At 64.4% G+C, this 57,671-nt stretch carries 48 protein-coding genes (2 of these 48 only partly in view); 23 read left to right on the top strand and 25 right to left on the bottom strand.

Features of this window, described 5'->3' with window-relative positions:
- From M4J40_RS09540 to M4J40_RS09520, 5 genes are all read left to right on the top strand, one after another.
- Window positions 1-520: the 3' portion of an ABC transporter substrate-binding protein gene (locus tag M4J40_RS09540; RefSeq protein ID WP_251753853.1), read on the top strand. 1,373 nt of this gene lie to the left of the window's left edge; only the last 520 of its 1,893 coding nucleotides appear in the window; its start codon lies beyond the left edge, outside the window; its stop codon occupies window positions 518-520.
- Window positions 521-654: 134 nt separating this feature from the next.
- Window positions 655-1,659 (top strand): ABC transporter permease subunit, encoded by a 1,005-nt coding sequence (locus M4J40_RS09535; protein ID WP_251753852.1) that lies wholly within the window; start codon window positions 655-657, stop codon window positions 1,657-1,659.
- A 5-nt stretch (window positions 1,660-1,664) separates the two neighbouring features.
- A complete protein-coding gene (locus M4J40_RS09530; RefSeq protein ID WP_251753851.1) occupies window positions 1,665-2,522 on the top strand; it encodes an ABC transporter permease in 858 nt (285 codons plus the stop codon).
- Between the two features lie 52 nt (window positions 2,523-2,574).
- Complete coding sequence (locus tag M4J40_RS09525; RefSeq protein WP_405030741.1) at window positions 2,575-3,555, top strand: ABC transporter ATP-binding protein; 981 nt, start codon at window positions 2,575-2,577, stop codon at window positions 3,553-3,555.
- On the top strand, window positions 3,552-4,361 hold the full coding sequence (locus M4J40_RS09520) for an ABC transporter ATP-binding protein (RefSeq protein ID WP_251753849.1): 810 nt from the start codon (window positions 3,552-3,554) through the stop codon (window positions 4,359-4,361). Before M4J40_RS09525 ends, M4J40_RS09520 begins: the two co-directional genes overlap by 4 nt.
- Before the next feature lie 135 nt (window positions 4,362-4,496).
- Here M4J40_RS09520 and M4J40_RS09515 read toward each other — a convergent pair whose 3' ends face one another.
- The 5 genes from M4J40_RS09515 to M4J40_RS09495 form a co-directional block, all read right to left on the bottom strand.
- Window positions 4,497-5,444 (bottom strand): D-ribose ABC transporter substrate-binding protein, encoded by a 948-nt coding sequence (locus M4J40_RS09515; protein ID WP_251753848.1) that lies wholly within the window; start codon window positions 5,442-5,444, stop codon window positions 4,497-4,499.
- Window positions 5,445-5,569: 125 nt separating this feature from the next.
- Window positions 5,570-6,622, bottom strand: coding sequence for an ABC transporter permease (locus M4J40_RS09510; RefSeq protein ID WP_251753847.1), 1,053 nt, complete (start codon window positions 6,620-6,622; stop codon window positions 5,570-5,572).
- Window positions 6,623-6,624: 2 nt separating this feature from the next.
- A complete protein-coding gene (locus M4J40_RS09505) occupies window positions 6,625-8,190 on the bottom strand; it encodes a sugar ABC transporter ATP-binding protein (protein ID WP_251753846.1) in 1,566 nt (521 codons plus the stop codon).
- The gene (locus M4J40_RS09500) at window positions 8,187-8,912 is read right to left on the bottom strand and encodes a DUF2291 domain-containing protein (RefSeq protein ID WP_251753845.1); all 726 of its coding nucleotides are present in this window, start codon (window positions 8,910-8,912) and stop codon (window positions 8,187-8,189) included. The genes M4J40_RS09505 and M4J40_RS09500 overlap by 4 nt, the downstream gene beginning before the upstream one ends.
- Window positions 8,913-9,321: 409 nt before the next feature.
- Window positions 9,322-10,464 carry a DeoR/GlpR family DNA-binding transcription regulator gene (locus M4J40_RS09495; protein WP_251753844.1) on the bottom strand — a complete coding sequence of 381 codons (1,143 nt, stop codon included), beginning with the start codon at window positions 10,462-10,464 and terminating at the stop codon, window positions 9,322-9,324.
- On the opposite strand from M4J40_RS09495, the gene M4J40_RS09490 reads away from it, so the two are divergent.
- The 15 genes from M4J40_RS09490 to M4J40_RS09420 all read left to right on the top strand — a co-directional run bounded on the left by M4J40_RS09490 (window position 10,408) and on the right by M4J40_RS09420 (window position 32,748).
- Window positions 10,408-11,874, top strand: a complete 1,467-nt coding sequence (locus M4J40_RS09490) for an L-fucose/L-arabinose isomerase family protein (RefSeq protein WP_251753843.1) — start codon at window positions 10,408-10,410, stop codon at window positions 11,872-11,874. The two genes, M4J40_RS09495 and M4J40_RS09490, sit on opposite strands and share 57 nt — an antisense overlap.
- Window positions 11,875-11,906: 32 nt before the next feature.
- The gene (locus M4J40_RS09485; protein WP_311134098.1) at window positions 11,907-12,755 is read left to right on the top strand and encodes a transketolase; all 849 of its coding nucleotides are present in this window, start codon (window positions 11,907-11,909) and stop codon (window positions 12,753-12,755) included.
- Window positions 12,755-13,711 (top strand): transketolase family protein, encoded by a 957-nt coding sequence (locus M4J40_RS09480; RefSeq protein ID WP_251753842.1) that lies wholly within the window; start codon window positions 12,755-12,757, stop codon window positions 13,709-13,711. Before M4J40_RS09485 ends, M4J40_RS09480 begins: the two co-directional genes overlap by 1 nt.
- Before the next feature lie 2 nt (window positions 13,712-13,713).
- On the top strand, window positions 13,714-15,177 hold the full coding sequence (locus M4J40_RS09475) for a glycerol kinase (protein ID WP_251753841.1): 1,464 nt from the start codon (window positions 13,714-13,716) through the stop codon (window positions 15,175-15,177).
- Window positions 15,178-15,505: 328 nt separating this feature from the next.
- On the top strand, window positions 15,506-16,534 hold the full coding sequence (locus M4J40_RS09470; protein WP_311134113.1) for a LacI family DNA-binding transcriptional regulator: 1,029 nt from the start codon (window positions 15,506-15,508) through the stop codon (window positions 16,532-16,534).
- Window positions 16,535-16,573: 39 nt separating this feature from the next.
- Window positions 16,574-17,815 (top strand): sugar ABC transporter substrate-binding protein, encoded by a 1,242-nt coding sequence (locus M4J40_RS09465; protein ID WP_251753840.1) that lies wholly within the window; start codon window positions 16,574-16,576, stop codon window positions 17,813-17,815.
- A gap of 159 nt (window positions 17,816-17,974) precedes the next feature.
- Window positions 17,975-18,895, top strand: a complete 921-nt coding sequence (locus M4J40_RS09460) for a carbohydrate ABC transporter permease (protein ID WP_251753839.1) — start codon at window positions 17,975-17,977, stop codon at window positions 18,893-18,895.
- Window positions 18,892-19,755: an ABC transporter permease subunit gene (locus M4J40_RS09455; RefSeq protein WP_251753838.1), complete on the top strand. Its 864-nt coding sequence runs from the start codon at window positions 18,892-18,894 to the stop codon at window positions 19,753-19,755. Before M4J40_RS09460 ends, M4J40_RS09455 begins: the two co-directional genes overlap by 4 nt.
- A 26-nt stretch (window positions 19,756-19,781) precedes the next feature.
- Window positions 19,782-21,749 (top strand): glycoside hydrolase family 127 protein, encoded by a 1,968-nt coding sequence (locus tag M4J40_RS09450; RefSeq protein ID WP_251753837.1) that lies wholly within the window; start codon window positions 19,782-19,784, stop codon window positions 21,747-21,749.
- Between the two features lie 5 nt (window positions 21,750-21,754).
- Window positions 21,755-22,822, top strand: coding sequence for an ABC transporter ATP-binding protein (locus tag M4J40_RS09445; RefSeq protein WP_251754255.1), 1,068 nt, complete (start codon window positions 21,755-21,757; stop codon window positions 22,820-22,822).
- A 198-nt stretch (window positions 22,823-23,020) separates the two neighbouring features.
- Window positions 23,021-24,949 carry an autotransporter assembly complex family protein gene (locus M4J40_RS09440; protein ID WP_251753836.1) on the top strand — a complete coding sequence of 643 codons (1,929 nt, stop codon included), beginning with the start codon at window positions 23,021-23,023 and terminating at the stop codon, window positions 24,947-24,949.
- A gap of 10 nt (window positions 24,950-24,959) precedes the next feature.
- A complete protein-coding gene (locus tag M4J40_RS09435) occupies window positions 24,960-28,880 on the top strand; it encodes a translocation/assembly module TamB domain-containing protein (protein ID WP_251753835.1) in 3,921 nt (1,306 codons plus the stop codon).
- Window positions 28,881-29,068: 188 nt separating this feature from the next.
- The gene (locus M4J40_RS09430) at window positions 29,069-29,998 is read left to right on the top strand and encodes an aldo/keto reductase family oxidoreductase (protein ID WP_251753834.1); all 930 of its coding nucleotides are present in this window, start codon (window positions 29,069-29,071) and stop codon (window positions 29,996-29,998) included.
- Between the two features lie 70 nt (window positions 29,999-30,068).
- The gene (locus tag M4J40_RS09425) at window positions 30,069-30,920 is read left to right on the top strand and encodes an aldo/keto reductase (protein ID WP_251753833.1); all 852 of its coding nucleotides are present in this window, start codon (window positions 30,069-30,071) and stop codon (window positions 30,918-30,920) included.
- Window positions 30,921-31,038: 118 nt separating this feature from the next.
- Window positions 31,039-32,748: an ABC transporter ATP-binding protein gene (locus M4J40_RS09420; protein ID WP_251753832.1), complete on the top strand. Its 1,710-nt coding sequence runs from the start codon at window positions 31,039-31,041 to the stop codon at window positions 32,746-32,748.
- Here the strand turns inward: M4J40_RS09420 and M4J40_RS09415 are convergent.
- The 13 genes from M4J40_RS09415 to M4J40_RS09355 form a co-directional block, all read right to left on the bottom strand.
- Window positions 32,730-33,353 (bottom strand): DedA family protein, encoded by a 624-nt coding sequence (locus tag M4J40_RS09415; protein ID WP_251753831.1) that lies wholly within the window; start codon window positions 33,351-33,353, stop codon window positions 32,730-32,732. The two genes, M4J40_RS09420 and M4J40_RS09415, sit on opposite strands and share 19 nt — an antisense overlap.
- Window positions 33,346-33,735, bottom strand: coding sequence for a hypothetical protein (locus tag M4J40_RS09410; protein ID WP_251753830.1), 390 nt, complete (start codon window positions 33,733-33,735; stop codon window positions 33,346-33,348). Before M4J40_RS09410 ends, M4J40_RS09415 begins: the two co-directional genes overlap by 8 nt.
- Before the next feature lie 81 nt (window positions 33,736-33,816).
- Window positions 33,817-34,716, bottom strand: a complete 900-nt coding sequence (dmeF, locus tag M4J40_RS09405; protein WP_251753829.1) for a CDF family Co(II)/Ni(II) efflux transporter DmeF — start codon at window positions 34,714-34,716, stop codon at window positions 33,817-33,819.
- 9 nt (window positions 34,717-34,725) lie between these two features.
- A complete protein-coding gene (locus tag M4J40_RS09400) occupies window positions 34,726-34,998 on the bottom strand; it encodes a metal/formaldehyde-sensitive transcriptional repressor (protein WP_251753828.1) in 273 nt (90 codons plus the stop codon).
- Window positions 34,999-35,180: 182 nt separating this feature from the next.
- Complete coding sequence (locus M4J40_RS09395; RefSeq protein WP_251753827.1) at window positions 35,181-36,233, bottom strand: ABC transporter ATP-binding protein; 1,053 nt, start codon at window positions 36,231-36,233, stop codon at window positions 35,181-35,183.
- Window positions 36,233-37,498: an MGH1-like glycoside hydrolase domain-containing protein gene (locus M4J40_RS09390; protein WP_251753826.1), complete on the bottom strand. Its 1,266-nt coding sequence runs from the start codon at window positions 37,496-37,498 to the stop codon at window positions 36,233-36,235. Before M4J40_RS09390 ends, M4J40_RS09395 begins: the two co-directional genes overlap by 1 nt.
- Window positions 37,495-38,712: a carbohydrate ABC transporter permease gene (locus M4J40_RS09385; RefSeq protein WP_251753825.1), complete on the bottom strand. Its 1,218-nt coding sequence runs from the start codon at window positions 38,710-38,712 to the stop codon at window positions 37,495-37,497. The genes M4J40_RS09390 and M4J40_RS09385 overlap by 4 nt, the downstream gene beginning before the upstream one ends.
- Entirely contained in the window at window positions 38,709-39,950 is a 1,242-nt protein-coding gene (locus M4J40_RS09380) for a carbohydrate ABC transporter permease (protein ID WP_251753824.1), read from the bottom strand. Before M4J40_RS09380 ends, M4J40_RS09385 begins: the two co-directional genes overlap by 4 nt.
- 188 nt (window positions 39,951-40,138) lie before the next feature.
- On the bottom strand, window positions 40,139-41,491 hold the full coding sequence (locus M4J40_RS09375) for an ABC transporter substrate-binding protein (RefSeq protein ID WP_251753823.1): 1,353 nt from the start codon (window positions 41,489-41,491) through the stop codon (window positions 40,139-40,141).
- Window positions 41,492-41,584: 93 nt separating this feature from the next.
- Complete coding sequence (locus M4J40_RS09370; protein ID WP_251753822.1) at window positions 41,585-42,688, bottom strand: substrate-binding domain-containing protein; 1,104 nt, start codon at window positions 42,686-42,688, stop codon at window positions 41,585-41,587.
- A 272-nt stretch (window positions 42,689-42,960) separates the two neighbouring features.
- Window positions 42,961-44,019 carry a substrate-binding domain-containing protein gene (locus M4J40_RS09365; RefSeq protein WP_251753821.1) on the bottom strand — a complete coding sequence of 353 codons (1,059 nt, stop codon included), beginning with the start codon at window positions 44,017-44,019 and terminating at the stop codon, window positions 42,961-42,963.
- A 100-nt stretch (window positions 44,020-44,119) separates the two neighbouring features.
- Entirely contained in the window at window positions 44,120-45,172 is a 1,053-nt protein-coding gene (locus M4J40_RS09360; RefSeq protein WP_405030732.1) for an ABC transporter permease, read from the bottom strand.
- 28 nt (window positions 45,173-45,200) lie between these two features.
- Complete coding sequence (locus M4J40_RS09355; protein ID WP_251753820.1) at window positions 45,201-46,718, bottom strand: sugar ABC transporter ATP-binding protein; 1,518 nt, start codon at window positions 46,716-46,718, stop codon at window positions 45,201-45,203.
- A 205-nt stretch (window positions 46,719-46,923) separates the two neighbouring features.
- Between M4J40_RS09355 and mtnK the strand changes: the two genes are divergently transcribed.
- Window positions 46,924-48,213, top strand: a complete 1,290-nt coding sequence (mtnK, locus tag M4J40_RS09350; protein WP_251753819.1) for an S-methyl-5-thioribose kinase — start codon at window positions 46,924-46,926, stop codon at window positions 48,211-48,213.
- Window positions 48,214-48,317: 104 nt separating this feature from the next.
- Entirely contained in the window at window positions 48,318-49,418 is a 1,101-nt protein-coding gene (mtnA, locus tag M4J40_RS09345; RefSeq protein ID WP_251753818.1) for an S-methyl-5-thioribose-1-phosphate isomerase, read from the top strand.
- Between the two features lie 119 nt (window positions 49,419-49,537).
- Here the strand turns inward: mtnA and M4J40_RS09340 are convergent, their stop codons facing one another.
- Window positions 49,538-50,560, bottom strand: coding sequence for a sugar-binding transcriptional regulator (locus M4J40_RS09340; protein WP_251753817.1), 1,023 nt, complete (start codon window positions 50,558-50,560; stop codon window positions 49,538-49,540).
- Window positions 50,561-50,708: 148 nt separating this feature from the next.
- Here M4J40_RS09340 and M4J40_RS09335 point away from each other — a divergent pair, with 148 nt between their 5' ends.
- The gene (locus M4J40_RS09335) at window positions 50,709-51,419 is read left to right on the top strand and encodes a class II aldolase/adducin family protein (protein WP_251753816.1); all 711 of its coding nucleotides are present in this window, start codon (window positions 50,709-50,711) and stop codon (window positions 51,417-51,419) included.
- Between the two features lie 14 nt (window positions 51,420-51,433).
- On the opposite strand, the gene M4J40_RS09330 is transcribed toward M4J40_RS09335, so the two are convergent.
- The 6 genes in view from M4J40_RS09330 to nosZ are tightly spaced (at most 9 nt apart) and all read right to left on the bottom strand, a layout consistent with a single transcriptional unit that may run on beyond the window.
- On the bottom strand, window positions 51,434-52,396 hold the full coding sequence (locus M4J40_RS09330) for an FAD:protein FMN transferase (RefSeq protein ID WP_251753815.1): 963 nt from the start codon (window positions 52,394-52,396) through the stop codon (window positions 51,434-51,436).
- A gap of 8 nt (window positions 52,397-52,404) precedes the next feature.
- A complete protein-coding gene (locus M4J40_RS09325) occupies window positions 52,405-52,944 on the bottom strand; it encodes a nitrous oxide reductase accessory protein NosL (RefSeq protein ID WP_251753814.1) in 540 nt (179 codons plus the stop codon).
- The gene (locus M4J40_RS09320; protein WP_251753813.1) at window positions 52,941-53,777 is read right to left on the bottom strand and encodes an ABC transporter permease; all 837 of its coding nucleotides are present in this window, start codon (window positions 53,775-53,777) and stop codon (window positions 52,941-52,943) included. Before M4J40_RS09320 ends, M4J40_RS09325 begins: the two co-directional genes overlap by 4 nt.
- On the bottom strand, window positions 53,774-54,688 hold the full coding sequence (locus tag M4J40_RS09315; RefSeq protein WP_251753812.1) for an ABC transporter ATP-binding protein: 915 nt from the start codon (window positions 54,686-54,688) through the stop codon (window positions 53,774-53,776). The genes M4J40_RS09320 and M4J40_RS09315 overlap by 4 nt, the downstream gene beginning before the upstream one ends.
- Before the next feature lies 1 nt (window position 54,689).
- Window positions 54,690-56,009, bottom strand: coding sequence for a nitrous oxide reductase family maturation protein NosD (locus M4J40_RS09310; protein WP_251753811.1), 1,320 nt, complete (start codon window positions 56,007-56,009; stop codon window positions 54,690-54,692).
- A 9-nt stretch (window positions 56,010-56,018) separates the two neighbouring features.
- On the bottom strand, window positions 56,019-57,671 hold the 3' portion of the coding sequence (gene nosZ / locus M4J40_RS09305; protein WP_251753810.1) for a TAT-dependent nitrous-oxide reductase. Its footprint extends 261 nt past the window's final position; 1,653 of the gene's 1,914 nt are visible here — the last part of the coding sequence; its start codon lies beyond the right edge, outside the window; its stop codon occupies window positions 56,019-56,021.

Below are 57,671 nucleotides of genomic sequence, written 5' to 3'. Positions count from 1 at the left end.
GCGTTCGGTGTTCACCCGCGCAGGTACGCTGATCACCCAGCAGTGGAAGCAGTTCGGCATCGACGCGAAAGCGTTGCCGACGACCAATCCCTGGCAGCCGATGCAGGCCGGCGACTTCGATGCGGCCATTGCCTGGAGCGTCGAGACCTGGGGTGGCGACGCCGACATGTCGTTCTTCCTGGACAGCTGGCACTCCAGCTTCGTGGCCAAGCCTGGAGAAGTCCAGCCGGCGCGCAACTGGCAGCGCTGGTCGAGCCCGGAACTCGACAAGATCATCGAGGGCATCCGCGGGATCAGCTTCGACGATCCCAAGGGCGTGGACTACGGCATGGACTATCTGAAGCTGGTGGTGAAGGAAATGCCCACCATTCCGATGATGTCCTACAACGTGTTCGCCTCGATGGACACCACCTACTGGACGGGCTACCCGACGTTCCCGGATGATCCCTACACCGATCCGGTTCCGAACTGGGGCAACTCGCGTCTCATGATGGTCAAGCTCCGGCCGACGCAGCCCTGACGGTGGCGGGCACGCCCATCTCTCCTCCGAGGCGTGCCTTCCCTTCTTGACGGTCCGCGCGGGCTCCGGCCCGCGCGGATCACCTCGAAAGGATCGCCGGCAGCGCCGGCACTGAAAGCGGAGCTAGGGATCCCGTGGCAGCTTACCTGGTTTTCGTCGCGCGCCGTTTCGGCCAGCTGGTGCTGGTCGTCTTCCTCGGCATATCCGCGACCTTCTTCATCACCCACATGACCCCGGTCGATCCCGTCGCCGAGTCGATTTCCGCTATCACCAACTTCGGCAAGTCCGATCCGGAAGCGATCGAACTGATGCGAAAGACGCTAACCGAGCTCTACGGGCTGCAGGGTAACGTCTTCGAGCAATATGTCTCCTTCTGGTCCCGCCTCATTCGCGGCGACCTCGGCCCTTCGCTGTCAGCCTTCCCGACCCCGGTGTCGCAGATCATCTTCCGCGCGCTGCCATGGACGGTCGGGCTGATGATATCGGCGACACTGATCTCCTTCACCATCGGCAACACTCTGGGAGCGCTCGCCGGCTACTATCGTAAGAGCCGTCTGCTGAAGATCATCAGCCTCGGCCTGATCGGCCTGCAGCCGATCCCCTACTACATTCTCGCCTTCATCCTGCTGATCCTGTTCGGCTTCGTCTGGCCGGTGCTGCCGATTACCGGTGGCTACGAGATGAATGCCGACCTGACGTTGTCGTTCACTCTCGTGCTCGACATAATCCGCCACTCCATCTTGCCCGCCATGGCGCTGGTTCTTGTGGGCGCCGGCTCGTGGCTCACGGGCATGCGGGCGCTGACATCCAACATCGTCACCGAGGATTACGTGACCTTTGCCGAACTCGGCGGCGTCGGCTCGACCCGCATCCTGCGCTCCTATGTGGTGCGCAATGCCATCGTCCCGCAGCTCACCGGCCTCGCCATGTCGCTCGGCGCCATCTTCAACGGCACGGTGATCACCGAGATCGTGTTCGGCTACCCCGGCATCGGAACGCTACTGATCGATGCGGTGCACGCGGGCGACTACAGCCTCGTGCTTGGCCTCGCTTCGCTCTCGATCATCGGCGTCGCAATCGCGGTGTTTCTGATCGACATCCTCAGCCCGCTGCTCGACCCACGCATCAAGGCGGAGTGATGGCCATGTTCACGATCATTCGCGACCTCATCCGCTACAACATCGAATTCGCCATCGGCCTGTTGATCCTGCTGCTGCTGATCGCTGCCGTCATCCTTTCCTTCTTCTCGCCCTATCCGGCATCGGAAATCTACGTCGTGCCGCCGGATCTGCCGCCGGACGCCGAGTTCTGGCTGGGAACGACCTCACGCGGTCAGGACACGTTCTGGCAGCTGATGATCGGGCTCAGAAACACGTTTGGCTTCGGCGTCGCGGTGGCCTTCCTGTCGCGCATCCTGTCGCTCGTGGTCGGGCTCTCCGCCGGCTACGCCGGTGGCCGCGTCGACCGGATCCTGATGGCGATCAACGACTCCATCATGGTGATCCCGCAGTTTCCGATCCTGGTTCTGTTCTACTTCGTGCTGAAGGATGACATGAACTGGCTGATGCTGGTCCTGATCCTGTCGGCTCTCGGCTGGTCCTATGATGCCCGGCTGATCCGATCGATCGCCATGAGCCTCAGAACGCGCCCCTTCACGACGCAGAGCGTCTACTCGGGCATGAGCATGCGCAAGATCCTCGTCGAGGAGCATTTGCCCTACGTGATGCCGATCGTCTTTGCGACCACCATGAACAACATGATCTGGTCGATCGGCATGGAGATCACCCTTTCGGTGCTCGGCTTCACCGACGTCGACACTCCGACCATGGGCCAGATGATCTATTGGGCCAACTCCCACTCCGCCCTGATCTCGGGCATCTGGTGGTGGGTGGCTGCGCCCGTGGCCGCCATCGTGATCCTGTTTATCGGCCTGTTCCTGCTGTCCATGTCGATGAACGAGTACATCGATCCTCGCAGCCGCCTGAACCGGATGGGGAACTGAGCCGATGCAGACCGAATCGCTTCTCCACGCCTCCGACACTGCGGTCGAGCCGATGCTGGTCGTCGACAGGCTGAAGGCCTACTACACGACCAAGGCCTTCGGAATCGACCGCGACATCCGCGCGGTGGACGACATCAGCCTCACCGTCGCCAAGGGCGAGATCTACGGCGTCGCCGGCGAATCTTCCTCAGGGAAGACGTCGCTGATCAAGACCATCGTCGGCGCCATCCGGCCACCGCTGCACGTGGTCGGCGGCAACGTCCGCTTCAACTTCGGCGGACAGGCCCATGACGTCTACAGCCTGAGACCGGACGAGTTGCAGGCCATCCGCTGGCGGCATCTGTCCTACATCATGCAAGGGTCGATGAACGTGCTGAACCCGGTGCGCCGGATCAGGCATTCCTTCTACGACTTCGCCTTCAACCACATGGGCCTCGGTCGCACCGCCTTCTGGGACAAGGTTCGTGATCATCTCAAGAAGCTCGATCTAGATCCGGGCGTGCTCGACAGCTATCCGCATCAGCTGTCCGGCGGCATGCGCCAGCGCACCACCATCGCGCTCGCCACCGTCTGCACGCCGGAGTTCATCGTCGCCGACGAGCCGACGACGGCGCTCGACGTCATCGTCCAGCGCGATGTTCTCACCATGTTGCGCGACATTCAGCGCGATCTCGGCTCGTCCTTCCTGTTCGTCACCCACGACATGAGCGTGCACGCCACGGTGTCGGACCGCGTCGGCATCGTCTACGCCGGACGACTCGTCGAGGAGGCCGACACCCCGACGTTGTTTCGGGGGGCTCGCCACCCCTACACCCAGCATCTGGTCGCCTCGCTGCCAAAAATCGGCGACACGACACGACGGGCATCGCTGTCCGGCCGGCCGCCGAGCCTTGCCGATCCGCCGTCCGGCTGCCGTTTCCATCCGCGCTGCCCGCTGGCCATGGACATCTGTTCCAGGGAGGTGCCGGCGATGACCAACCTTACGCCACGCCATCGCGTTGCCTGCTTTGCCGTGTCGGGAGCGACATCATGAGCCTCATCCTCGACATCGACCACGTCAGCAAGACGTTCCTGCAAGGCGGTCTGCTGTCGCGCCGCTCCGTCGAGGCGGTGAAGGACATTTCCCTGCAGATCGAAGCCGAACGGCCGGAGATCCTTTCGGTGGTCGGCGAATCGGGGTCCGGCAAATCGACGCTGGCCGCCATGGTCCTGGGCCAGCAGTTGCCGACGCGTGGGCGCGTGTTGTTCGACGGCATCGACGTCGCCAGCATCCACGGCCGGGCCGAGCATCGCGCCTTCATGGCCAAGGTGCAGCCGGTGCTGCAAAACCCCTTCGAGGCCTTCAACCCCCTGAAGCGGGTCGATCGCTATCTCTTCGCCACCGCCGCCAACTTCATGTCGGCGAACGGCAGGCCAACACGCGCCGAGATCGAAGCGCGCGTCGACCAGACGCTGGTCGAAGTGGGGCTTACGCTGGCCGAGGTTCGGGGCCGCTTCCCGCACGAGCTTTCCGGTGGCCAGTTGCAGCGCACCGCCATCGCGCGAGCGCTGATCCCAGACCCGCGCCTTCTGGTGGCCGACGAGCCCGTCTCGATGGTCGATGCTTCTCTCAGGATGTCGATCGTCAACCTGTTCGGCTCGCTGCGAGACCGACTGGGGCTGTCGATCATCTATATCACCCACGACCTTGCCACGGCCTACTATATCTCGGATCGCATCATCATCATGAAGAAGGGCGAAGTGGTGGAACGGGGGAACGCGCGCGACGTGCTGGACAACCCGCAGCATCCTTACTCGATCGCCCTCAAGAACGCGGTTCTGACGCCGGAGTTCGCCTGACCGTCAGCATCCGTCGCTTCGCGCACCTGGCGCGGCCAATGACAAAACAGGCAGACACCGCTCGGTGTCTGCCTGTTCCGCTTTTCCTTTGCCACTCCCGGCAGGCAAGCCTGCCGGGATAGCTCGCTTCGCAGATCAGTCCTTGAGCGCGAAGTTGTCGAGCTTGGCGGCGTTTTCCTTGGTGATCAGCACGCAGTCCATGGAGATCTTCTCCGGCTGACCGGTCGAACCTTCCTTGAGGTACTTGTCGGCCAGTTCGACGGCATACTGGGCCTGACGGAAGGCCGGCTGCAGGCCGGTCGCATGGATCTTGCCGGCGAGGATGGCATCGCGGACATCGTTGGAGCCGTCAAAACCGGCGACCAGAACGTCCTTGCGGCCAGCGGCCTCGAGAGCGGCCATGGCGCCCATGGCCATGGTGTCGTTGCCGGAGATCACGCCCTGGATGTCCGGATTGGCCTGAAGGATCGATTCCATCTTGGAGAAGGCCTCGGTCTGGCTCCAGTTGGCGCTCTGCTGGGCGACCATCTTCATGTCGGGATACTGATCGATCACGTCATGGAAGCCCTTGGACCGCACACCGGCGTTGGTGTCGGACTCCTTGCCGACCAGCTCGACGAAGTTGCCCTTCTCGCCCATGGCCTCGACGAAGCTTTCGGCAACCAGGGTGGCGCCCTGATAGTTGTTGGAGACGATCTGGGCGACGGCAATGCCGTTGGCGTTGATCTCGCGGTCGATCAGGAACGACGGCACACCGGCATCCTTGGCCTTCTGCACGGCGGCGACGGTCGCGTCGGCACCTGCGTTGTCGAGGATGATCGCGGCGGCCTTCTGGGCAATGGCCGAGTCGATCAGGTCGTTCTGCTTATTGGCATCGTCGTCATGGCTGTAAATCGCAGCGTCGTAGCCGAGTTCCTTGGCCTTGGCCTGGGCGCCCACCGCTTCCTGCTTGAAGAAGGGGTTGTCGTGGCTGGGGGTGATGATGACGATCAGCTTGCCATCGGCGGCCAGCGCCGAGGCGGTCAGGGCGATACCGGCCAGCAGGCCGAGGGAAACCGTCTTCAGGGTTTTGCGAAGCGACATGTCTTTCTCCTCCACTAAAGCCCGCCGCACACCTCTCAGCGGGTCGCGGTTCACGTCGGGTGTCGACGGCCGCTGTCGTTGACGCCGGCCGGGACTTCGGTCGGCGTCGAAATCTCAGCCGGGTCTCAGCCAAGCCGGGCGTTGCGGGCGATGCGGCGCTGCATCTGGTCAAGGATGACCGCGCCAACGATGACGACGCCCTTGATGACCATCTGCCAGAACTCCGAGACGCCCATCATGACGAGGCCGTCGGAGAGCACGCCGATGACGAAGGCACCGACGATGGTGCCGCCGATGGTGCCGCGACCGCCCGACAGCGACGTGCCGCCAAGCACGGCCGCCGCGATGGCATTCATTTCGAAGGTCTCGCCGGACGCCGGATGCGACGCCACGAGCTGCGAAGCGACGACGAGACCGGCAATGGCAGCACAGAAGCCCGAGATCATGTAGACGGCGAGTTTGACCCGGTCGACGCTGACGCCGCTGAGCGTGGCGGCGCGCTCATTGCCGCCCACCGCGTAGATCTGGCGACCGAAGGGCGTCTTGGTGGCGACGTAGGCGGCGACACCGGCCACGACCAGCAACAACCAGATCGACAGGGGAATGCCGAGGATGGTGCCGGCACCCAAGGCCGGGAAGCCCTGATTGCCGAACTCCGGCTTGCCGATCAGGTTCGGGAAGGTGGAGCCGCCCGACATCAGCAACGCCGTACCGCGGGCAACGTAGAGCATGCCGAGCGTGGCGATGAACGGAGCCACCTGCATTCGGGTGATCAGGAGGCCATTGACCAAGCCGACGAAAGTGCCGACCAGGAGCGCGATGCCGATCACCTCCCAGACATTGGGATAGATCACCACGCCGAACATCTCGAGCGGAATGCCGTAGAGAACCAGCGCGCCGGCGACCATGCCGACCAGGCCAACGATGGCGCCGACCGAGAGATCGATGCCGCCGGTCAGGATGACGAAGGTCATGCCGATGGCCAGGAAGGCATTGATCGCCACGTGCTTGGAAACGATCACCGCATTGGCGACGCTGACGAAGTTGGGCGCCATCAGACTGAAGAAAACGACGACGGCGATCAACGCGATGAAGGTCCTGAGCTTCAGGAGCAGAAGGAGCAGCGTGGACTGTCCCTTGGGCGCTTCGGCCGCCGGTGTTGCAACTGTGTTGGTCATGGTCACTGATCCTGAACCGGGTGGTCGTGAGCGGGTACGGCGTGCCCCTTGGTGGACGCGCGAACGATGACCTCGTCGGTCGCCTCGTGGTCGGGGAGGTCGGCTGTGATCCGCCCCTGCGACATCACCAGCACACGGTCGGACACCGCGTGAACCTCCTTGAGGTCTGAGGTTGCGAAGACCACAGCGAGGCCCTGATCGGCCAGTTCGCGCATGGTGCGGAACACCTCTTCCTTGGCGCCGATATCGATGCCCCGGGTGGGCTCGTCCAGGAGGAGCACCCTTGGCTCGGTCATCAGGCTCTTGCCGATGACCACCTTCTGCTGGTTGCCGCCTGACAGGGACGTGATGGGCGTTTCCGGCGACGGCGCCTTGATGCGCAGCGAGCGGAACAGAGCGTCGATCGCCTTGCGTTCGGCGCCGTTCTGCACGGTGAAGAGCTTGGTGACCTTGGCGAGACTGGCAAGCGACAGGTTCTTGCCGACGGTGAGGTTCTGCACCAGTCCGTCACGCTGCCGATCCTCCGGGACAAGGAACAGGCCGGCGGCAATGCGCCTGGATACCGGAAGCTGATCGATTGCCCGGCCTCCGATGGTGACTTCGCCGCGCGCGTCGGCCCTGAGGCCGAACAGGCTTTCGAAGAGCTCGGAGCGGCCGGCGCCCAAGAGGCCGTAGATGCCGACGATCTCGCCGGCCCGGAAGTCGACGCTGACATCATCGACGAGATAACCGCCACCCACGCGCGGCAGCTTCAGGTTCCGAACCGAGAGCACGGGCTCACCGACCTTCACCTCTCGTTGCTGACGCTTGGCAAACTCGGAGGTGCCGAGCATCTGGCGAATGATCCAGGGAATGGTTGCCTCACCCTTGGGCGCACTTGCCTGGAAATGGCCGTCGCGCAGCACGGTGAAGTAGTCGCCGATACGGACGAGTTCCTCGAGGCGGTGGGAGATGTAGATGATAGCAACGCCCGACTTCTTCAGCTCGGCGATGACACGGAACAAAACCTCCACCTCGGAAGCCGACAGCGCCGACGTCGGCTCGTCCATGATCAGCACACGGGCGTCGTCGGCCAGCGCCTTGGCGATCTCCACGATCTGCTGCTCGCCGATCCGAAGGTCGTCGACCAAGGTGTCGGGATCGATGTTGTGCTCAAGGCGGGCGAGCAGTTCCTTCGCCCGCTCGCGTTGGCGCGGCATGTCGATGTGGACGCCGCCCTTGGTCATGTCGCGGCCAAGGAAGATGTTCTCGGTGACGCTGAGGTTGGGGCAGAGATTGAGCTCCTGGAAGACGATGCCGATGCCCTTCTTCGCCGCGTCGAGCACGGAGGAAAACCGCACTTCCTCGCCGCCCATCATGATGCGACCGGAGGTGGCCTGATCGACGCCGGCGAGGATGCGCATCAGCGTCGACTTGCCGGCTCCGTTCTCGCCGATCAGCACGTTCACCGAGCGCTCATAAACGTCGAAATCGACGTCTTCCAAGGCAATGGTACCAGGGAAGACGCGGGTCATCTTCTCGGCGCGAAGAATGACCTCCGGTGCGTCGGACCGCTCCAGCGCACTCATTCTCCGCCTCCCGCAGGACCGATCAGAACCGGAGTCAGCAGTATCTTGTCAGTGGCCGAGTTGAGCGAGAAGGTGCCGGAGTAGGCGATCGTCTGACCGGGAGCCAGCCCATCGGCGACCGATTTGAGATCGGCGACGACGCGGCCATTGAAAGCGCGGCCAACCTCGGCGAACTCAAGCTGATTGGTGAAATTCTGGAAGTTGATGAAGGGCATGGCATCGCGCAGCGAGTTGCCCTTGATCACCGGACCGATCTGGATGGTGACCGGCACAGGCCCCTTCGCGGTCGCAACGTCGATCAACAAGGTGCCGGCGCGCGAGGCGGTGTTCTTTTCCTTGATCACCGCCGTACCCTTGACGACGAAGCTCCAGGGACTGCCCTCTTCCGCGGGGCGATGGCCGAACTCCTGACCCGCCTTGTCGAGGCCACCCTCGATGGCAGTGATCACCGTCTCGATCGGAAACGCCTTGTCGCCGACGACCGGCATGACCTCGCCATCCCAAAGCTTGGTCACATAGTCGACGCCATTGAACTTCTGTTGGGCCGCCTCGGACTCACTCTGGATCGGCAGGATCTTGCAGCCGGCCAATGCCACTGCCAACACGCCGGCAACGATGAGACGCCTTGAAAGCACTAGGCCGTCCTGGCCGCGAGGAGCGGCGAACGACTGGTTGTCGGCCGCGTCGGCGAAAGGCCAACGCGACGCAGCATGATCTGGCATGCTCATCCTCCCTAGGGTCGCGGGGATCTCCGTCCCGAACCTCATGTTTCGATTATTTTCGTTTTCTATCGTTTGTCAACGGATCATTCGCACCCGCAGACCGCCATTTGGCGGAGCGGCATAAGCTGGACGAAATTTTCCGCCGACTTCCGCGATTCGGCCTAAAGAGAGGTCCGCCTTCCTGATCAGGAGTCGTCCGTCGCAACACCAATGATCACGAGATCGAGCGCTACTAGACAAAAGTCGATAATATTCGAAAGGTAGCAAGCCAGCCAAAACTCGCCACAGGCGAGCAGCCAAGCCCCCACGACATGACAAGGAGACCGCCGACATCATCGTGACGGCGCAGCGCAAAGCCCAGGCGAGAATGACGCCGACCGACGAGAATCCAGCTAGCTGGAGAGCGAGATCAGGTGGCGACGATCAGCTCGATGCCCCGGCGCTCGAATTCCTTGGCATCGCTATCGGCGATGCCATCGTCAGTCACGAACGAGTGGATCACGTCGAGATTGCCGAGCCGCGTAAAAGACGTTCGGTTGATCTTGGACGAGTCGGCGACGAGATAGACGTGGGCGGCGGCCTTGATCATCGCTTCCTTGAGCTGAAGATCGGCAAAGCTGGGGTAGGTAAGCCCGGCGTCGACAGATACGCCGGCCGTCGCGAGAAACAGTTTCGAAGCGAAGATGTTGCGGAAGTACTCGACCGACTTATCGCCCGAGAGCGACAGCGTCGGCGCCTTGAACTGGCCGCCGGGCATATGCACGGCATAGCCGGGGACGGCACCAAGAATGATGGCGATATTGAGCGCGTTGGTGATGACTGTCAGATTTTCGCGGGTCGTCAGGCGTTGGGCGATCTCGGTGGTGGTGGAGCCAGCATCGAGAATGATCGTCTCATTATTCTTCACCAGCGACGCCGCCTTGGCGCCGATCTTCCGCTTGCGATCCATGTTCTCGATGTGCTGCAGCGACATGGTGCCGACTTGCTGCTGCACGGTCTTCAGATAGGCGCCGCCGTGTTCGCGCAGGATATGACCTTCCTGCTCGAGCCGCTCCAGATCCTGCCTGATCGTGGCTTCCGATACCTTGAAGGCCTGCGACAGCTCGCGTACGCGGGCGCTGCCTTCCTCCTGAAGCCATTCGAGAATCTTCATGCGACGCGGTTCGGCCAGAAGCCCTGTGAAAGCGGGCGATTCCGCCGCGGCTCCGCCGCGCTTGCCGGCGGCGCCCGCGTCCGTTCCGCGACCATTCGATGCTTCAGTCACCATGGAAACCTTCGCTTTCTTGCGATCCTTATAACTCCGATTTCCGGCCGGCGGCCAAACTTTTTGCCATATCGGCCGGATGAAGAATGGATCGGCGGCATGTCGGCTCAGTGAACGGGGAAAAACCCTATTGACAAAACGCCCCCCAAAAAACATCATCAAACGAAAGAAAGCGATAAAAATCGAAAACTGAATTCGTGTCGACGCAAGCATCGTCGGCGGGAGGATGGAATGACGGACAAGTTCAAGCGCGAAGTAACCCTCGGCCTGGTGGTTGGCAGCCGGCAATTCTTCAACGGCGCCCCTTGCATCAAGGCGCGCAACGATCTGGAAGCCCAGGCGGCCCGCCTCGGCATTCGGACACTGATGCCCCCGGTGGACGCCACCGTGAACGGGGCGGTGCAGACGCGCGATGATGCCAAGCTCTATGGTCGCTTCTTTGCCGCCCACAAAGGCGAGATCGACGGCCTCGTCATCTCGCTCGCCAACTTCGGCGACGAGATCGCCATCATCGAAATGGTGATGGCCGCCAGCCTGGGCGTCCCCATCCTCTTGCAGGCCTGCAACGACGAGTTCGACAAGGTCGACGTCAAGAGCCGCCGAGACGCCTTCTGCGGCAAGATCTCCGTCGCTAATAACTTCTACAATTACGGCATTCCCTTCACCGAGACGACCAGCCATACCTCCGACCTCGACGGCGAGGAGTTCGGCAGCGATCTCGACACCTTCGCCCGCGTCTGTCGCACGGTGCGCGGCCTCAGCCATGCTCGTATCGGCGCCATCGGCGCCCGTACGGCGCCGTTCCAGACCATGCGCTATTCGGAGAAGCTGCTCCAGGCCATGGGCGTCACCGTGGTACCGGTCGACCTCTCGGAGATCATCGGGCGCGCCAAGGCGATCGACGACAACGCCGCCAGCGTCAAGGACAAGCTCGAAGCCATCGGCGGGTACGGCAAGATCGACGCCCATATCCGTCCCGAGCAGGTTCTGAAGCAGGCCAAATGGGGCATCGCCATCGACGAGTGGATGGGCGAGAACGACTGCGACGCCTCGGCGATCCAGTGCTGGCGGTCGCTGCAGGACAACTATGGCTGCGCCACCTGCCTTTCCATGAGCATGATGGGCGAAAAGCTGATGCCCAGCGCCTGCGAAGTGGACGTGCTCGGCACGCTGTCGATGTACGCGCTGACGCTCGCCGCCGGCCAGCCGGCCGCCATCCTCGACTGGAACAACAACTACGGCTACGACCCCGACAAGTGCGTCGGCACCCACTGCGGTAACTATCCGAAGAGCTTCTTCGGCGACACGCCCAATATCGGCGAACTCGACGTGCTCGGAGAGACCATTGGTCGCGACAAGTGCTTCGGCGCCGTCAAGGGCAAGGTGAAGGCGGGGCCGATGAGTTTCCTGCGCTTCTCCTCCGACGACCTCAACGCCACCATCAAGGCCTACGTGGGCGACGGTCAGTTCACCGATGATCCCTACGGCATGGACGGCGGCATCGCGGTGATTCAGGTCGAGAAGCTGCGCCAGCTTCTGAAGGTCGTGACGCAGAACGGCTTCGAGCATCACGTCGCCATGGTGCGTGGCCAGGTGGCGGGCGTCGTCGAGGAAGCGGTCAGCCGCTACATGAAGTTGCCCATCTACCATCACAACGGCGAGGTCGCGCCGACGCTCGGCCTCAAGGCTTTCTGTTGACGGCCAGCCGGCCGCAACCCGGAGAATACGACATGTCCCTTTCAACCGCCTCGGCGCCGGTTTCCGGCGCCGACAGGATCGACATGGTCCGCGCCAGGGCACTCAGCATCCGTCGCAGTGCCTTCACGATGGTCCACGAGGCTCAGCTCGGCCATCCCGGCGGCGACTTCTCGGCGGCCGACATCCTGGCGACGCTCTACTTCGGCGTCTTGCGTTATGACCCCAACGAGCCGCGCCATCCGGACCGCGACCGCTTCATCATGAGCAAGGGGCATTGCACCGGCGCCTTCTATTCGGTGCTGGCGCAGGCGGGCTTCTTTCCGGAAGCCCAACTCAAGACCTACATGCAGCCGCTTTCAAAGCTGAACGGCCACCCCAACCGCAACTATCTGCCGGGCATCGAAACCAATACCGGCCCGCTCGGGCACGGCCTGCCGGTCGCCGTCGGCATTGCCATCGCCGGCAAGCTCACCGCCAAGGACTACCGCACCTTCGTGCTTACCGGCGACGGCGAACTGCAGGAAGGCTCCAACTGGGAAGCGGCCATGGCCGCCGGCCACCGCAAGCTCAACCGGCTTACCGTCATCGTCGACCGCAACCGTCTGCAGCAGGGCGACCGTACCGAGGCGACCAACGGCCTCGACCCGCTCGATGACAAGTGGCGCGCCTTCGGCTTCCATGTCGAGATGATCGACGGCCACGACCACGCCGCCCTGCTCGACGTGCTCGGCGCCGATCCCGAGAGCCGCGACAAGCCGCTCTGCGTCATCGCCAACACCATCAAGGGCAAGGGCGTGTCCTTCATGGAAGACAACGTCTCCTGGCACCACGGCGTCCCCACCGACGAACAGTTCGCCCAGGCGATGAAGGAGCTCATCTGATGTCGGCCGCCACCAAGACCAACGAAGGCCTCCACGACTGCCGCGACGCCTTCTCGAAGACGCTGGAAGCGCTGGCCGAGGCCGACGACCGGGTGGTCGCCGTCGTCAACGACAGCGTCGGCTCCTCCAAGCTCGGCGGCTTCAAGAAGCGCTGGCCCGAACGGCTCGTCAACGTCGGCATCGCCGAGCAAAACATGGTCGGCGTCGGCGCCGGCCTTGCCAACGGCGGGCGCATTCCCTTCGTCTCCTGCGCCTCCTGCTTCCTGACCGGGCGGGCGCTCGAACAGGTGAAGGCCGACGTCGCCTACTCCAACACCAACGTCAAGCTGTGCGGCCAGTCGCCCGGCATCGGCTATGGCGAACTTGGCCCCACGCACCATTCGATCGAGGATCTCGCCTGGCTGAGGCCACTCGCCAACCTGATCACCATCGTGCCGTCCGACCCTTGGGAAACCGAACAGGCCATTCGCTTCGCGGCGGCCTACGAAGGCCCGGTGTTCATCCGCGTCAGCCGCTATCCGGTGCCGGCGCTCGAGCACAGGATCGATCGCATTGAGCCGGGCAAGGCGGAGGTGATGCGCGAGGGCACCGACGTCGCCATCCTCGCCAACGGCGTCATGCTGCACAAGGCGCTTCGGGCGGCCGAGGTGCTGGCGGACGGCGGCGTGTCGGCCCGCGTGGTCAACATGGCGTGGATGAACCCGCTCGATATCGAGGCGATCGTCGATGCCGCCGGAACCGGTGCCGTCGTCACGGTCGAGGAAGCCAGCGTTCGCGGCGGCCTGGGCGGCGCCGTGGCCGAGACGCTCGCGCTTCGCCGCCCCGTCCCAATGGAGATGGTCGGCTTCCCCGGCTTCGTGCCCACGGGTACCGTCGATTTCCTGTTCGATCATTTCGGCCTCACCGCGGCCGGTATCGCCGCGGCAGCGCGAAAGGCGATCAGCCGCAAGGGGTGACGATGGACAACGCTCTCGTCCTGGCCATCGACCAGGGTACCACCAATACCAAGGCGCTGCTCGTCGACAGGTCGGGAGCGGTGATCGCCTCCGCGTCCCGGCCGATGACCGTCGATTATCCGCAGCCAGGCTGGGCCGAGCAATCGGCCGACGCCATATGGGCGGCGGTCAAGGCAGTGGTCGACGAACTGGCCACCCATTCTCGGGCCGGAGACGTTGTTGCCGTCGCCGTCTCCAATCAGCGCGAATCCATCGTGGTCTGGGATGCCAGTACGGGCAAACCGCTTGCACCTTGCATCATCTGGCAGTGCCGTCGCACCGCGTCGACATGCGAGTCGTTGATTGCCGCCGGCCACGGCGACTTCGTCGAGGCCCGTACCGGCCTCGGCATCAACCCGCTGTTCCCTGCCAGCAAGATCGGCTGGATACTCGATCGCGTTCCCGATGGCCGCGCTCGCGCGGCGACGGGCGCAATCCGCGCCGGCACCATCGACAGCTGGCTGCTTTGGAACTTCACCGGCGGATCGGTTCATGCGACCGATCACTCCAATGCCAGCCGGACCCAGCTCTTCGACACGGAAAAGCTTGTCTGGAGCGACGAGCTCTGTGATCTGTTCGGCGTGCCGAAGGCCATGATGGCCGACGTGAAATCCTCCGACAGCCGCTTTGGCGAGACGTCGGCCAATTCGACAGCCCTGCCGGCCGGCATTCCCATCCACGGCATGATGGGCGACTCCCACGCTGCGCTATTCGGCCACGGCGTGCGCGAACCAGGCACCGTCAAGGCGACTTACGGCACTGGCACGTCGCTGATGTCGTTGGTGCCGAAGCGCGTTCGCTCACGCCACGGCCTGTCCGGCACCATAGCCTGGAGCCTCGGCGACCGGGTGTGGCACGCCCTTGAGGGCAACATCTCGGTCTCCGGCCAGACGGTCGCCTTCATGGCGTCGCTCCTGGGGCTCAAGGATGCCGCCGCAATTGCCGACCTCGCCATGACGGTGCCGTCCAGCAACGGCGTCACCTTCATCCCGGCGCTGGTCGGGCTCGGGGCGCCGCATTGGCGCAACGACGTCCGCGGGGAGATTTCCGGTCTCGCGCTCGGCACCCAGCCGGCCCATCTGGCCCGAGCCGCCATCGAGGCGGTGGCTTTCCAGGTCGGTGACGTGTTCGCGGCCATGGAAGCCGACATCGGGGCGCCGCTCTCCGGCCTGTCCGTCGATGGCGGTGCATCGCGCAACGACTTCCTGATGCAGTTCCAGGCCGACATTCTCGACAGACCGCTCCGTCGCGGCAAGTTCCCCGAGGTGAGCGCTCTCGGAGCCGCTTCGGTGGCTTTCCATGGCCTTGGACTTGCGATGAAGGACAGCGACGAAGGGCAGACGCTGTTTGCACCGATCATGCCCGCCGAGGCTCGCGAAGCGCACCTCGCCGGCTGGTGCAAAGCGGTCGACCATCTTCTCGCCTGACGAACGACGCAGGCAGGCTTTCAATCAAGCGGCGGGGCGGTCCAAAGGATCAGCCCCGCCGTTTCGCGTCGGACGTCATGCCGGACGAGGCGCCTGAAGCAGATGTCGGTTATCAGCTTTTAGTCTAGCCACCCCTCTCCTCCCAGCCTCGACTCCTTTGGGGTGGTTCAAAAAATAATGAGTGAAAACCTGTATTGCCAAGGACATGGCAACACAGCCGGCAAACCCAGCACCACCCGACCGTGCGTGTTTGGAAAAATGTTTTCTCATATTGACTTGCCCTAAGAGAAAAGGTTTTTTCATCGCCAACGAACAAGGGGAGGAGAAACTGAGCGCCACCGGAGGCAAACGCGGACGGGTCACGATCCACACCGTGGCGGCGCTGGCGAACGTGTCGATCTCGACCGCTTCCAAGGCGCTCAACGACAGTGGCCGGATGAGCCCCGAGACGCGGGAGCGGGTGAAGAAGGTGGCGCTGGAGGTCGGCTTCCGACCAAACGCGCTGGCGCGGGGGCTGATCACCAAGCGCAGCTTCACCATCGGCCTTCTGACCAACGACACCTACGGTCGTTTCACCCTGCCGGTGATGGCCGGCATATCCGAGGAGTTGGTGGGACACGGCGTGTCGGTCTTTCTGTGCGCCATAGAGGACGACCCGGAACGGGCACGCGTTCATGTCGATGCCATGCTCGACAAAAGTGTCGACGGGATCATCGCGTCGGGCAAGCGCCTCGACCGGCAACTGCCCGTCGACCTATCTGGTCTTCCAGTGCCGGTGGTCTACGCCTTCACCAAGGGAGCAACCGATGGCGTTACGCTCCGGTCCGACGATGAACAAGGAGCCCGGCTTGCCGCCCGGTGCCTGATCGACGCCGGTTGTCGGCGGATCGTTCACGTGACCGGCCCCAAGACTTTCCAGTCGGTGCGAGAACGCGCCGATGCCTATCGTACCGCGATCGACGGGCCGCCGGAGGTGCTGCACGGCATTTGGGCGGAAGCCTGGGGACACGAAGCGGTGGCGCAACTCTGGGAGCGCGGCGGAGAGAAGCCGGACGGCATCTTCTGCGGCAACGACCAGATCGCACGCGGCGTCGTCGACGGGCTGCGCGAGCGTGGCGTCAGGGTTCCGGAAGACGTGGCCGTGGTCGGCTTCGACAACTGGGAAATCGTGGCGGCCCAGACGCGGCCGCCGCTGACGACGGTGGACATGAACCTCAGGACACTCGGCCGGGAAGCCGGTCGGCTCATCCTGGCCATGTCGGAAGGCCGCGAGGTGCAGTCGGGCATTCGCAAGCTGCCCTGCTCACTGGTGGTGCGCCAATCATGCCGGGGCGCGGAAGCCCTGGCTGGAACCTGATTTTCGCGGGTAGAGGACCCCGCTTAGGAGGAGAGAGCAATGAGAGTCAACAAGCTGCTGGCCGCGGCCAGCCTCGTCACGTTCTGTTTCGCCGCTGGCGCGGCGCAGGCCGAAACGCTTCAGATGTGGGTTCGCAGCGGTATCGGCGCCTCGTTCACCAAGCTGGTCGAGGCCTACAACGCCAGCCACGACGACAAGATCCAGATGACGGAGGTCCCCTTCTCCGAGCTGGTGCAGAAGTATGCCACGGCCATCGCTGGCGGGCAGGCGCCCGACGCCCTGTCCCTCGACCTGATCTACAATCCGGCCTTCGCAGCCGCCGACCAGCTCGAGGATCTGACCGACTGGGCCAAAGCCCTTCCCTATTTCTCCGCGCTGTCGCCAAGCCACGTCAAGCTTGGCACCTATGAGGACAAGATCTATGGCCTGCCGCTGTCGGTCGAAACCTCGGTGTTCGCCTGGAACAAGGACCTTTACAAGAAGGCCGGGCTCGATCCGGACAAGGCCCCGACCACCTGGGAAGAGATCTCCGAGAATGCCAAGAAGATCCGGGGCCTCGGTGACGACACCTACGGCTTCTACTTCTCCGGCGGCGGCTGCGGTGGCTGCATGATCTTCACCTTCATGCCGCTCACATGGGGCGCCGGCGCGGACATCCTGTCGGAAGACGGAAAGACGGCGACGCTCGACACGCCCCAGATGCGCAAGGCGGTCGACTATTACCGCGAGATGGTCAAGGCGGACGTGGTGCCGCCGGGTGCCGCCTCGGATACCGGCACCAACTTCCTGTCGATCACCAATGGCAAGATCGGCCAGCAGAATCTTGGCGCCTTCGCCATTGGCACGCTCGTTACCGAGCATCCGGACATCCATTTCGGCGTGTCGTTGATCCCGAGCGTCGACGGCAAGACGTCGTCCTTCGCCGGCGGTGACAACTTCGTCATCACCAAGGGTTCGCCGCGCGCCGACATCGCCAAGAACTTCCTCGAGTACGCCTATTCGCTTGAAGGACAGAAGGTGATGGCGAAATACGGCAGCCTGCCGACCCGTTCGGACATCGCCGCCGAGGTGCTGAAGGATCTCGATCCGCGTATGCAGGTGGGCGTCGACGCCATCGCCGTCGCCAAGACGCCCTACACGCTGCAGTTCAACGACCTGATCAACAGCGCCAACGGTCCGTGGGCCTCGTTCACCAACGCCGCCATCTTCGGTGACGACGTCGACGACGCCTTCGCCACTGCCCAGGAAGAGATGCAGAGCATCATCGACAACGCCCAGTAAGGGCATCTTGCGACCTGTCGGCCGGAAGACAGCCTTCCGGCCGGCCTCTCGAAGCGACATCGTCCCCCGAGGGTCGACGTTTCCACTCCCCAATACCACTCATTCGCCAAACGGCATGGTTGTGAACCCTGCTGGCGAATGACCAGAAGAGCGGCAGCAATGACCTTTGCCGACAACGTCCCAACACCTTCCGTCAAGCGGCGTCCCAAACGTCGATCGCAATGGAAGGGACTTCTTTACATCGCACCCGCCATGGCGCTGGTGATTGTCTTCTTCATCCTTCCGGTGCTGTTCACCTTCTGGATGAGCCTCCACAAGTGGCCGTTGCTCGGCGCGCCCCGGTTCATCGGGCTCGGCAACTACATCCGGATGTTCTCCGACACGCGCTTCTATTCGGCGCTGGGCTTCACCGCCTACTATACGGTGATCATCACCATTGCGATCTTCGCTCTCGCCTTTCCACTCGCAATATTCGTCGAGCGGCAGCGGAAGTTGGTCGGAGTCTATCGGACGGCGATCTTCATGCCGGTGGTGGTGGGCCTTGCCTCGGCATCTCTGCTTTGGGTTTGGTTCGCCAATGTCGACAGCGGTTTTCTCAACCCGCTTCTCGCCTGGCTCGGGATCGTCGACCTCAAGACCAACTTCTTCGCCAGCTTCGACAGCGCTTTCTTCATCGTCTGCCTGATGGTGGTCTGGAAGGTGGCCGGCTTCACGATGATCATCCTGCTCACCGGCCTGCAAGCCATTCCGACCGAGCTCGGAGAGGCGGCGCGTATCGACGGCGCCAACCGCTGGAAGCGCTTCTTCTATGTGACGCTGCCCCTGATGCGAAAGACCATGGCGTTGTCGCTGATCCTGTCGGTGACCGGTTCGATCCTCGCTTTCGACCAGTTCTACATCATGACGGCCGGCGGACCGCAGAACAAGATGATCTCGGTGGTCTACTACATCTTCAATCAGTCCTTCGTCTCTTTCAACCTTGGCTACGGCGCGGCCATGTCGCTCGCGCTCCTGGTCATCCTGGTGCTGATCAGCATCTTCCAGCTCTGGCTGCTGCGTGTCGGGGAGGAGCGGGCGTGACCACCAAGAAAGAAATTCGCGCGCGGCGAGCCCTGTTTGGCGCCGGCAGCTACCACGGAACCGGCATCCTGCTCGCCGTGTTCTTCCTGGCGCCGTTCGTCATCACCATCCTCTCATCGTTCCGTCACGGCACGGAAGCGCGGCTACCGCCGATCCCACCATGGCCGACCAACGGCTTCAGCCTCGACGCCTATCGCAGCCTCGACAGTTTCGGTGCCGGCGTCTGGCAGCACACGCTGAACTCGGCGGCGGTAGCGATCGGCACGGCCGTGTTGACGGTGATCGTTAGCCTGCTCGCCGGCTACGGCTTCTCGCGCTACCGCTTCATGTTCAAGAACGCCCTGTTCGTGCTGATCATCGCGACGTTGATGATCCCCTTCCAGTCGATCCTGACGCCGCTGTTCATCATCCTCGCCAAGCTGGGCCTCAACAACTCGCTGATCGGCCTGACGCTGGTCTACGTGACGCTGCAGCTCCCCTTCTCGGTGTTCATGATGCGCAACGCCTTCGACGCCGTGCCGAAGGAGATCGAGGAAGCCGCCCGCATCGACGGCGCCCGCGATCTCAAGCTGCTCGTCCGCGTGCTGCTGCCGCTGGTGCTGCCGGGCATCGTTACCGTAGCGATCTTCGCCTTCCTCAATTCCTGGAACGAGTTCCTCGCAGCCCTCGTGCTCCTGTCGGACAACAGCAAGTTCACGCTGCCGATCCTGATCTCGGCGGTGCGCGCCGGCCGGCTCGGCGCCATCGATTGGGGCGCGGTCCAAGCCGGCGTCACCGTGATGAGCGTCCCCTGCCTGTTCGTCTTCCTGCTTCTGCAACGCTACTACATGCGCGGCCTGATGGCCGGCGCCGTGAAGTGACATTTCCCCTCATTGGAAATCAGATCATGACCAAGACCAAGAGAGACCGTCAGTTCCGCCCCGTCCCCGTGCCGTCCGTCGTGCTCGGCGGCCTGTTCGGCGCCCGTCAGGATGCCGTTTGCGATACGACGGCCGAAACCTTGCTGGATCGCTGCGTCCAGGCCGGCATGCTGAAGGCGATCGACGTCGACCAGCCGAGCCCGGGCGTCGTCATTCCCTACCACTCGATGAGCCCGACCGTGCCGGCCACCGAGCACAAGGCCATGGTGTCGACGCAGATGTTCTGGGACAGCGATCTCGGAAAGTCGATCGAGACAGTCGCCTATTCGCTCTATCGCAAGCCCAACCCGAAGCTCGAGGCTCGCGTCGACGCCATCGTCGATCTCTACGGCAAGCTGCAACGGGAAGATGGCTACCTCAACTCTTGGTACCTGCGCGTCGTGCCGGGCCGCGAATGGACCAACCTCCGCGACACGCACGAACTCTATTGCGCCGGACACCTGATCGAGGGCGCCGTCGCTTATTATCAAGCCACCGGCAAGCGCAAGCTGATGGACATCATGTGCCGCTACGTCGACCACATCATCGACAAGTTCGGTCACGGCCCGAACCAGATCGCCGGCTACTGCGGACATGAAGAGATCGAGCTGGCGCTGGTCAAGCTCGCCCGCGTCACCGGCGAGCAGAAGTACATGGACCTTTCCAAGTATTTCATCGACGAGCGGGGAACCGAGCCGCACTATTTCGACATCGAGGCCCAGCGCGATGGTCGCGATCCCAAGAACTTCGTCTTCGGATCCTACCATTACAACCAGTCGCACCAGCCGGTACGCGAGCAGACCAAGGTCGTCGGGCACGCCGTACGTGCCATGTATCTCTATTCGGGCATGGCCGATATCGCCACCGAGTACAGTGACGACACGCTGACCAGCGCTCTCGAGACTCTCTGGGACGATCTCGTCACCAAGCAGATGTACGTCACCGGCGGCATTGGGCCGGCGGCGGCCAACGAGGGGTTCACCGACTACTACGATCTGCCCAACGAAAGTGCCTATGCCGAGACATGCGCTTCGGTCGGTCTCGTGTTCTGGGCGAACCGGATGCTCGGCCGCGGTCCCAACCGGCGCTTTGCCGACATCATGGAAATCGCGCTCTACAACGGCTCGCTCTCCGGTCTGTCGCTCGACGGCAAGACCTTTTTCTACGAGAACCCCCTCGAGAGCGCCGGCAAGCATCACCGCTGGGTGTGGCATCGTTGCCCGTGCTGCCCGCCCAACATCGCCCGTCTCGTCGCCTCGGTCGGCTCCTACATGTACGCCGTCGCCAAGGACGAGATCGCCGTGCATCTCTACGGCGAGAGCTCGGTGAAGGCCGAAGTGGCCGGCGCCAAGGTCGAACTCAGCCAAGCCACGCGCTATCCGTGGCATGGCGCGGTGCGCCTGTCCCTGAAGGTGGAAAGGCCGACCCGGTTCGCCCTCTCCCTGCGGATACCCGGTTGGGCCAAGGGCGCCAAGCTGTCGATCGACGGAGGAGCGGTCGACCTCGACTCGGTCATGGTGGACGGCTACGCGCGCATCGAACACGAGTGGACAGGTAGCGAAGTCATCGACCTCGAACTGCCGCTGATCCCGCGCGCCCTCTGGGCCGATCCGCGCGTTCGCCAGGATACCGGCCGTTTCACGCTGATGCGCGGGCCGCTGGTCTACTGCGCCGAGGGCGTCGACAACGGCGAAGGCCTCAACGCCTTCACCGTCACCGGCGATCCGGCGCGCGCCAGCGAGAGCGTTATGGAAGCGCTCGGCGGCGCCGTTGCGCTCGATATCGAAGCGACGCGCGACGTCAGTACGGGGTTCGACGGCTCGCTCTACCGTGAGGCGCCCCCCGCGACGGAGCCCGCCAAGGCACGCTTCGTGCCTTACCACCTCTGGGACAACCGCGAGCCCGGCGAGATGCTCGTCTGGATGCGCGGCGGCCCGAAGAAGACCGGAGCGTGACGACCATGGCCGACACAGGCGTTCAACTGACCGAGGTGCGCAAGAGCTATGGCTCGATGGAGGTCATCCACGGCGTCGACCTCTCGATCCCCGACGGCGCTTTCGTGGTGTTCGTCGGGCCGTCCGGCTGCGGCAAGTCGACCCTCTTGCGCATGATCGCCGGCCTCGAGGAGGTGACAGACGGCGAGATCGCCATCAAGGGTCGAGACGTTACCGACGTCGATCCGTCGCAGCGCGGCATCGCCATGGTGTTCCAGAGCTATGCGCTCTACCCGCACATGACGGTGCGCGACAACCTTGCCTTCGGGCTCAAGATGCAACGCACCGACAAGGCGGTGATCGACGAGCGGGTCGCGGCAGCCGCCGCCATCCTGAAGATCGAACAGCTTCTCGACCGCCGTCCCGGCCAGCTTTCTGGCGGCCAGCGGCAACGCGTCGCCATCGGTCGGGCCATCGTGCGCCAGCCGGAGGTGTTTCTGTTCGACGAACCGCTGAGCAACCTCGATGCCGAGTTGCGTGTCTCCATGCGCGTCGAGATTGCCCGGCTGCACCGCGAACTCGGCAATACCATGATCTACGTGACGCACGACCAGACCGAGGCGATGACGCTCGCCGACGTGATCGTCGTGCTGCGCGATGGGCGGGTGGAACAGGCAGGATCGCCCCGCACGGTCTACGAAGACCCCGACAATGCCTTCGTTGCCGGCTTCATCGGCTCGCCCCGCATGAACCTCCTCGACGCCGTCTGGCAGGGCGATCGCAAGGTGGAGCTTGCCGGCCGGACCGAGGAGGCGACCATCGTCGGCGCCGGATTGACGCCGGGCGACAAGGTAACCTTCGGCCTGAGGCCGGAGCACCTGATCGTCGGCGCTGTCGGCGGCATCGAGGCGCATGTCGACGTGCTCGAGTACCTCGGCGGCACGCGCTATCTCTACTGCCAACTGACCGACGGCCAGCCACTGATCGTCGAGTACCGGGACGGACCGGACGTCCGCTCCGGCGACACCATCACACTCGGCTGCCCGCCGGATCGTCGCTACATATTCAACGAAAGCGGATCACGCATCCGCTGACCTCTCCTCCGAACTCCAAGAGGCAACTCGGCCCGCGATCCCCCTCGCGGGCCGCTTTTCGTCGTAGCGGCGGGCAGAAAGAGTTGCGGGGATTGTCATCTTTCCTGTTCGGTAACCCCAATTTATTCTAATCCTCTCGAACGAGGCGCCGGAACCAAGCCGGCCATCGTCCGTTGTGTGAGTTGGAAGGGGCGTTTCATGCGGGCCAAAGGGAAGACGTTACCCCCGACGACCGCCCGCCTTGTGGCCATGACCGCGGCGCTGCTTTCGGTTCCCCTGTTGTCAGGCGAAGCCATCGCCTTCGAGCTTTTCGGCCATCGCTTTTTCGAAGCGGAACCCGACCCGGACATTTCGCCCGACGCCCAGCGCTACACCGTTGCGATCGATACGGTCGGCGCTGACGACGATTTGCACACAGCAGTTCTCGCCGCCTCGGCTCTCTGGTCCGGCCGCGACGAAACGCCACCGCCCTCGACGGCCGCCTTCCTCAGTCGCGTCAATGCCGAGTATGGGCGGATCACCGCCGCCCTCTACAGGGCGGGGCATTATGGTGGCGCCATCGAGATCACGATCGATGGTCGCGACCCCGATTCCATTGCCCCGGATGCGACCTTGCCGCAGCCCGTGAAGGTCGCGATGCGCGTGACACCGGGACCGCTCTTCCGCTTCGGCAAGGTGGAGATCACCGGCGCGCCCCCGCTTGGTCCTGAAGACGCCGACTTCAAGAAGTCGACGCCGACGGAGATCGGGTTTGCCGCCGGCAAGCCGGCGCGGGCTGGCGCCGTGACCGGGTCGGAGAAGCTGCTGATCGACGCCTGGCGCCGCCGCGGCCATCCGCTCGCCAGTATCGTCAAACGCGACACCATCGCCCAGCACGATACGTCGACGCTCGATGTGGCGATCACGGTCGATCCAGGTCCCGCCGCCACCTTCGGGCCACTGGCGGTCACCGGCGCCAACCGCATGAAGCCCGAGTACACGGCCAGGATGACCGGCATCGAACCCGGCACGCCTTACGATCCCGCCGCCATCGAACGCGGTCAGAAAAACCTCCGGCGGCTGCAGGTGTTCTCCAGCCAGCGCATCGAGGAAGCCAAGGCGCTTGGGCCAAACGGCGAGTTGCCGCTCACCCTCAATGTCGCCGAGCGGCCGCTCCGGGTGTTCGGCGGCGGCGTCAGCTACGCCACGGAAGACGGTGCAGGCCTCGAAGCCTACTGGCAGCACCGCAACCTCTGGGGTCATGCCGAGTCCCTCATGCTGTCCGGCGCGGTGAACGGCATCGCCGGCGTCGACCCCAAGGATTTCAACTACGACCTGTCGGCAACCTTCACCCGTCCGGGCGTCATTACTCCGTTCACCGATCTCAACGCCGAGCTTGGTGCGAAGCGGGAAACGCCCGACACCTACACCGAGACGGCGATCACGGCGAAGGTGGGGCTGAGCCATGCCATCACCGAGCAGCTCTCCGCCTCGGTGGGCCTCGGCGTTACCGCCTCGCGCGACGAGGACTCCCAGGGCACCGACAAGTTCCTGTTCACCGGCCTTCCGCTCGGCCTCACCTACGACAGCCGCGACGACAAGACCGATCCGCACGATGGCTTCAACGCCAAGGCAAGCCTCGAGCCATTCTACGAGGCCAACTTCAGCAATGCCGGCGTCATCGCCGACGCCTCCGTCGCCTCCTATTGGCCCGTCGACCGCGAAGGTCGCTTCGTGATCGCCGGGCGACTCGCCGCCGGCTCGATCCTGGGTGCGCCAATCGACGAAATGCCCAATGGGCGCCTCTATTACGCAGGCGGCGGATCGTCTGTGCGAGGCTACGCCTATCGCAGCCTTGGCCCGAAGGAAAACGGATCGGTAACGGGCGGCTTGTCTCACCTCGAGGGCTCGGTCGAGTTGCGCGCCAAGGTCACAGACAGCTTCGGCGTGGTCGGCTTCGTCGATGCGGGCAACGCGTTCGCGTCGAGCTACCCCGATTTTTCCGAGGGACTGCGGTTCGCAGCCGGCGCCGGCGTCCGCTACTATACCGGTCTCGGACCGGTGCGACTCGACGTGGCGTTGCCGCTTGATCCCAAGCCGGGCGACTCCACCTTCGGCCTCTACATCGGCCTCGGCCAGAGCTTCTGAGGAGGCGCACATGAAGATCAGAGTCGCCCTCCTCGCCCTCTCCGTTCTGGCCATCGGTCCGCTGGCCCTGACGCTCGCCGGAGCGCAAGAGGATGACAGCGCCGAAAAGAGCGCCTTCGTCCGCTTCGTCGAGGAGAAGATCTCGACGCCCGACCGCAAGATCGATCTCGGGGCCATCGACGGGGCGCTGTCGTCGGACGTCCGCCTCGCCTCGATCACGGTGTCTGACCGCGAAGGAGCATGGCTCCGGATCGAAGGGGTTCACCTCGTCTGGAGTCGGCTGGCGCTGCTGCGTGGCACCCTCGACGTCGACAGCCTGGAAGCGGAGAAGATCGAGGTCGTCCGGAAGCCACTGCCCGCCGAGACCGTCGACCCGGCGGCGAGCGACGGCTTCGCCCTGCCGGATCTGCCGGTGTCGGTAAAGCTCGGACGCCTCGCGGCCCCCAGTGTCGTTCTCGGCGCCCTGGTGCTCGGAGAGGAAGCCCGGCTTGCGGTCACCGCGTCCGCCAGTCTCGCCAACGGTTCGCTCGACGCCAACCTTGCCGTGAGCCGAACAGACAGCAAGCCCGGCGAACTGTCGCTCAAGGCGGCCTATGCCGCCGAGGCCAAGACTCTTGATCTCGACCTTGAGGCCAACGAACCGGCGGATGGCGTCATGGCGTCCCTCCTGAACCTGCCGGGCAAGCCGTCGGTCGGCTTGAAGCTGAAAGGCGCCGGTCCGCTTGACGACTTTGCCGCCGACTTGACCCTGGCCACCGATGGGGTCAACCGGATTGCCGGCCGCACCACCATCGCCCGCGACGGCGACGGCTACCGCTTCGGCTCGGCGCTGGCCGGCGATCTAGCAGCCCTGGCGCAGCCCGACTACGCGCTCTATCTGGCTGGCCGCTCGACGTTGGACCTCTCTGGTCGCGTCGACGATGCCGGTCCGATCACCATCGACAAGCTCGCGCTCGCCGCACCGGTGCTGTCATTGCAGGGCTCGGCAACGCTCGCCGCCGACCACTTCCCGACGGCGATCGACATCGACGGTCGCCTCGCGGGCAAGGATGGCGCTCTGCCGCTTGGCGGCGCGGGCGCCACGACGCGACTTGGCGAGGGTCGGCTGCGCTTTTCCTTTGGACATGATGGCGCCTGGAGCCTGGAGCTTGCCGCGGAGGGCCTGTCGACGCCAAGCTTCGGTGCCGGTTCGCTGGCAATCAACGGTCGCGGCGCCGCCACCGATCTTGCCGACGCCCAGAAACGCCGCATCGACTTCACGCTCAGCGGCGGTTCTAGCGGGCTCAGCTTTACAGACGCCGCCGTTGGCGCGGCGGTGGGCGGAGAGCTCTCCTTCTCCGGCTCGGGACGTTGGGCAGATGGCGCCCCCTTGACCATTGATGCCCTGAGGCTGGCGACGCCCACCGCCGAGGCATCGTTCGCAGGCAAGGTGGAGGAAGGCCGCATCGAAGGGCAGCAGATGCTCCTGGCGCCCTCGCTCGCGCCCTTCTCCGCGCTGGCCGGCCGATCGCTTGACGGCGGCGTCGAACTGGCGGCCAGCGGAATCCTCGTTCCCACGACCGGCGCATTCGACCTGACGCTTGACGGAAAGGCCGACGCACTTTCAGCCGGCATCGACCAACTGGACAGCCTTCTGTCCGGCGCCACCAAGCTGACCGGCCGTATTGCGCGCGATACCTCGGGGCTCAAGCTTCAGAACGTAAGGATCGCCAACCCGGCGCTGACGCTGACTGCCGATGGCAACCATGCCCTCGAGAGCACTGACGTCACGGCAACGCTGACACTGCCGGATGTTGGCCGCGTCGAACCGAAAGCCAAGGGGGCGGCTGGATTGATGCTGTCGGTGCGGGGCAGCGATGGCCCGCTCGATCTGACGGCACGGCTTTCCTCCGATCGTCTGACGCTGGCAGGCAACGCGCTCGAGAACCTGGGCGTCGATCTCGTCGGCAAACTCGACGGCGCGACCTTCGACGGAAAGTTGAATGGGACGGGCAGGCTGAAAGGCAAGCCGTTGTCGCTGACCGCCGGCCTGTCCCACACTGAGGACGGCAACGACCTTCGCGATCTGACGCTTGCGGTCGCCGACAGCCGGATCACCGGCAATGTGGCGCTCACCGAAGCCGGGCTGATGACCGGCCAACTCGCCGTTCGGTCGCCCGACCTTTCGGCCCTTGGGCCGCTCGTTCTCACCGACCTTGCCGGCCGGCTCGATGCCGAGATCACCCTTGCGCCACGCGACGGTCGACAAACCGCGAAAGCCAGCCTCAAGGCGGCGGAACTCGCCGTCGCCGGCAACCGCATCGCCTCTGCCGACGCCGAAGCGACCATCATCGATTTGCTGGGCGCACCCAAGATCGACGGGAGGTTCGCGGCAAGGGGCTTCAGTTCGCCGGCGGCGAGCGTCGCCAACATCGACGGCACGGCGAAGAGCGACGGCCGAGCTACGTCCTTCGCGATCAAGGCGGGCGGCATCAACGCGCCACAGTTGGCCGAGACCGGCCTCGGGAACCTCGCGGCCACGGCTTCGGGCCGGCTGGATGGCAACCGGGTGACTCTCGCCTCGGCGAAGTTGACCGGCCCGACCGGTTTTGGAGCCGAAGCAACCGGTGTCATCCCACTGTCGGGCGGAGGTCTCGCGGTTGACGTTCGGGCCAACCTGCCCCTCTCGCTGGCACAATCCTTCGTCGCCACGCGTGGCACGCGGCTAACCGGGACGGCCAACGCAGCCATGAAAGCGACCGGTAGCCTCGCTTCACCCGACCTTTCCGGGCGCGTGACCGTAAGCGGCGCTTCGATTGCCGACCCTCTGACCACCATGCGGCTCGAGGCCATCGAGGTTGCGCTCCAGCTCTCCGGCAACAGCGTTCGTATCGAAAAGGCGACCGGCTCCGTCAAGGGTGGTGGCCGTCTTTCGGCAGAAGGCAGCCTCGGCCTGTCGGGCGGATTGCCGGTCGATGTTCGCATCACGGCGACCAAGGCCCGGATCACCGACGGCCGGATCGTCACCGCCGATCTCAGCTCGTCCCTCTCGGTCGGCGGTTCAGTGGTCAACGGCCTCATGGTCGCCGGCAAGGTGGACATCGCCCGCGCCGAGATCACGGTTCCCGAAGGGGGGGGCGGTGCGGCGGCCCTGATCGAAGTTCGGCACAAGAACACGCCAGCCGACGTGAATGCCACGCTGAAGCGCATCAGTCAGGCGGCCGGCGGCAACCGGACAAGTTCGGAGGGAGGCCTCTCCGTCGGCCTCGACGTCGCCGTCAATGCACCACGCCAGTTGTTCGTGCGCGGTCGCGGCATCGATGCCGAGCTTGGCGGCAATCTGACGGTACGCGGCACGCTCGACAACGTGCAGCCCGTGGGCAAATTCACGCTGATCCGCGGCCGGGTTCAGGTGATCGGCCAACGGATCAATCTCACAGAAGGTACCGTGACGCTTCAGGGCGATCTCAATCCCTATCTGTCCCTGTCGGCGACTACGACGTCGGACTCGATTTCCGTGACGGCGACCGTTGAAGGCTACGCCGACAATCCCAGCATCGTCCTCTCTTCGTCACCGGAACTGCCGCAGGACGAAATCCTTGCCCGCTTCCTGTTCAAGCGCTCGGTCTCGGATCTTTCGGCATTGCAGATCGCCCAGTTGGCCGAGGCGGTAACCCAGCTTGCCGGTGGCGGTGACGGCAATGGCATTGTCGACCGCTTGCGCGCCAGCGTCGGCCTCGACGATCTCGACGTGAACACCGATGCCCAGGGCAACGCGGCGGTGACGGCGGGCCGCTACATCACCGAACGTGTCTATCTTGGCGTTACGGCCGGTGAGGGTGGGCGAAGTGGCATGTCGGTGAACCTCGACATCACCGACGACGTCAAGGCTCGGGCTGAAGCCACGCAGGAACAGTCCAAGGTCGGCGTCTACTTCGAGAAGGAATACTGACCGCGGCGCGATCGCAACCGAACGCCGCAGGCTTAGTCTCGGCCATCATCCCCAGAGGAGATCAATGGCATCTCCGTAATCTGTTGGACGGATGGCCGATGGTGGCGCATCGTCCGCGCATTCCTTTCTTCCGCTCGTTCGGTCGCCGCAGAGGCACGACGATGCGGGCACCACGGCGAAGGCAAACCATGCAGACCTACCAGATTCCCAAAAGCGACCTTTCGGTCTCCTCCGTCATCCTCGGCCTGATGCGCATCGCCAAAATGAGCGATGCCGAGATCCGGACCCTGGTCAACACGGCCATCGAGGCGGGCATCAACATGATCGACCACGCCGACATCTATGGCGGCGAGTTGCATCTCTGCGAGAAGCGGTTCGGCGAGGCGATGAACCTGACGCCGGCCCAGCGCGAGAAGATCGTCATCCAGAGCAAGGCCGGCATCCGCAAGGGCTTCTTCGACTTTTCCGAGGCCCACCTGCTCGAAGCCGTCGACGGATCGCTGAAGGCGCTCAAGACCGACTATCTCGACGTGCTGCTCCTGCATCGCCCCGATGCGCTGGTCGAGCCGGAAGAGGTCGCTTCGGCCTTCGACAAGCTGCAGGCGTCCGGCAAGGTGCGGAACTTCGGCGTCTCCAACCAGACGCCGGGCCAGATCGAACTGCTGAAGACGGCGGTGAAGCAGCCGCTTCTCGTCAATCAGGTACAGCTGTCGATCACCCACGCGCCACTGATCGCCCAGGGCGTCGCCATCAACATGGCCGGCCTCGAGCAGTCCGTCGACCGCAACCTCGGCCTCCTCGACTATTCGCGCAAGGAAGGCATGACGCTGCAAGCGTGGTCGCCGTTCCAGCGGGGCTTCTTCGACGGACCGTTCATCGGCGACCGCGAGAACTGCGCCGCCCTCAACGACGCGCTCGACGAGATCGCCGCTGCCCACGGCGTGACGCCGACCGGCATCGCTGTCGCCTGGATCACCCGCCATCCGGCGAAAATGCAGGTGGTGCTGGGCACGACGCGCACCGACCGCGTCAAGGAGTGCGTCGCCGGTACCGGCGTGACGCTGTCGCGCGAAGAGTGGTACCGGCTGTTCACCGCCGCCGGCTACATCGTTCCCTGACCGCCTTTGGCGAGGTGGCGGGAGCTGTGGTTCCCCCGCCTCGCCATCCATGTTGCGAAAGGACAAGAGGATGAGCACCATCGATGCCGGCCTGTCCGGGCAGTTCAAGATCGGCGACCTCACGGTCAATCGTCTCGGCTTCGGTGCCATGCGTGTCACCGGAAAGGGCATTTGGGGCCCGCCCGCCAACCGCGAGGGGGCGCTCGCCACGCTGAAGCGGTTGCCGGAGATCGGCGTCGACTTCATCGATACTGCCGACAGCTATGGCCCGGACGTTTCCGAGGAACTAATCCGCGAGGCGCTTCATCCCTACAAAGGTCTGCTGATCGCCACCAAAGGCGGTCTTACCCGTGGCGGTCCTGACCAATGGACCCCGAACGGTCGACCGGACTATCTGATCGGCCAGGCCAAGAAGAGCTGCGCCAAGCTTGGTGTCGAGCGGATCGACCTCTGGCAGTTGCACCGCATCGACCCGAAGATACCACGCGACGAGCAGTTCGCCGCCGTGCGCCAGCTCATCGACGAAGGCATCATCGGGCATGCCGGTCTGTCCGAGGTCTCGGTCGCCGAGATCGAGGCGGCACAGAAGGTGTTCCCCGTCGCCACGGTACAGAACCGCTACAACCTCACCGACCGCGCCAGTCAGGATGTCCTCGCCCACTGCGAGGCGAACGGCATCGGCTTCATTCCCTGGTTCCCGCTGGCGTCCGGCAAACTCGCTCAACCGGGCGGCCTCGTCGATCGCATCGCCAAGGCGCATGGCGCCACGGCCGGACAGGTGGCGCTCGCCTGGCTGCTCGCACGCAGCCCCGTGATGCTGCCGATCCCCGGCACATCGAGCGTCGCCCACCTCGAGGAGAATGTGGCCGCCGCCGGCCTGAGGCTCACCCCAGCGGAGATGGCCGAGCTCGACGCCGCATAAGCCTCACCTGCCAGCGGCCCCCAAAACCGATGCGGCAGCGACACGGTTCGCTACCGCTGTTGGCGTGCTGTGTCTTCGGGCCTTTCGTACGGGGGGAGGATGGGGCATTGTCCGCCCCATGCTCAAAACCTTCTTTTCCTATTATCGCCCCTACCGCGCGCTATTTCTGCTCGACTTCTGTTGCGCCGTCGTTGCCGGCTTGCTGGAGCTCGGCTTTCCCTTCGCGGTCAAGATCTACATCGACCAGTTGTTGCCGTCTTCGAACTGGACGTTGATCGTCGTCGCCGCGCTGGCTCTGCTCGTGATCTATCTTCTCAGCGCCGGCCTCAATGCCATTGTCGTCTATTTCGGCCACATGCTCGGCATCAACATCGAAACCGAGCTGAGGCGCCGCAGCTTCGACCACTTGCAGAAGCTTTCCTTTCGCTACTTCGACAACCAGAAATCCGGTCATCTGGTCGCCCGGCTGACCAAGGACCTCGAGGAAATCGGCGAGATCGCCCATCACGGCCCGGAAGACCTGTTCATCGCCGTCATGACCTTCTTCGGTGCCTTCCTCCTGATGCTGTCGGTCAATGTCGAGCTCGCGCTGATCACCGCCGCCATCGTGCCGGCGGTTGCCTTCATCACCGCGCGCTACGGCGGCCGCATGACGGAGAACTGGCACCAGCTCTATGGACGCGTCGCAGGCTTCAACGTGCGTATCGAGGAGAATGTCGGCGGCATGCGCGTGGTGCAGGCCTTCGCCAACGAAGATCACGAGCGCCGGCTGTTCGCCGTCGACAATTCCGCTTACCGAACCACCAAGCTCGCCGCCTACAGGCTGATGGCCGCCACCAACGCGCTGTCCTTCCTGTCGATGCGCCTCGTTCAACTCGTCGTCCTGATTGCCGGCAGCCATCTGGTCTTGACGGGCGACCTCACCGCTGGCGGCTTTGTCGGATTCCTGCTGTTGGTCGGCGTGTTCTTCCGGCCGGTCGAGAAGATCAACGCGGTGATCGAAACCTACCCCAAAGGCATCGCCGGCTTCCGGCGCTATCTCGAGTTCCTGGGCACCGAGCCGGACATTGCCGATCGACCGAGCGCCACCGCCGCACCGGCCTTCAGAGGCGACGTCCGCTTCTCGAACGTGAGCTTCAGCTACGGTGGCGACCGGCCTTTGTTCTCCGGCATCAACCTCGATATCGCCGCTGGCGAGACGATCGCCTTCGTCGGTCCGTCGGGCGTCGGCAAGACAACTCTCTGCTCGTTGCTGCCGCGCTTCTACGAGGTAACGGAGGGCGCCATCTCCATCGATGGCACTGACATCCGGGACATGACCGTTGCCTCGCTGAGACGACAGATCGGTATCGTGCAGCAGGACGTATTTCTGTTCGGCGGCACCATTCGCGAGAACATCGCCTACGGCCGGCTGGACGCCACGGAGAGCGAAATCGCGGCCGCCGCCGAGCGCGCCCAGCTCGGCAGCCTGCTGGCCGAGCTCCCGGAGGGGCTCGACACCATCGTCGGCGAACGCGGCGTCAAGCTGTCTGGCGGCCAGAAGCAGCGCATTGCCATCGCCCGCATGTTCCTGAAGGACCCGCCGATCCTGATCCTCGACGAGGCGACTTCGGCGCTCGATACCGCGACCGAGCGCGAGATCCAGGCATCGCTGGCCGAACTCGCCAAGGGCCGCACGTCGCTTGTGATCGCCCATCGGCTCAGCACCATCCGCAATGCCAACCGCATCGTTGTGGTCGACACCGACGGCATTGCCGAGCAGGGCAGTCACGACGACCTTCTGAAGCGCGGCGGTGGCTATGCCCACCTCTACGCGGCGGGCGGCTGATCGGAGTCGTTCGCCTTCTCGGCACGCCAGCTGCGCCACAGGTACCAGGCGGTGGCGGCGACCAGGAGGCCACCGAGAAGGAAGCCCATGGCGTTGCCGATCATCAAGGCGATGTCGGCGATCTGCGTCGCGAAGGCATAGCCGAGCAGGCTGTAGCCCGCGCACCAGCAGAGAGCGCCGGCGACCGCGGCCAGCGTGAACGAAAGCCACGGCAGGCCGAGAGAGCCGGAGAGGTAGCCCAGATAGGGACCGAGCGGACTGAAAATGGTGCGACTGAGAAAGACAGCCAGCACCCCGTGCCGGTCGAGCAGCATCTGCGCTCGACCAAACAGGCGATCGACACCGGGCCGACGTCGGAAACCAATGATAAGCGACTTGCCACCGGTCCGCGCCAGCGCATAGGCAACCTGGTCGCCAATAACGAAACCAGCGAGGGCCATGGCCTGGACCTGCCAGAGCACAAGGTCGCCGGACGCGGCGAAGCCGCCCGCGGTCATGACCAGGATTGACGAAGGCACGGGCAACGCAAGGCAGGACAGAAGCAGGGCGATCAGAACCAGCCAGCTTCCATAGGTTGGCACCAGTGCCAGCAGAGTGTCAGTCATTCGTCTGCCCGCCGGCCGGAAGTTCACCCTGGCGTCCGCCCCGCCGCTCGGCCTCCAACGCTGCCTTGGCGGCCTCCACGCGCTTCTGCAACTCCTTGATGGTGACGTTCTGGCTCGCGGCCACCTGATCCAGGGTGGTATGCCGATGACCGGGCGAGAGCTGCATGATGTTCGCCACGACGTCAGGCGGCAACTCCCACGACTTTGCGACGTAACGTGGCGACATCCAGCCGGCAAGTTGCTGCTCTCGGTGAGCTGGATCGGCGAAATACAGTACTTCCGACACGAAGCGGCCACCGAACCAGACCAAAGCGACCAGCCCGACTGCCAGGACCACCGTCGGCCAGGGATGCCGCCGGAACAGAAACCTAAGGAAGTTCATGGCCCTTCTCTCCTCGCGGCCGGGCTGCCGGAGAGATGATGATAACAGACGGGTAGCGCCCCAGGACAGATGGGGCGGGTCCTACCTTGTCTCCACGGTCAGATGGACCACCTCATGCACGGGCTTTAGGCGGCGGCGAACGTCGTCCGCGTCGTCACCGACCACCGACACGATGGCGGCATGGCCGGCGGGACCGACGCGCCAGAGATGAAGGTCGACGATCTGAACACCCGCCTTCTCCTCGACCAGCTCGCGAATTTCGCCTTCGACGTGCGGGTTGGCCATGTCGAGCAAAACCGATGAAGCCGACCGCATCAGCGACCACGACCAGACGGCGATGACGACGGCGCCGACGAGCCCCATGGCCGGGTCCAGCCATACCCACCCCAAGAAACGTCCACCGAGAAGCGCAGCGATGGCAAGCACCGACGTCAAGGCATCCGCCAGCACGTGCACGTAGGCGGAGCGCATGTTGTTGTCATGGCCATGTTCGACATGGTCGTGGGTGTCGTGGTGATGGTGGTGGTCGGGACCAAGCAGAACGGCGCTCAGGAGATTGACCAGGAGGCCCAGAATGGCAATGGCCGTCGCTTCGGAAAAGGCCACGGGCTGCGGATCGAGGAAGCGGAGAACGGACTCGACGGCAATGCCGAGCGCTACAAGGCCGAGAACCAGGGCCGACGCGAAGCCGGCGAGATCGCCGATCTTGCCGGTGCCGAACGTGAACCGTCGCTCTCCTGCGTATCGACGAGCCAGAAGATAGGCGACGGCCGCCACCGTCAGTGCGCCGGCATGCGTGGCCATATGGAAGCCATCGGCGAGCAGCGCCATCGAGTTGAACACAAGGCCGGCGACGATCTCGCCGACCATCATGCCCAACGTCAGCAGAACGACCCAGAGGACCCGGCGGGTGTTGCGGTCATGGTCTTTGCCAAGAAAGACGTGATCGTGGACCATACCGCCAACCTCGGACTGCTGCATTCCGCTGCCTCATTTTCCATAGCGGCGAATGACATCCATCAGTTCGTCGGCCGCTGCCGATCGCGTGGAATCGTCGATCCCCGGTCGAGCGACATGCTCGTGAAGGTGCCCCTCGATCAACTCGTCCATCAGGCCCAGCACGGCGCCACGAACGCCGGCCACCTGATGAAGAACGACGGCGCATTCCGCCTCGTCCTCCAGCGCTTTCTCGATGGCGGCTATTTGTCCGGCGATACGCCTGACACGGGCGAGCAAGGGTTTTTTGTTCGTTCTGGTATGCATGATAGGATACCCCCCTATCCTATATGATTCGGAACCATTCGCAAGTACTGTCTGCATCCGCGCGATCTTGCGTTGGCGGAGAGACCTCCGGCCCAAAAGACAACGGAACGATCGGCTAATACAAGGCCTCACGGGCGGCCCTTGAGCCGCGCCGCTCACCATGGATAGAGCAAGACCGAGGCCTACTCGTGCGAAACCGCCAGACCGGCCTCATCGAAGAAATGCACCGGTCCCTCGAAGGCCAGACCGACACGTTCGCCAAGCCTTGCCGCCGTATCCCCGGTGACGCGACAGGTCATCTGCCCGAGCGGGCCGGCGTCGATGATCACGAAGGTGTCCGCACCTAGGTACTCGATCACGTCGACAAGGCCATCGCAGACGCCGCTGCCCGCCTCGCCCAGGACGATGTGCTCGGGTCGAATGCCGAGCTGGCTTGCCGGACGCGCGCCCGCGAACGCTCCGCCGCGACCGCCGGCAAGCTCGTAGTGGCCGCTCTCGGCACGGCAGGGGATCACGTTCATCTTCGGGCTGCCGATGAACTGGGCGACGAACAGGTTGTTCGGCGCCTCGTAGAGTTCGCGAGGCGTCCCCACCTGGGCGATGCGGCCGTATTCCAGCACCACGATGCGGTCGGCAAGCGTCATCGCTTCCGTCTGATCGTGGGTGACGTAGATCATGGTGCGCTTCAGGCTGCGGTGCAGCTTGGTGATCTCGTAGCGCATCTCCACCCGCAAGGCCGCGTCCAGGTTGGAAAGAGGCTCATCGAACAGAAAGGCCGTGGGATCGCGCACGATCGACCGGCCAATGGCGACGCGCTGCCTCTGGCCGCCGGACAGCGCCTTCGGCCGACGATCCAGGTAAGACTCCAGCTTGAGGATGCGGGCGGCTTCCGCCACCTTGGCCTCGATTTCAGCCTTCGGACGACCGGCCGTCTTGAGCGAGAAGCCCATGTTCTCGCGCACGGTCATGTGCGGATAAAGCGCATAGGACTGGAACACCATGGTCAGCCCGCGCTTGGCGGGTGGATCGGCGGTCACATCGCGACCGTCGATCAACAGGCTGCCGCGCGATGTTTCCTCAAGGCCGCCGATCATCCGCAGCAGGGTCGACTTTCCGCAACCCGAGGGACCGACAAATACGACAAACTCGCCGTCTTCGATGGCAAGATCGATGCCCTTGATGACCTGCAAGTCGCCAAACCACTTCTCGACATGCTGAAGTTCGATCCTGCCCATCACTCACCTCCTGCCGATGGCGACGCCCAGGCCAGCCAGACGGCCGCGGTCCAGGTGAAGGTGCCGCCACCCGCCGGACTGCCGTCGATCGGGTCGAAATACTCCGCAAAGCCATGCTCGCCGATCAGGGCGCGGGTGGTTTCGCGCAGGCGCGCCGCGTGATCCGCCCGCCCGCAGCTTTCAAGGCCAAGCCCGATCAGCGTGTTCAGAACCGCCCAAACCGGACCGCGCCAGTAGCGCTTCGAGTTGAACTGGGGATGGGCGGGATCGAGGCTCGGCACGGCGTAACGCTTGGCGGACCAGACGCGTTCGATTTGCGACAGCATGCGCTCGTCATCCAGGCCGCCGTACCAGCTGAGGAAGGAGGCGCAGGTGACGCAGCCGGAAAACTTCAGCGCACGCGTATCAAAGCTGTCGTAGGCACCGATCTCCTCGTTCCACAGCTCGGCCGCGCCGGCCTCAAGCTCGCCGATCCAAGTCTCGATCTCGCCGACGTCCTCGCCTAGGGCGCGGCCGAGAGCGGCAAGGTCGCGGTTGGCGCGCATCAATATGAAGGTCATGGCAGGGTCGGCGACGCGGAAGGGGTTTTCTGCCCTCATCGCCGCCTCGTCCCAGTGCAATCGACGGCCGAGCTGCACGAGCCAGATGTAGCGGTCGTAATCGTATTTGGTCGGTCGCATCGCCGGATCGACATGGCTGGTGTCGCGGCGCCTGTACTCGCCAACCCCGACCGGATCGATCGCCGCCATGGCGCCATCCCAATCGGGGGCGTTGTCTCGGCCGGCCTCCCATGGGTGCGTCACCACCACCGCGCCCGCCTCGGTCCGCCAGTCGCGGAACCAGCGATGCCAGGCGAGCAGCTTGGGGAAGAGGGCTCTCGCATGAGGCTCGCCGAGGGTGCGGTCCTTCTCAAAGATCGCCCTTAAGAATGTCGCCGCGACCGGCGGCTGGCTGATGCCGGAGGAGAGGATGGGCCCCATTCCCTCGGCGCCCCAGACGTCGGGCCCAGGGAAGTAGCCTGCGTTGGGGCGATGAAACAGGATGTGTGGCACCATTCCGTTCGGCCACTGGCCGGAGAACAGCGTTTCGAGCTCGGTCCAGGCCCTTGGCAGATCGAACTCGGCGAACCCCCAGGCGGCAAACGCGCTGTCCCAGTTCCACTGGTAGGGATAGAGGCCGTCGGTGGGCAGGGTGTATCCGCCACGGTCGTTGCCGCGCAGGATGTCGCGCGCACGTCGGTCGAGGTCTTCGTAGTCCATGGTCATCCCTTGACGCTTCCGGCCGTCAGGCCCTTGGTCATGAATTTCTCGAGGCCGAGGAACAGCACCATGATCGGCACGGTGGCGACCACCGCGCCGGCCATCAGGTACTGCCTTGGCACTTCGGAGGAGTTGAGGCTGGTGACCGCGCGCGTCAGCGTGAAGATCGCGGGGTCGTCGAGGAGCATGAAGGCAAGCAGGAACTCGTTCCAGGCGATCATGAAGACGTAAAGCGACACCGACGCCAGCGCCGGCAGCGAGAGCGGCAGGGTGATCTTGGCGATCACCTGCAGACGGTTGAGGCCGTCCATCAGCCCGGCTTCTTCCACCTCGGTCGGTAGGCCGCGGAAGTAGCCTTGCAGCATGTAGAGGGCGACCGGAATGGTGGTTACCGGGTAGATCAGCAGCAGCCCCGGAACGGAGTTGCGCAGACCGGTGACTGAGAAGGCGATGTAGATCGGCAGCGCCAGCACGATCATCGGCACCATGTAGATGAGCAGGATGCCGCGCGAGAAAGCCTTGCGACCCCGGAACCGCAAGCGTGCGACCGCATAGGCGCCGGGCACAGAGAACAGCAGCGTGACCAGCACCGTCACCACCGAGACGTAGAAGGACGTCCACATGTAGGTGCCGAAGTGGTAGCGGGTGAACAGCTCGCCATACCCTCGGAGCAGGTCCCATCCCTTGGACAGGTCGACGGTGAAATCGAGGGGGTTGAGCAGCAGCTCCTGCTGGCTTTTGAGGCTGGTCATCACCATCACGTAGAAGGGAATGACCACGATCGCCGTGAAGAACAGGTAGCCGAAGCCGGTGAGGAAGCGAATAATCGCCGCTTCGAGTTCGTGCCGTGTCAGAACGCCTCCCGGCAAGCCGGTCATGAAGGCGACGACCGGGCCGGCGATGGCGACCGCAAGAGCGAGGCTGCTTGCCAGAACCACACTCGGCGAACCGCCACCCTCTGCCGCAGCGAGCGGACCGATCCCGGCGACGACGGCGGCGAGAGCCGACGCAAGGGCCAGCATGATCACGGTGGCGAAGCGGAATTGATGGGCGGCTCCCAAACCGGAGACGATGCCAATCGCCAGACAGCCGGCGGCGACAGGAACGGCGGGGCTGCCGCTCGAGAGGCTCACCCCGATCGCTACCGTCCACGCGGCAATGATGGACCACAGGGCGCCAAGGACCGCGCCGGCAAAATATCCCGACTGAAGCAGTCTCATAGTCCTTCCTCCCGGCTGACGAAGCGAAAGAACAACGCCGAGAAGACGACCAGGCAGAGGAACACAACCACGGCCACGGCGGCGCCCGCACCGATGTTGGAGACGGCAAAGGCTTGCTCGTAGACGTCGACCGTCAGCGTCCGGGTCCCGGCGTTGCCACCGGTGAGCAGGAAAATGTCGTCGAACTTGTTGAACGTCCAGATGAAGCGCAGCAGGAACAGCACCGACAGGATGCCCATCAGCTGCGGCAGGCTGAGATACCAGAACTTCTGGAACGGCGACGCGCCGTCCATGTCGGCCGCCTCGTACATGTCGCTGTCGATCGACTGCAGACGCGCGAGAATGAACAGGAAGGACAGCGGGAAATAGCGCCAGGCCTCGAAGACGATCACCATGATCAACGCCAGCGGCTTCTGGCCGAAGAAGTTGATCGTCTCGGTCGTCACGCCCATGCGCACCATCAGCGTGTTGATCGAACCCGAGAACGGGTCGAGCAGAATGACCCAGGTGAAGGCGACGGCAATGACCGGGGCAACATAGGGAAACAGGTAGAGGCCTCGCAGAATGCCCTGCCCCCGGAAGCTCTTGTTCAGCAGCAGGGCCGCGAAAAGTCCCAGCACCATGGCGCCGACGGTGCCGGCCACCGTGTAGACGAGCGTGATGACGAACGCCGTCCAGAACTCGCCACCGTCGAAGATGCTGGCGAAGTTGGCGGTGGTGAAGGTGAGATTGGTCAGGACGTTCTCGGCGCTGCCGTCGATGACGGGCGGGCTGGCCTCGATGTCGCCGCCGTCAAGGTAGGATGCGCCCACGGTGACCGGAATTCGCAGTTCGTCCCGGAAGCCACCCTGCCAGGTCCCCAGGCGACAGGTCAGTTGGCGTCCGTCGAGCGCACAACGTGGATCGAGGGTACGCACCTCGAGGCCATCCGGCAGAACGTCGCTCAGAACGACGTCGCGTATTTCCTTGGACTGGCTCGAGTTGCGCAAACGATAGCGGATGTCCGCCTCATCTCCGGCCGTGGCAGGGCGTCCGCGAAGATCCTCCCGGACGATTGGCGCCGGGGGACGGAGATCGGACAGCGTGACCGGCTTCACCGAAATCCAGAACACGGCGAGGAGCGGCAGCAGGACCACCAGAGAGACGATCGAGATGGTCGGCAGCAGCATGGACCAGGCGAGGCGGGCTTCGCGGCGGGCCAGCGGGCCGCTCCCCCGGGGCGGGGAGATGGCAGTCATGGGTCAATACTCCGGCATGTCCGGGCGCGTCGTGCGCCCGGATGCTGGTTCACGGGCCGGGCGCCGTCGCCCGGTCCTAGAGCAACTCCAGCAAAAATGGGAACCGGTTTTGCGTCCGGAGTTGCGTGAAAACAAAGAGATAGAGCGCGTTGGCGAACCGAGTTCGCCGGACGTGCTCTAGTCCTTCATCACTTGATCTTGGCGAGCTCGGTGTTGAGAAGCGCCACTGTCGCCTTGGCATCGCGGGCGCCGTCAAGATACTCGCGGACGATCCGGTTGATCTCGCGACTGTTGTTCATCTTGGAGGCCAGCGACAGCTGCCCCTCCTTGACGCCCCAGCGCTCGGCCACGTCGAGACCGCCGGTCACTTCCTTGATCACGTCCGCCGAATAGACGTCGCCAAGCGGCATCTTGCGATCGACACCGACCGGCAGTTCCGCCCAGGCCTTCTCGAACTTCTCCGGATCGTCAGCCGTCCCCCGGCGAACCGGGAACTTGCCTTCGGGCGCCATCGACAGCGTAGCTGTATAGCCCTGATCCATCGAATACTTCACGAAAGCCTCGGCCGAGGCCGTATCGGCGTCGGTCGTGATGCCGAAGTAGCGAATGTCGGCCCAGGCGGCTCCCTCGGGATTGGAGGGTCCGGAAAGCTTGGTGACGATACCGGTCTTCTTGGCGAGTTCGGTGGTCGTCGGGTCCTTGTTGATGGTGACCGGCGCGGCGTCACGCAGCCCGGCCATCTCGTCGAGGATGAAAGGCGACCAGATGATCATCGCCGCTTTGCCGGCAAAATAGAGCTCGCGCGATTGCTGCCAGTAGAGCTCGCCCGGGGGCGAGGCTTCCGCGAGCTTCTTGTAGAACTCCAGCACCTCCACCGTCTTGGCTTCGTCGAACGGAGCAAATCCATCCTTGCCCACCGGCGACACGCCATTGGCAAGGAAGATGTGCTCCAGCATCTGGCTCATGTAGTTGTCGTCGATCTTGGTGGCGGCGACGAAGCCGTAGATTTCCGGCGGCTTGGACAGCTTGTCGATGGCAGCCACCACATTGGCGTAGGTCGACGGCGCCTGGAGCCCGGCGGCGTCGAACAGATCCTTGCGATAGACGATCATCTGCGTCCAGCCATCGACGGGCACTGACGCCCAACCATCTCCCTGCGCGGCCATCGCCAGGGCGCCGGGTGCGAACGTGTCCTTGCCGAGCTGTTCGATGACATCCGTCGCCGCTTCCGTGTCGAGAATGCCGGCTTCGGCCCAGGGCAGCGCATACTGAAGCGTGTGATAGATCACGTCCGGCAGGTCGCCGGCCGCGTAGGCGGCGGTGGCGCGCGTTCCGAGATCGCTCTCGGTCACCGGAATCACGTCGACACTGGTGCCGGTTTCCTTCTCGAAGGCGGCAGCAATCTCCTGCTGTTTGGCAAGGCGCTCGGGCTGTTCTTCCGTCGTCCACAGCCGAAGATCGGCGGCATATGCGGGGGCGACAAGCATCCCCAACGCGGTGCAGACCATCAGGCGTTTGGCAAATCTCGAAACTCGGGGCATCTCATCCTCCCTTTTATCCGTCGTTCGACGGTCATGCGACCATCCTTGGCTGGCAACCGCCCCTCTCTCCCAGGCGGTCGGCTTGGGTGGTCTCTATCGACCGGTCGCGCGCGCTACATGCTCGCGAAGTTCGGCCGAACTCATCATTGGCCGCGCGGCGGAGCCGCGATCGAGGAAGCGCGCGTGGGCGGTTTCCCTCAGGTCGGCCGGGTTTTCGCCACGGATACGGCGAATCAAGAGATTGGCGAGGTGCAGACCGGCGACGCGGCTGTCGACCTCGAAGGTGGCGAGCGGCGGCGTCGACCACGCGCCTTCGGGAACGCCGTCGTAGCCAATCACAGAGAGATCCCCGCCAACCCTGAGCCCAAGAGCGGACGCCCGCCGACATACACCGAGGGCGCACATGTCGGTGGCGCAGAGGATTGCGGTCGGCGGTTCGTCGGCAGCCAGCAACCGATCGGCTTCGCGCATTCCGGCATCGACCGTGTAGGCGCCGCCACCGACGATGGCCGGATCGAAAGGAAGGTCGACCGCCTCGATACCGGCTCGATAGCCAGCGCTTCGGACGGCGGAATAGTAAAAGCCGTCACCGCCGCCGATGTAGCCGATGCGCCTGTGGCCAAGGCCATGAAGATGGCGCACGGCAAGCGCCATCGCGTCCTCTCCGAGGATATCGAAATAGGCGCAGCTCTCCGGATCGCCGGTTCGTCCGAACAGGACGAAGGGTATGGAGAGGCGGCGTAGCATGCGGATGCGCTCGTCGGCGACCTTGGTTCGCGGCAGCACGAAACCATCCGCCTTCCGTTCGTCGATGAGACGCCCCATGGTCGCGAGCATGTCCTCTTCGGTGGTGGCGGTGGCGACGGTCAAGGTCCAGTTCTCGGCGCTGGCCGCCGAGGACAGGCCGGCGAGAAAATCTGCGACGAAAGGACGCTGGCCATCCTGATCGCCGACCTGCAGGACGATGCCGAGCGAACGGGCGCGACCAGTCCGGATCGCTTGCGCGTGGCTGAGGGGGCTGTAGCCAAGCTCCGCCGCCTTGTGGCGAACGCGGGCCCGTGTGCTCTCGGATATGTCGGGGTAGCCATTGAGCGCGCGCGACACGGTCGCCTTGGTCAGACCAAGCGCCTGCGCAACGTCGGATATCCTCGCTCTCGGCGCCCTCCGCTCCTCGGGCTTGCTATCGCTGACAAGCACGTCCGTATCCTCCCTGGAATCGAAGCTTCAGCACCGAAACCGGTTTCGGCAAGAGGGCGTTCGGAGAAAAGTTTGGCGAAGGCCCCACGCCGCGAGGAGGCGATTCCTCGTCCCCGCGCGCGTCCCGCTGATCTGCAAATGCGAAAGGACCGCATCTTGGCGGCCGAAGACAGGAAAGCCGGCACCCCGAGGGATGCCGGCTTCTGGAACCGGAGTGCCTGGTTAGGCACCCCGGCGGAGGAGCAGTCCGATTTCTTTGGTCCGAAGATCAATCAGCGCTTCGGTTCGGCGATCCAGGGCGCCATCGAAACATCGGCCTTGGAGAACTGCGGCAGCTTGGCCGCGAGGTCGTCCATGTTCTTGATGCCCTTCTCCAGAAGCATCTGCCGGGTGATCAGCGTCGGCGGGACCACCACCTGCGCACCGGTTTCGACGCCGGCAAGCTGCAGGGCCAGCGTGCGCACGCAGACTTCGCCGACGACAGCCGAAGAGGTGGCCGCGGTGGCGGCCCAGGCGCTCTTGTCCTCGACCATGGCCGAGATGTCCGGCGTCGAGATATCGGCCGAGTAGATCTTGATCTGCTCGCTCAGGCCGGCTTCGTCGACAGCCGTCTTGGCGCCCTTGGCGAACTCGTCGTAAGGCGCGAAGATGACGGTGATGTCCGGATTGGCGCGCAGCACCGCCGCCGTCTGGTCGGCGACGGAGTTGGCGATCGGGTTGTTCATCGTACCCCAGTGGGCCACTTCCTGAATGCCGGGGTACTTCTTCTTGAAGGCCTGCCATGTCTCGTCGCGGCGGTCGAGCGGCGCAATGCCCGGCACGTAGACGTATCCGGCCTTGAAGCTCTCGCCGTTGTCGGCGATCGCCTGCTCAAGGGCGAGACGGGCCAGTTCGCGATCGTTCTGCTCGATCTGCGGAATGGCCGGGTTCTCGCAGTTGACGTCGAAGGCGACGACCTTGAAGCCTTCCTCCACGGCCTGGGCGGCCGGGTCCTTCAGCGTCTCGGTCAGGCCGTGCTGCAGGATGATGCCGTCGACGCCGAGGTTCATCGCCTGCTGCAGCATTTCAGCCTGAAGCGCGGCGTCCTGGCGGGAGTCGAGCACGTGCAGGTCGAAGCCGAGCGCCTCGGCCTGGCGCGTCACGCCGGCAAGGTAGAACTGGAAGAAGTCGCCGGTGGAGAGATAGCGCACCAGCGCGATCTTGATCTTGCGCTCGCCGACGATGCCCGGAGCACCGGCGATGCCCTCGGCGTAGGCGGCACGGAGCGGCAGGCCGCCGGCCACCGTGGCGGTGGCAAGGCCGGCAAGAAATGTCCTTCTGTCGATAGTCATTTTCTCACTCCTCAAATGACGTTTCCATTGTCGTCGCCGGTGCGCGCCTCCTCCGCGCGCCGCGGCCTACCTCGCGTTTTCCATTTGGGCCGAAGCCGGCTCAGCGACGCTGCGAGGATGCGAAGCCGAAGGTGAAGAGCAGGGCGAAGACAAGGACGAGGCCCTTGACGAAGTCCTGCGCGTAGTAGGGGGCGTTGAGCATGGTCAGGCCGTTGAGCAGCGTACCGACGAACAGGGCGCCGATCGCCGTGCCGAACACGTTGGGCTTCTTGGCGCCCAGCACCGCGTAGCCGATCAGCGCGGCGGCCACCGAGTCAAGCAGCAGCGACGAGCCGGAGGTGACGTCGCCGCGACCGACGCGCGCGGCCAGCAGGATGCCGCCGATCGAGGCGAACAGGCCGGAGATCATGTAGGCGGCGATCTTGTAGCGTTCGACCGGAGCGCCGGCGAGGCGCGTGGCCTTCTCGTTGCCGCCGATGGCGTAGAGCACGCGGCCGTAGCGCGAGCGTTCCATGAACACCCAGAGGATGATGGCAGCCACCACCATGATGATCACGGGCAACGGGACCATGTCGAACAGGCGGTAGCGGCCGAGCGCCAGGAAGGTCTCGGAGAAGCTGCCGGTCGCCGCCGAGCCGTCCGACAGGGTCATGCCCTTGGCGATCGAGCGACCGCCGGTCGGAATCAGCTGCAGGCCGAGCAGCAGGAACATCATGCCAAGCGTCGCCAACAGGTCGGGAATGCGGCCCTTGACGATCAGCACGCCATTGAGAAAGCCGATGAAGGCGCCGAGCAGCAGGCAGACGATGACGGCCAGCAGCGTGCCCTGGTTCAGGATCACCATCACATAGCTCGACGCCATCAACGACATGGCCGCCGTGGAGCCAATCGAAAGATCGAAGCCCGCGATGGCCAGCGTAACGGTCACGCCGAGCGCCAGAAGCGCGGTAACCGACACGGCCTGCAGAATGGAGAACATGTTGCGGGCGTTGGCGAAGGCCGGCTCGAGACGCCAGAAGACGATGATCATCACGGCGAGAATGATCAGAAGACCGAACTTGATGACGAAGTCCTTGACGGTGAAAGCGGACTTCGCGGCGTCGGGTTGCGCGGCTGCGGCCGGCGCGGCCGGATTGGGAGACTGGGTGCTCATGATGAAAAGCCTTTTGTCTTGCGAAGCGTCAGGCGAAGGTTGCGTGGGCGCCAGCGCCGCTGATCTCTGCAACCAGGGCATCGAGCGACAGCCCGTCGATGGAGTGGCCACCGACCACCGAGAAGTCGCGCATCACGACGATACGGTCGGCGATCTCGGTCGCCTCCTCGAGATCGGCGCATATGACCAGGGTCGCCCGTCCGGCGGCGGTTTCGCGCAACCGTCGTCCGATGTCCTGCCGTGCCCCGATATCGACGCCCTGGAAGGGCTCGTCGAGGATCAGCAACCGGCAGGGCTGGATCAACCAGCGCCCGAGAACCACCTTTTGCTGGTTGCCGCCAGACAGAGAGCCGATCGGCACGTCGATAGACGGGCATTTGATGGCGAGGTCGCCGACCTGCCCCGCGGCCGCTCGCCGCTCCTGATCCGGGACGACCAACGACAGCTTGGAGAAATGCCTGAGAAACGGCAGCGTCATGTTGTGAAGCACCGAGAACTCGGAGACCAACGAAGAGTTGCCTCGATCCTCGTGCGCCATGAACACGCCCTGAGCGATGGCGTGTTGTGGCGAAGCAGCGCGCAAGGGCTTGCCGTCGATCGTCGCCGATCCGGCGTGCGGAGCGGCGGTGCCGAACAGGCATTCGGCAAGTTCCGTCTTGCCGGCGCCGATCAGGCCGGTGAGCACCACGACTTCGCCCTCGTGGAGGTCGAGGTCGAAGGGGGCCGACGTCGGCGTGAGGGCGAAGTCGCGAAGTTCGACCACGGTGCGCCCGCCGGAGACGGCAGCGCGGGTGCCCTCGCTGACGCGGTGGCCAACCATCGCATGGACGATGCCGTCGAAGTCGAGCGGCTTTGGGAACTCGGCGCGAGTGCGGCCGTCCCGCATCACGACGGCCCGGTCGGCGAGGCGACGGATGTCGGACATGCGGTGACTGATGTAGATGATTGCGACCCCGCGCGCCCTCAGATCCTCGATCAGCGCAAAAAGACGAGCGGCTTCCGCCTCCGACAACGACGAGGTCGGCTCGTCGAGAATCAGCACCTTGGGATCGTGAGACAGGGCGCGCGCGATCGCCACGAGCTGGCGTTCGGCCTGCCCGAGCTCGCTCATGGCTCTGCCGAGCGGCAGGTCGAGCCCCAGGATCGCCTGGATCTCGCGAGCTCGCGCCGTGATGGCGGTCCGGCTGAGCAGCATCGGCCCTTCCGGGCGGCAAATCTCATCCAGCGCCAGGTTCTCGGCGACCGTAAGCTGCTGAACGACACCGTCATTGATGATCTGGTGAACCGTGTGGATGCCGGCGGCGCAAGCCTCAAGCGGCGAACGGAAGTTCACCGGTTCGCCATCGATCTCCATGACTCCGGAATCGGCGGGATGCACGCCGCAGAGAATCTTGATCAGCGTCGACTTGCCGGCGCCGTTGGCGCCCATCAGCGCCAGTACTTCGCCGCGCCGAATGTCGAGATCGACGTCGATGACCGCATGCGTGCTGCCGAAACGCTTGTTCAGCCCACGGATGCGGATCACCTCCCTCTCAGGTTCTGTCATGCCGAAAACCGCCTCCACGGATGTTTGGCAGAGGGCCTCCTCCAGACCCGATGGCGGCAACCTAGCCACTCAAACGTCAATTGTCAATCGATCTTGACAAATGACGAAAAGCAGAACAACCTCCGCCTTCAGCACCCTCTGCCAGCATGAGGAGCGACAGGCTGTCGTGGCGGAGGCTCAAGTAGCGAGGGATGGAGAAGACCCCATGACAGACGTTCGGAGCGCCCGCACAGGCGGCGCCGATTACCGGCCGATGACCGAAAGCACGCTGGCGCCCTATCTCGCAGGCTTTTCGGAAGCGGCGCCCATCCTCGGCGGCACCTCGTCGGACTGGAAGGTCACCGAGGTTGGCGACGGCAACCTCAACCTGGTGTTCATCGTGCGCGGCCCCAAGGGAGCGCTGATCGTCAAGCAGGCCCTTCCCTATGTTCGCCTTGTCGGCGACTCCTGGCCGCTGCCGCTCGACCGATCCTTCTTCGAGACCCAGGCCCTGATCACCGAGGATGCCGCAGCCCCCGGCCTCGTGCCCAAGGTCGTGCTGTTCGATGCCATGCAGGCGCTGGTCGTCATGGAGTTCCTCACCCCGCACATCATCATGCGCAAGGGGCTGATCGACGGCGTGGAGTTTCCGCGCTTCGCGGCGACGCTGTCCGAGTTCATGGCGCAATCGCTGTTCAAGACGTCGGACCTTTACCTGCCAGCAGCCGAGAAGAAGAAGCAGATGGCGGTGTTCTGCGCCAACACCGAGCTTTGCCGGATCACCGAGGACCTCGTGTTCACCGACCCCTACAGGGCGGCCAAGCTCAATCACTGGACGTCGCCCCAGCTCGACGACATCGCCCTCGAAATCCGCGCGGACGGCCCGCTCAAGGCAGCCGCACAGGCCATGAAGCTCAAGTTCCTGAGCCATGCCGAGGCGTTGGTTCACGGCGACCTGCACTCCGGCTCGATCATGGCGACCAGTACCGACGTCCGCATCATCGATCCCGAGTTCGCCTTCTTCGGACCGATGGGCTTCGACGTCGGCGCCCTCATCGGCAACCTCATCCTCGCCTACCTCAGCCAGATCGGCCACGAAGAGAAGAAGGGTGGTCGCGACGCTTACCGCGCCTGGATCCTAAAGCAGATCACCGACGTCTGGACGCTGTTCTCGGCTCGCTTCGTCGAGTTGTGGTCGACGGAGGGCAAGGGCGATGCCTTCACCGCCGAGCTGTTCACCGACGCGGCGAGCCGCGCGGCCCTGGCCGAGGAACAAGCTCGCTACATGCGCGCGCTGTTCGAGGACACGCTTGGCTTTGCCGGCTGCAAGATGATCCGCCGCATCCTTGGCCTCGCCCATGTCGCCGACTTCGAAAGCATTACCGACAAGGACCTGAGGGCGATAGGCGAACGGCGGGCATTGCGGCTCGGCCGGGAGCTCGTCGTCAACCGGGCGCGCTTTGCCAGTATCGACGCCGTGGCCGCCGCCGTGGTCGCTGCCGACGTCACCCGCTGACGGCCATCCGGCCGCATCCGAATGACCATAGGGCGGCCAAGCGCCGCCCGCCACAAGCGGACCGCTCGGCGCACCGAGGCGCGCGGCGGCAACCGGAGGCTTTCATGAAAATCTACGGCAAATCCATGCGGACGATCTGGGTTGCGGACGACAGCTGGGGCGTCGAGATCATCGACCAGACCAAGCTTCCGTTCGAGGTCAAGACGCGGACCCTCCGCTCCTGGCAGGAGGCGGCAACCGCCATCCGCGACATGGTGGTGCGCGGCGCGCCGCTGATCGGCGCCACCGGCGCCTATGGCCTGGCACTGGCCATGCGCGAGGACTCCTCGGACGAGAACCTCGAGAAGGCCTATACGGCGCTGCTTGCCACCCGACCAACGGCCGTCAATCTCCGCTGGGGGCTCGATGACCTCAAGGGTCGTCTCATCAAGGTCGCCCCATCCGAGCGCATGGGCCTTGCCTATCGGCGCGCCGCCGAGATCTGCGACGAGGACGTCGAGACCTGCAAGGCGATCGGCCGGCATGGCCTCGCCATCATCCGGGATCTCTGGGAGAAGAAAGGCAAGCCGCCGCGCTTCAACGTCCTCACCCACTGCAACGCCGGCTGGCTGGCCTGCATCGACTGGGGCACGGCGCTCGCCCCCATCTACATGGCCTTCGAGGCCGGTATTCCCATCCATGTCTGGGTCGACGAGACGCGGCCGCGCAACCAGGGCGCCAGCCTCACCGCCTTCGAGCTCGGCCAGCACGGAGTCGATCATACCGTCATCGCCGACAATCAGGGCGGCCACCTGATGCAGCACGGTCTGGTCGACATGGCGATCGTCGGCACCGACCGTACGACGGCAACCGGCGACGTCTGCAACAAGATCGGCACCTATCTGAAGGCGCTTGCCGCCCACGACAACGGCGTACCCTTCTACGTCGGCCTGCCGTTCACCACCATCGACTGGACGCTCGAAGACGGCGTGCGCGAGATCCCGATCGAAGAGCGCGACGCCCACGAACTCAGCCACATCACCGGCCGCACCGCCGATGGCCGGCTCGAGACGGTGGACATCCTGCCCAAGGGAAGCCCGGCCCTCAACTACGGCTTCGACGTGACGCCCGCCCGTCTCGTCACCGGCCTCATCACCGAGCGTGGTGTCGCCGCCGCCAGCCGCGAAGGTCTCCTCAAGCTCTATCCGGAGCAGAAGGCCACATGACAAACCGCCCTTGCCCCGCATCGGATATCCGAGCCAGCGCAAGGGCGCGCGCCGGCTCCCCCCGGCCGGTGCTTCTTTCAATCAGATCGGGGCAAAAGCAGCCCGCCCCTCGGACTGGCCTAGAGCCGCCCGAGAATATTGCGGGCCGTCGGTTCGTCGGTGATCAGGGCGGTGACATAACCACCGCGCAGCGCGCCGAGAATGGCGTCCGTCTTGTCCGGACCACCAGCGGCGGCGATACGGGTCGGCACGCTGCGGACGTCCTCAAGGGTCATGCCGATCATCCGATCGTCCATGGTGCCGCGCAACCAGTTGCCGTCGATGTCGTAGAAGCGGCCGGCGATGACGCCGACGGCGCCATTGGCGATGTAGTACTTGCTCTCGTCGACGGAGATCAGGCCGGAAGCGAACACCAGGCTGTTGGCCTTTACCGTACAGACACCGAACAGCAGCTTGTTGCAGGAACGGATGCGGGCGAACTGCTCCTGGATCGTCGGCTCGCGCATCAGCGCATCGCGCAGGGCCGCATTGGAAAGGGCCGCCGGGGCATGCAGGTTGATGGACCGGGCGTGCAGCCGGCGCGCAATGAAGGCGACGCACTCCTCGGCCGTGAACCCGTCATAGGCGGAGCGTTGGCTGCCGATCACCTGCACGACGCAGCTGTCCGGCATCGCCTTTTCGGGCAGGTTCTCGGCCAGCGACAGCACCGTGCGTCCCCAGGCGACGCCAAGAACGTCGCCGTTCATCAGAATCTGATCGAGATACTGGGCGCCGGCCCGACCGATGCGCTCGCTCGGCGGTCGCACGCCGCCGTCGAAGGGAATGACCATGCATTCGGTCAGGCCAAAGGCCTGCTTGAGCTGTTGGGCGAGGTCGATCGAGTTCAGAAGTTCCGGACGTACCACCACCTTGACGTAGTGCAGGTCGCGCGCCTGCTGCAGGTAGTTCACCACCGTTGCCCGCGAGACCCCCATAAGGTCGGCGATCTGGCTCTGGGTCATCTCGTCGTGATGATACAGCCAGGACGCCCAGAGAAGCGGATCGGTGAGGTATTCCCCCGGCCGCGGCAGCGGTGTCCGACTCTCCGCTTCGGCCGCCCCCGACCGGTCGGTCTTGTCCTTCGTCCTAGAGCGTAGTGCCATGATCTTTCCAACCCTATCGCCCGAAGCGCGCCACCTCGGATCGACAATTGACAATCTGAGTTAACATAAGCACCTATCCGCGCCAAGTGCCATTGCTCGTCCAGCGTGTCGAACCCACTCTGCCCGCCCCCTCATCGAGGACCCCAGAATGCCTGCCAGCCTTTCCGCCCTCTCCCATCTCGCCCTTCGGACAGAGATCATCAATACGTGTCGCGAAATGAACGCCTCGGGCGTCAATCAGGGCACCTCGGGCAACGTCAGCGTTCGTGTTGGCAAGGATCGCTTTCTAGTGACGCCGACCGGCATCCCGTATGCCGAGATGACGGAAGACCAGATCGTCGAAATGACCTTCGACGGCACCTACTATGGCCCCTGCCGACCGACCAGCGAATGGCGCTTCCACCGGGACATCCTGCAGCGCCGGACGGACATCGACACGATAATCCACACCCACTCCATGTTTTCGACGGTGATCTCCTGCCTGCGCCGCGACATTCCGGCCGTCCACTACATGGTGGCCGCGGCCGGCGGCGAGAACATCCGCTGCGCCGAGTATGCCACCTTCGGTTCGCAGGCGCTGTCCGACCATGCCCTGACGGCGTTGGAAGGCCGCCTCGCGTGCCTGCTCGCCAACCACGGCCTGATCGTGCTCGGCTCAAACCTCAAGAAGGCCTACTCGCTGCTGGTCGAGGTGGAGACCATCGCCGCCCAGTATTGGCGCACGCTTGCCGTGGGAACGCCGGTGATCCTCGACAGCGCCGAGATGCAGAACGTCTTTGCGATGTTTAAGGTCTACGGCCGACAGGACGTTGCCGACACCGACCTCCGTTGCGGCGGCCCTGTGGCGCCGGCGGCCTGAGGCCGCCCGAACCATCAGACCGGCGTCGCATAAATCTCGACGCCGGGATGGTCGAGCCGAGACAGTTCGTCCGGCGTCATCAGCACGGCCGCCGTCGACAGAGCGTCGGCCAGTGCGGCCTCGGCGGCCACGATGCTGACCGACGAGAAGGCCGAGGGCACAGCACCCTTCCTGGGATGCAGGATATGTCCGACGCGCCCCGGTGCGTCGAGAACGGTGCCCGCCATCATCGAGGTGGCGACCGCACGATCCCTGAGACGCAGCGAGGCCGACAGCGCCTCGCCATCCGGACCGGCGGCCAGGCCGACCTTCCAGCCGTCGCCGTCGCTACCGCCGCCGAGCGCCCTGATCTCGCCGATGTCGAGCAGCACGTTGTCGAAACCGCGTGCCTTCAGAAGATCCGCCACGCGATCGGTAACATAACCCTGGGCAATGCCATTCAGTGTCATTGCCATGCCGGGACGAGAGAAGCGCACCACGTTCTCATCGAAAGCCACTTGGGCGAAGCCGACCAGCGCCAGCCGCTCGGCAAGTTCCGCCGTGGGCAGCGCATCGCTCCGTCCTCCGGCGTAATGCGCGGCATAGGCGGCAAAGAGCGGCTGCACCGTGGGATCAAACAGGCCGCCTGTCTCCCTGTATACGCTACGCGCCAACCCGAGGAGGCGCAGAAAGTCGGCTTCCGGCGTTTCGAGATGGCCGATGGCATTGAGGCGGGACAGAGCGCTATCGGGACGATAGAGGCTGAAAAGCCCTTCGAGGCGGGCGATTTCCTGCTCGACCGCGGCGAAGGTCGCCGCTGCGAGGGGAGCATCAGCCCCAACAAGCTCGATCGAAGCGTGAGCGCCGAGGGCATTGCCAGACCAACGGCGCACAGGCGCCACCGCAAGGGCTGAGGGAACCACCGCCATGACGGCGAGAGTCGCGCCAATGCGGATGAAGCGGCGCCGTTCGACCGGGCGGGCAAGGAAATCTGCCATGACGAACCTCACATCTGCATGTCGGAATGATCGGCCGATCCGGCGTTCGCCGGCCCGAGATACTTGTCCGGGATATCCGCCAGCTTGACGATCGCGCCGCCCTCGCGTGCCACGAATTCGTCGGCCGCCCTCTGGCTGCCGAAGGGGATTGCTTCGGGCATTCCCATGGCGCCGGCCTGCCGGCTGCCGATGACGAACACCGCCGCGTCGGCGTCGATCCAGTTGTCGCGGCCAGGTTCGGCCCAGCTCGGCGCCTTTTCCATGTCGGAGACGTAGACGGCGGTGACATCGCCGCGCTTTTCGCCGCCGCGCAGATAGGTGACGGCGTCGCTCACCTGCGAGAACCAGAGCGGCTGCTCCTGCCCCTTCTCGTGGATCTGAGCCTTGGGGCCGCCGTGGTCGGCGAGGTACATCTGGCAGTAATAGCCGAGTGCCTCATCGGTCATGGCGATGGCAGCGGGCTTGACCGCCGCTTCCTCCTTGCAGGCGGTAAGCGGCAGGGCCAGAGCGGCGGAGAGCACCAGGGCGGAGAGGATGCGATTGATCATGGGCGGATTCTCCGGGTAAGGGCCCAGGCGGCGGCAAGGCCTGCGAAAAGCCACAGGGCGAGCACGACGAGCGCGCTGGAAACAGGGAAAGGAAGGGTCCGGGCAAGGCCGTCGAGGCCGGCGACAGGGGCATTCGTCTCGATCAGCGCCAGATTGTAGAGACGGAAGGCATCGCCCGGGTTGGCGAGCACGAGCGCCGGGAACATCGTCTTGGTGAAAACGCCCCCCTGATCGACGATGACGGCGCCAAGCAAGGCAAGGTCGTAAAGCACGACCAGGATCAGCCAGGCGCCGATGGCGAGCGCGGCAGCAGTGCCAGCCTGACGCGCCAGACCGGACAGGGCCATGCCCAATGCGATAAAAGCGGCACCCAGCAGCACGGCAGTGGCGACGAGCCGCCCCCAGGCGAGAAGGCCAGCGTCAGTTGCGCCATGAACCCCGGCAATCACCGCACCGGCTATGCCGTAACCGATGGCGATGGCCAGCGTCAGAACGGCGAGATGGCCGCAGAACTTCGTCAGGACCAGTTCGCCTCGCTTCAGCGGGGTCGCCAGGACCAAAGCCAAGGTGCCTCGCTCGATTTCGCCGGCAATGCTGTCGTAGGAGACGAGCAGCGCCATCAGCGGCACCAGGTAGACGGTAAGCGTCGATAGGCTCGCCGCCGTCAGGGTCAGCGCGTCGGCCTTCAGGGCACCGCTAGGCCCCGAGCCGAGGAAGGCCAGAGCCAGCGCGAACAGCGTGAAGGCCAGCGTCGACAGCAGGACCCAGCGATTGCGGAAGGCGAGACGGAACTCGGTTGCGGCCACCGCCGCCATGCGGTCGAGACCGGTCATTGGTGGGCTCCCTGGGCGGTTACGCCGGAGTAGTGACGGTAGACGTCGTCGAGATCAGGCAGGGCGATGTCGATATCGGCGACATCGGAGCCAAGCTCGGCGAGGCGCGCCAGAGCGCCCACCTTGTCCTCGGCGCGGCATGTGACGACCACCGATCGGCCGTTGACGCGCTCGCCGCCGAGATGAGCCTGCACGGCCTCGACCCGGCCTTCCGCCGCTTCGACGCGAATACGGATCGGCAAGCCGGCCCGGCGAGACAGGTCGGCCAGCGCGCCCTCGGCGCGCAGGCGCCCCTTGGCCAGGATGGCGATGCGATCGATGCGGTTCTCGATTTCGGACAGCGAATGTGAGGACAGAAGCACCGCCGTGCCGGCGCGGGCCGAGGCCTCCAGTACCTCGTAGAACTCGCGCCGCGAAACGGGGTCGAGGCCGGAGGTCGGCTCATCCAGCAGCAACAGACACGGCGTGCCGATCAGCGCTTGAGCAAGGCCGAGGCGCTGACGCATGCCCTTGGAATAGGTTCCAACAGCCCGGCCGGCAGCGTCGGCAATCCCGACCGTTTCGAGGAGCGGTAGCGCCACTTTCGGCGCCACGCCCTTAAGGCGGGCGAAATGGGTGAGGACCTCGGCACCGGTCAAAGCCTTCGGGAACACCACCTGCTCGGGCAGGTAGCTGACGGCGCGGCGTGCCACGTCCGAGCCGGGGACGGCGCCGCCAATGAACAGGCGGCCCGTGGCTGGCTTCAGGAAGCCGAGGACGGTCTTGAACAAGGTCGACTTGCCCGCGCCATTGTGGCCAAGCAGCGCGACCCGCTCGCCTGGGGCGACAGCGAGGCTGACACCGTCGACCGCCGTCACGGCGCCGAAGCGGATGGTCAGATCTTCGACCGAGAGAATGGCGGCATCCGTCATGTCATTTCTCCCCGGCGGGAACAAAACCGACCGTGAAAGGGGTGGCGAGCGGGCGCGGTCCAGCGCCTTCGGGCGACATCAGCGGATGACTGTCGATGACGCCACCGGGCAACAGACCGGGAAAGCGCGATTGCGCCCAGCGGATCAGTTGCACGGCCGGCGAACCGAGAAGCAACCGAGCCATCGGCTGCCCCCATATCAACAGGTCCACGGTATCGTTGGGGCGATAGGGGCTGTCGGCCATACCGTCACCGTCGAGATCGAAGGCGACGTGATCGGACCAGTAGTTGCCACGCGTCCCGTCCGTCTGGCCGGCAACCTTGGGGATACCGCTCCACTCCAGCCAACGGGTGCCGACGTATTTTACCTGGGTGCGATTGCCGATGAAGGCATTGCCCGTCAACACGTTCTCCGAAGCGCCACCGGTCAGATGGATGCCGATGTCGCATCCCTCCAGGCGGTTGCCCTCGAAGCGATTGCGTACGGCGCCGTAGACGAACAGACACTTCTCACCGCCGTCGCGGACTTCGTTGTGAAGAAGAACGGAACCGTTCACCGAATTCAGAAACAGACCGTGGGTCGCATCTCCTACCGACAGGTTGTCGGTCGCAGTTACGTTGCGCGAGAACATGAAGGCAAAGCCCAGGGCATTGCCGCGCGACAGATTGTTCTCAAGTACGATGTCGTTGGCGTACATCGAGTGGAAGGCGAAGCGCAGCTCCTGCATGCGGTTGAAGCGATAGCGCGCCTTCATCGACGTCGACACGAAGATACCATCGCGGCCGCGACGGATGTCGTTGTGTTCGACGAGAAGACCGGGCGCGTTCCAGACATAGATGCCGGAGCCCATTTCGGCGCGGTGGAGATCGGTGCGACCGACGATGGTATTGCCGCGCACCGTGGCGTCGATGGCGCCCTGAACGTCGACGCCGATCAGATTCAGGACGATGCGGTTGTTCTCGACCAGAGCGCGGCGCGTTCCCTTGGCCAGCGCTATGCCGCTGTCCAGCTTGTCGAGCTTGCGACCCGAGCCGGTGACATAGAGCCCCTTCAGGGTCACATCATCGGCTTCTACCGAAACGACCGTACCTTCGCCGTTGCCGACGATACGGCTGTCACGATCACCGATCAGCGTCAGCGGCTTATCTATGACGACAGGGCCATCATATCGGGTGTTGCCGAGCCGGAGGACATCCCCCGGCGCGGCGGTTCGGATGGATTCACGAAGTGCGCCCACCCCAGGCCCCACGGCGACCTCTGCCGCGCCGGCGGAGCCGGTGCAACAAAGAACAACCGCGGCGAGGAGATGGAGCGCCTTCATGAACAAACCTCAGGCCGACTTGGGCTTCACCAGCATGCGGCCGCGCATCTCCATGTGGAGCGCGTGGCAGAACCACTGGCAGTAGAACCAATGCACGCCCGGCCGGTCGGCGGTGAACGTCACCGACGCGGTCGCCTGCGGCGCCACTTCCATGGCAACGCCATAGTTGGAGATGGTGAAGCCGTGGGTGAGGTCTTCCACGTCATCGAGGTTGGTGACGTAGACAGTGACTTCGTCGCCCTCGGTCACCTCGAAGCTTTCGAGGCCGAAGGCCGGCGCCACCGACGTCATGTAGACGCGCACCTTGTTGCCGTCGCGGATCACCGTGCTGTCGGCTTCCAGGTCGACGCCATCGACCTTGGCCTGCGCGACGGCGTCGGCGAAGAACGGATCGTCGCGCTTCCACACCGCCAGCGGGTTGACGATGTCGGCGCGCACCAGAATGCTGTCGTGCGGCTCGGCAAAGGTCGGGCTGTCGTGTACCAGCTTCATCTCGTCGCCGGAGATATCGATGAGCTGCTCGTTCTCCGGCTTGAGCGGACCGACGTTGAGATAGCGGTCCTTGGAGAACTTGTTCATCGACACCAGCCACTTGCCGTCGGCATCCTTGGTTTCGCCCATGGAGGTCGAGTTGTGGCCGGGCTGGTATGCGACATCGATCTTCTGCACGATCGGGTCGACCTTCTCGCCCTTGTAGGCGCGAATGGCCTTCTCGATGTCCCACTTCACCATCTGGCTGTCGAGGAACAGCGTCGTATAGGCGTGGCCACGGTTGTCGAAGGCGGTATGGAGCGGACCGAGGCCCAGTTCCGGCTCGCCGACGACGCAGGAACGCGGATCGGCATTCTCCTTGAACAGCGGCGCGACCTTGTCGACATCGATGATCGAAACCGTCGGCGACAGCTTGCCGTTGATCATGATGTACTTGCCGTCCGGCGAGGCGTTGACGCCGTGCGGACTGTTGGGGATCGGCACGTAGCGGGTGTACTTGGAGTTCTTGCCCTTGCGCCCGTCGAGCACCTTGGCGCCGTTGAGCTCCTGATAGTCGCCTGCGGCGACGCCCGCCTCGATCGCCTTGATGTCGAAGATGACGACATGGTCGGTCTCGTTGGCGGTCATCTCGGCGAGGTTGACGCCCATTTCCGAGTTGTAGGAGGTGGAGAAGGCGTAGTTGCCCTTGTAGTCGGTGTTGGTGTTGTCGAGGTTGCCCGACACGATCACCTGCCAGGCGACCTCCATCTTGTCGCCGTCGACGGCGGTGAAGATGTTCACGTACTGCTTGGGATCGTCGAGGATCGTTCCATCGTTGACCAGCGGCGCCTCGTGTTCGCCATTGGCGAAGATGTAGCCCGTGCGGGGATACTTCTGAGGCCGCATGCCGTGGATGTCGGACGCGTTGGGAATCTCGAGGATCTTGTCGCAGCGCATCACGTCGCAGCGCACGCGGGCGATCCGCGTGTTGGCCTTGTCGTTCATGAACAGGTAGCGACCGTCATACGTGCCTTCGGTGTAGGACATGTGCGGATGATGCAGGTCGCCATTCTGGTAGGTGCGCAGACCGCGCTTGGCCAGGAACTCCTTTGTCTCCGGCAGCAGCCCCTCGGTCAGGACCTTCATGCTTTCGTTGGTCATGCCCCAACCGGTGGCCGAGCAACGGTTGAA

The sequence above is a fragment of the Pleomorphomonas sp. JP5 genome (assembly GCF_023721815.1).
In the GTDB taxonomy this organism is placed as follows: Bacteria; Pseudomonadota; Alphaproteobacteria; order Rhizobiales; family Pleomorphomonadaceae; genus Pleomorphomonas.
Note: the sequence above shows the minus strand (reverse complement) of the source record. Positions and strands in the feature narration are given on the sequence as shown.

Coding starts and splice junctions, on each gene's coding strand:
- M4J40_RS09500 (WP_251753845.1), bottom strand. CDS start 8,912: ATGCCAGATCATGCTGCGTCGCGTTGGCCTTTCGCCGACGCGGCCGAC.
- M4J40_RS09335 (WP_251753816.1), top strand. CDS start 50,709: ATGCCTGCCAGCCTTTCCGCCCTCTCCCATCTCGCCCTTCGGACAGAG.
- M4J40_RS09485 (WP_311134098.1), top strand. CDS start 11,907: ATGTCCCTTTCAACCGCCTCGGCGCCGGTTTCCGGCGCCGACAGGATC.
- M4J40_RS09465 (WP_251753840.1), top strand. CDS start 16,574: ATGAGAGTCAACAAGCTGCTGGCCGCGGCCAGCCTCGTCACGTTCTGT.
- M4J40_RS09505 (WP_251753846.1), bottom strand. CDS start 8,190: ATGAGTGCGCTGGAGCGGTCCGACGCACCGGAGGTCATTCTTCGCGCC.
- M4J40_RS09310 (WP_251753811.1), bottom strand. CDS start 56,009: ATGAAGGCGCTCCATCTCCTCGCCGCGGTTGTTCTTTGTTGCACCGGC.
- mtnK (WP_251753819.1), top strand. CDS start 46,924: ATGACAGACGTTCGGAGCGCCCGCACAGGCGGCGCCGATTACCGGCCG.
- M4J40_RS09510 (WP_251753847.1), bottom strand. CDS start 6,622: ATGACCAACACAGTTGCAACACCGGCGGCCGAAGCGCCCAAGGGACAG.
- M4J40_RS09415 (WP_251753831.1), bottom strand. CDS start 33,353: ATGACTGACACTCTGCTGGCACTGGTGCCAACCTATGGAAGCTGGCTG.
- M4J40_RS09435 (WP_251753835.1), top strand. CDS start 24,960: ATGAAGATCAGAGTCGCCCTCCTCGCCCTCTCCGTTCTGGCCATCGGT.
- M4J40_RS09380 (WP_251753824.1), bottom strand. CDS start 39,950: ATGACTGCCATCTCCCCGCCCCGGGGGAGCGGCCCGCTGGCCCGCCGC.
- M4J40_RS09390 (WP_251753826.1), bottom strand. CDS start 37,498: ATGACCATGGACTACGAAGACCTCGACCGACGTGCGCGCGACATCCTG.
- M4J40_RS09400 (WP_251753828.1), bottom strand. CDS start 34,998: ATGCATACCAGAACGAACAAAAAACCCTTGCTCGCCCGTGTCAGGCGT.
- mtnA (WP_251753818.1), top strand. CDS start 48,318: ATGAAAATCTACGGCAAATCCATGCGGACGATCTGGGTTGCGGACGAC.
- M4J40_RS09520 (WP_251753849.1), top strand. CDS start 3,552: ATGAGCCTCATCCTCGACATCGACCACGTCAGCAAGACGTTCCTGCAA.
- M4J40_RS09525 (WP_405030741.1), top strand. CDS start 2,575: ATGCTGGTCGTCGACAGGCTGAAGGCCTACTACACGACCAAGGCCTTC.
- M4J40_RS09395 (WP_251753827.1), bottom strand. CDS start 36,233: ATGGGCAGGATCGAACTTCAGCATGTCGAGAAGTGGTTTGGCGACTTG.
- M4J40_RS09385 (WP_251753825.1), bottom strand. CDS start 38,712: ATGAGACTGCTTCAGTCGGGATATTTTGCCGGCGCGGTCCTTGGCGCC.
- M4J40_RS09515 (WP_251753848.1), bottom strand. CDS start 5,444: ATGTCGCTTCGCAAAACCCTGAAGACGGTTTCCCTCGGCCTGCTGGCC.
- M4J40_RS09360 (WP_405030732.1), bottom strand. CDS start 45,172: ATGAGCACCCAGTCTCCCAATCCGGCCGCGCCGGCCGCAGCCGCGCAA.
- M4J40_RS09325 (WP_251753814.1), bottom strand. CDS start 52,944: ATGATCAATCGCATCCTCTCCGCCCTGGTGCTCTCCGCCGCTCTGGCC.
- M4J40_RS09410 (WP_251753830.1), bottom strand. CDS start 33,735: ATGAACTTCCTTAGGTTTCTGTTCCGGCGGCATCCCTGGCCGACGGTG.
- M4J40_RS09425 (WP_251753833.1), top strand. CDS start 30,069: ATGAGCACCATCGATGCCGGCCTGTCCGGGCAGTTCAAGATCGGCGAC.
- M4J40_RS09430 (WP_251753834.1), top strand. CDS start 29,069: ATGCAGACCTACCAGATTCCCAAAAGCGACCTTTCGGTCTCCTCCGTC.
- M4J40_RS09460 (WP_251753839.1), top strand. CDS start 17,975: ATGACCTTTGCCGACAACGTCCCAACACCTTCCGTCAAGCGGCGTCCC.
- M4J40_RS09365 (WP_251753821.1), bottom strand. CDS start 44,019: ATGACTATCGACAGAAGGACATTTCTTGCCGGCCTTGCCACCGCCACG.
- M4J40_RS09440 (WP_251753836.1), top strand. CDS start 23,021: ATGCGGGCCAAAGGGAAGACGTTACCCCCGACGACCGCCCGCCTTGTG.
- M4J40_RS09480 (WP_251753842.1), top strand. CDS start 12,755: ATGTCGGCCGCCACCAAGACCAACGAAGGCCTCCACGACTGCCGCGAC.
- M4J40_RS09355 (WP_251753820.1), bottom strand. CDS start 46,718: ATGACAGAACCTGAGAGGGAGGTGATCCGCATCCGTGGGCTGAACAAG.
- M4J40_RS09445 (WP_251754255.1), top strand. CDS start 21,755: ATGGCCGACACAGGCGTTCAACTGACCGAGGTGCGCAAGAGCTATGGC.
- dmeF (WP_251753829.1), bottom strand. CDS start 34,716: ATGCAGCAGTCCGAGGTTGGCGGTATGGTCCACGATCACGTCTTTCTT.
- M4J40_RS09375 (WP_251753823.1), bottom strand. CDS start 41,491: ATGCCCCGAGTTTCGAGATTTGCCAAACGCCTGATGGTCTGCACCGCG.
- M4J40_RS09320 (WP_251753813.1), bottom strand. CDS start 53,777: ATGACCGGTCTCGACCGCATGGCGGCGGTGGCCGCAACCGAGTTCCGT.
- M4J40_RS09490 (WP_251753843.1), top strand. CDS start 10,408: ATGACGGACAAGTTCAAGCGCGAAGTAACCCTCGGCCTGGTGGTTGGC.
- M4J40_RS09330 (WP_251753815.1), bottom strand. CDS start 52,396: ATGGCAGATTTCCTTGCCCGCCCGGTCGAACGGCGCCGCTTCATCCGC.
- M4J40_RS09530 (WP_251753851.1), top strand. CDS start 1,665: ATGTTCACGATCATTCGCGACCTCATCCGCTACAACATCGAATTCGCC.
- M4J40_RS09315 (WP_251753812.1), bottom strand. CDS start 54,688: ATGACGGATGCCGCCATTCTCTCGGTCGAAGATCTGACCATCCGCTTC.
- M4J40_RS09340 (WP_251753817.1), bottom strand. CDS start 50,560: ATGGCACTACGCTCTAGGACGAAGGACAAGACCGACCGGTCGGGGGCG.
- M4J40_RS09475 (WP_251753841.1), top strand. CDS start 13,714: ATGGACAACGCTCTCGTCCTGGCCATCGACCAGGGTACCACCAATACC.
- M4J40_RS09450 (WP_251753837.1), top strand. CDS start 19,782: ATGACCAAGACCAAGAGAGACCGTCAGTTCCGCCCCGTCCCCGTGCCG.
- M4J40_RS09420 (WP_251753832.1), top strand. CDS start 31,039: ATGCTCAAAACCTTCTTTTCCTATTATCGCCCCTACCGCGCGCTATTT.